This window comes from Flavobacterium notoginsengisoli (assembly GCF_042686225.1).
GTDB classification, from domain to species: Bacteria; Bacteroidota; Bacteroidia; order Flavobacteriales; family Flavobacteriaceae; genus Flavobacterium; species Flavobacterium notoginsengisoli.
In genome coordinates this window covers 57,672-115,342 of sequence record NZ_JBHUOT010000010.1, presented here as the reverse complement: position 1 = coordinate 115,342, position 57,671 = coordinate 57,672, and the positions used below count along the sequence as shown (strand labels likewise).

Annotated in this window: 48 protein-coding genes (2 of these 48 cut by a window edge); 22 read left to right on the top strand and 26 right to left on the bottom strand. The window is 33.8% G+C overall.

Annotation, left to right across the window (positions count from 1 at the left end; all coding sequences use genetic code 11):
• The 6 genes from ACFS3A_RS20495 to ACFS3A_RS20470 all read left to right on the top strand — a co-directional run.
• A protein-coding gene (locus ACFS3A_RS20495; protein ID WP_379827422.1) for a glycoside hydrolase family 28 protein crosses the window boundary here: on the top strand, positions 1–408 show its end. 1,287 nt of this gene lie to the left of the window's left edge; the window shows 408 of its 1,695 coding nt (coding positions 1,288–1,695); the start codon falls outside the window, past its left edge; the stop codon is at positions 406–408.
• Between the two features lie 192 nt (positions 409–600).
• Positions 601–1,599, top strand: a complete 999-nt coding sequence (locus ACFS3A_RS20490) for a pectinesterase family protein (RefSeq protein ID WP_379827421.1) — start codon at positions 601–603, stop codon at positions 1,597–1,599.
• Between the two features lie 184 nt (positions 1,600–1,783).
• Positions 1,784–2,776 (top strand): alpha/beta hydrolase fold domain-containing protein, encoded by a 993-nt coding sequence (locus ACFS3A_RS20485; RefSeq protein ID WP_379827420.1) that lies wholly within the window; start codon positions 1,784–1,786, stop codon positions 2,774–2,776.
• 6 nt (positions 2,777–2,782) lie between these two features.
• A complete protein-coding gene (locus ACFS3A_RS20480) occupies positions 2,783–3,580 on the top strand; it encodes a rhamnogalacturonan acetylesterase (RefSeq protein WP_379827419.1) in 798 nt (265 codons plus the stop codon).
• A 217-nt stretch (positions 3,581–3,797) separates the two neighbouring features.
• A complete protein-coding gene (locus tag ACFS3A_RS20475; protein WP_379827418.1) occupies positions 3,798–11,084 on the top strand; it encodes a pectinesterase family protein in 7,287 nt (2,428 codons plus the stop codon).
• A gap of 89 nt (positions 11,085–11,173) precedes the next feature.
• The gene (locus ACFS3A_RS20470) at positions 11,174–11,824 is read left to right on the top strand and encodes a hypothetical protein (protein ID WP_379827417.1); all 651 of its coding nucleotides are present in this window, start codon (positions 11,174–11,176) and stop codon (positions 11,822–11,824) included.
• A gap of 301 nt (positions 11,825–12,125) precedes the next feature.
• On the opposite strand, the gene ACFS3A_RS20465 is transcribed toward ACFS3A_RS20470, so the two are convergent.
• Complete coding sequence (locus ACFS3A_RS20465; protein WP_379827416.1) at positions 12,126–12,683, bottom strand: hypothetical protein; 558 nt, start codon at positions 12,681–12,683, stop codon at positions 12,126–12,128.
• A gap of 126 nt (positions 12,684–12,809) precedes the next feature.
• On the opposite strand from ACFS3A_RS20465, the gene ACFS3A_RS20460 reads away from it, so the two are divergent.
• Both ACFS3A_RS20460 and ACFS3A_RS20455 read left to right on the top strand, forming a co-directional pair.
• Positions 12,810–13,700, top strand: coding sequence for a LysR family transcriptional regulator (locus tag ACFS3A_RS20460; protein WP_379827415.1), 891 nt, complete (start codon positions 12,810–12,812; stop codon positions 13,698–13,700).
• 63 nt (positions 13,701–13,763) lie between these two features.
• Entirely contained in the window at positions 13,764–14,123 is a 360-nt protein-coding gene (locus tag ACFS3A_RS20455; RefSeq protein WP_379827414.1) for a hypothetical protein, read from the top strand.
• A gap of 331 nt (positions 14,124–14,454) precedes the next feature.
• On the opposite strand, the gene ACFS3A_RS20450 is transcribed toward ACFS3A_RS20455, so the two are convergent.
• From ACFS3A_RS20450 to ACFS3A_RS20415, 8 genes are all read right to left on the bottom strand, one after another.
• Positions 14,455–15,150, bottom strand: coding sequence for a CPBP family intramembrane glutamic endopeptidase (locus tag ACFS3A_RS20450; RefSeq protein ID WP_379827413.1), 696 nt, complete (start codon positions 15,148–15,150; stop codon positions 14,455–14,457).
• Between the two features lie 74 nt (positions 15,151–15,224).
• Complete coding sequence (locus ACFS3A_RS20445) at positions 15,225–15,815, bottom strand: Crp/Fnr family transcriptional regulator (protein ID WP_379827412.1); 591 nt, start codon at positions 15,813–15,815, stop codon at positions 15,225–15,227.
• A gap of 310 nt (positions 15,816–16,125) precedes the next feature.
• On the bottom strand, positions 16,126–16,647 hold the full coding sequence (locus ACFS3A_RS20440; RefSeq protein WP_379827411.1) for a PPC domain-containing DNA-binding protein: 522 nt from the start codon (positions 16,645–16,647) through the stop codon (positions 16,126–16,128).
• A gap of 277 nt (positions 16,648–16,924) precedes the next feature.
• Positions 16,925–18,436 carry a glycosyl hydrolase family 32 gene (locus tag ACFS3A_RS20435; protein ID WP_379827410.1) on the bottom strand — a complete coding sequence of 504 codons (1,512 nt, stop codon included), beginning with the start codon at positions 18,434–18,436 and terminating at the stop codon, positions 16,925–16,927.
• A 472-nt stretch (positions 18,437–18,908) separates the two neighbouring features.
• Complete coding sequence (locus ACFS3A_RS20430; protein WP_379827409.1) at positions 18,909–21,089, bottom strand: HAD-IIB family hydrolase; 2,181 nt, start codon at positions 21,087–21,089, stop codon at positions 18,909–18,911.
• A 365-nt stretch (positions 21,090–21,454) separates the two neighbouring features.
• Positions 21,455–22,354 (bottom strand): carbohydrate kinase family protein, encoded by a 900-nt coding sequence (locus ACFS3A_RS20425; protein ID WP_379827408.1) that lies wholly within the window; start codon positions 22,352–22,354, stop codon positions 21,455–21,457.
• A 238-nt stretch (positions 22,355–22,592) separates the two neighbouring features.
• On the bottom strand, positions 22,593–24,536 hold the full coding sequence (locus ACFS3A_RS20420; RefSeq protein ID WP_379827407.1) for a glycoside hydrolase family 97 protein: 1,944 nt from the start codon (positions 24,534–24,536) through the stop codon (positions 22,593–22,595).
• Positions 24,537–24,618: 82 nt separating this feature from the next.
• The gene (locus tag ACFS3A_RS20415; RefSeq protein ID WP_379827406.1) at positions 24,619–25,158 is read right to left on the bottom strand and encodes a hydrolase; all 540 of its coding nucleotides are present in this window, start codon (positions 25,156–25,158) and stop codon (positions 24,619–24,621) included.
• Positions 25,159–25,399: 241 nt separating this feature from the next.
• On the opposite strand from ACFS3A_RS20415, the gene ACFS3A_RS20410 reads away from it, so the two are divergent.
• Positions 25,400–26,110 (top strand): hypothetical protein, encoded by a 711-nt coding sequence (locus tag ACFS3A_RS20410; RefSeq protein WP_379827405.1) that lies wholly within the window; start codon positions 25,400–25,402, stop codon positions 26,108–26,110.
• Between the two features lie 105 nt (positions 26,111–26,215).
• Here ACFS3A_RS20410 and ACFS3A_RS20405 read toward each other — a convergent pair whose 3' ends face one another.
• From ACFS3A_RS20405 to ACFS3A_RS20395, 3 genes are all read right to left on the bottom strand, one after another.
• Positions 26,216–27,025, bottom strand: coding sequence for an SDR family NAD(P)-dependent oxidoreductase (locus tag ACFS3A_RS20405; protein WP_379827404.1), 810 nt, complete (start codon positions 27,023–27,025; stop codon positions 26,216–26,218).
• 69 nt (positions 27,026–27,094) lie between these two features.
• Positions 27,095–27,682 (bottom strand): TetR/AcrR family transcriptional regulator, encoded by a 588-nt coding sequence (locus tag ACFS3A_RS20400; RefSeq protein WP_379827403.1) that lies wholly within the window; start codon positions 27,680–27,682, stop codon positions 27,095–27,097.
• Positions 27,683–27,851: 169 nt separating this feature from the next.
• Positions 27,852–30,239 (bottom strand): TonB-dependent receptor domain-containing protein, encoded by a 2,388-nt coding sequence (locus ACFS3A_RS20395; RefSeq protein ID WP_379827402.1) that lies wholly within the window; start codon positions 30,237–30,239, stop codon positions 27,852–27,854.
• Between the two features lie 324 nt (positions 30,240–30,563).
• Between ACFS3A_RS20395 and ACFS3A_RS20390 the strand changes: the two genes are divergently transcribed.
• The 6 genes from ACFS3A_RS20390 (at position 30,564) to ACFS3A_RS20365 (ending at position 34,037) form a co-directional block, all read left to right on the top strand.
• On the top strand, positions 30,564–31,403 hold the full coding sequence (locus ACFS3A_RS20390) for a sensor histidine kinase (RefSeq protein ID WP_379827401.1): 840 nt from the start codon (positions 30,564–30,566) through the stop codon (positions 31,401–31,403).
• On the top strand, positions 31,400–32,098 hold the full coding sequence (locus ACFS3A_RS20385) for a LytR/AlgR family response regulator transcription factor (protein WP_379827400.1): 699 nt from the start codon (positions 31,400–31,402) through the stop codon (positions 32,096–32,098). The genes ACFS3A_RS20390 and ACFS3A_RS20385 overlap by 4 nt, the downstream gene beginning before the upstream one ends.
• Positions 32,099–32,126: 28 nt before the next feature.
• Positions 32,127–32,531 carry a hypothetical protein gene (locus ACFS3A_RS20380; protein ID WP_379827399.1) on the top strand — a complete coding sequence of 135 codons (405 nt, stop codon included), beginning with the start codon at positions 32,127–32,129 and terminating at the stop codon, positions 32,529–32,531.
• Positions 32,532–32,730: 199 nt separating this feature from the next.
• Complete coding sequence (locus ACFS3A_RS20375) at positions 32,731–33,312, top strand: hypothetical protein (protein ID WP_379827398.1); 582 nt, start codon at positions 32,731–32,733, stop codon at positions 33,310–33,312.
• Positions 33,309–33,590, top strand: a complete 282-nt coding sequence (locus tag ACFS3A_RS20370) for a LytR/AlgR family response regulator transcription factor (RefSeq protein ID WP_379827513.1) — start codon at positions 33,309–33,311, stop codon at positions 33,588–33,590. Before ACFS3A_RS20375 ends, ACFS3A_RS20370 begins: the two co-directional genes overlap by 4 nt.
• 63 nt (positions 33,591–33,653) lie before the next feature.
• Positions 33,654–34,037 (top strand): hypothetical protein, encoded by a 384-nt coding sequence (locus ACFS3A_RS20365; protein WP_379827397.1) that lies wholly within the window; start codon positions 33,654–33,656, stop codon positions 34,035–34,037.
• A 37-nt stretch (positions 34,038–34,074) separates the two neighbouring features.
• Here ACFS3A_RS20365 and ACFS3A_RS20360 read toward each other — a convergent pair whose 3' ends face one another.
• From ACFS3A_RS20360 to ACFS3A_RS20310, 11 genes are all read right to left on the bottom strand, one after another.
• Complete coding sequence (locus ACFS3A_RS20360) at positions 34,075–35,946, bottom strand: hypothetical protein (RefSeq protein WP_379827396.1); 1,872 nt, start codon at positions 35,944–35,946, stop codon at positions 34,075–34,077.
• A 165-nt stretch (positions 35,947–36,111) separates the two neighbouring features.
• Complete coding sequence (locus tag ACFS3A_RS20355; RefSeq protein ID WP_379827395.1) at positions 36,112–36,558, bottom strand: copper resistance protein CopD; 447 nt, start codon at positions 36,556–36,558, stop codon at positions 36,112–36,114.
• A 28-nt stretch (positions 36,559–36,586) separates the two neighbouring features.
• Positions 36,587–37,303, bottom strand: coding sequence for an anaerobic ribonucleoside-triphosphate reductase activating protein (locus ACFS3A_RS20350; RefSeq protein ID WP_379827394.1), 717 nt, complete (start codon positions 37,301–37,303; stop codon positions 36,587–36,589).
• Entirely contained in the window at positions 37,257–37,424 is a 168-nt protein-coding gene (gene nrdD / locus ACFS3A_RS20345) for an anaerobic ribonucleoside-triphosphate reductase (RefSeq protein ID WP_143102124.1), read from the bottom strand. The genes ACFS3A_RS20350 and nrdD overlap by 47 nt, the downstream gene beginning before the upstream one ends.
• Positions 37,405–39,528 (bottom strand): ribonucleoside triphosphate reductase, encoded by a 2,124-nt coding sequence (locus ACFS3A_RS20340; RefSeq protein WP_379827393.1) that lies wholly within the window; start codon positions 39,526–39,528, stop codon positions 37,405–37,407. Before ACFS3A_RS20340 ends, nrdD begins: the two co-directional genes overlap by 20 nt.
• 213 nt (positions 39,529–39,741) lie before the next feature.
• Positions 39,742–40,473 (bottom strand): iron-sulfur cluster repair di-iron protein, encoded by a 732-nt coding sequence (gene ric, locus ACFS3A_RS20335; protein WP_379827392.1) that lies wholly within the window; start codon positions 40,471–40,473, stop codon positions 39,742–39,744.
• A 20-nt stretch (positions 40,474–40,493) separates the two neighbouring features.
• Positions 40,494–42,005, bottom strand: a complete 1,512-nt coding sequence (gene nadB, locus ACFS3A_RS20330) for an L-aspartate oxidase (RefSeq protein WP_379827391.1) — start codon at positions 42,003–42,005, stop codon at positions 40,494–40,496.
• Between the two features lie 31 nt (positions 42,006–42,036).
• Complete coding sequence (nadA, locus tag ACFS3A_RS20325) at positions 42,037–42,969, bottom strand: quinolinate synthase NadA (RefSeq protein ID WP_379827390.1); 933 nt, start codon at positions 42,967–42,969, stop codon at positions 42,037–42,039.
• 150 nt (positions 42,970–43,119) lie between these two features.
• The gene (locus ACFS3A_RS20320) at positions 43,120–45,114 is read right to left on the bottom strand and encodes a TonB-dependent receptor (protein ID WP_379827389.1); all 1,995 of its coding nucleotides are present in this window, start codon (positions 45,112–45,114) and stop codon (positions 43,120–43,122) included.
• A 61-nt stretch (positions 45,115–45,175) separates the two neighbouring features.
• Positions 45,176–46,021 carry a hypothetical protein gene (locus tag ACFS3A_RS20315; protein WP_379827388.1) on the bottom strand — a complete coding sequence of 282 codons (846 nt, stop codon included), beginning with the start codon at positions 46,019–46,021 and terminating at the stop codon, positions 45,176–45,178.
• A 72-nt stretch (positions 46,022–46,093) separates the two neighbouring features.
• The gene (locus ACFS3A_RS20310) at positions 46,094–46,462 is read right to left on the bottom strand and encodes a hypothetical protein (RefSeq protein WP_379827387.1); all 369 of its coding nucleotides are present in this window, start codon (positions 46,460–46,462) and stop codon (positions 46,094–46,096) included.
• A gap of 123 nt (positions 46,463–46,585) precedes the next feature.
• Between ACFS3A_RS20310 and ACFS3A_RS20305 the strand changes: the two genes are divergently transcribed.
• The 7 genes from ACFS3A_RS20305 (at position 46,586) to ACFS3A_RS20275 (ending at position 53,448) form a co-directional block, all read left to right on the top strand.
• The gene (locus tag ACFS3A_RS20305) at positions 46,586–47,062 is read left to right on the top strand and encodes a c-type cytochrome (protein WP_379827386.1); all 477 of its coding nucleotides are present in this window, start codon (positions 46,586–46,588) and stop codon (positions 47,060–47,062) included.
• A gap of 37 nt (positions 47,063–47,099) precedes the next feature.
• Positions 47,100–49,073 carry a Sec-dependent nitrous-oxide reductase gene (nosZ, locus tag ACFS3A_RS20300; protein WP_379827384.1) on the top strand — a complete coding sequence of 658 codons (1,974 nt, stop codon included), beginning with the start codon at positions 47,100–47,102 and terminating at the stop codon, positions 49,071–49,073.
• 90 nt (positions 49,074–49,163) lie between these two features.
• On the top strand, positions 49,164–50,129 hold the full coding sequence (locus ACFS3A_RS20295; RefSeq protein ID WP_379827512.1) for a nitrous oxide reductase accessory protein NosL: 966 nt from the start codon (positions 49,164–49,166) through the stop codon (positions 50,127–50,129).
• A 215-nt stretch (positions 50,130–50,344) separates the two neighbouring features.
• Positions 50,345–51,577: a nitrous oxide reductase family maturation protein NosD gene (locus ACFS3A_RS20290; RefSeq protein WP_379827383.1), complete on the top strand. Its 1,233-nt coding sequence runs from the start codon at positions 50,345–50,347 to the stop codon at positions 51,575–51,577.
• Complete coding sequence (locus ACFS3A_RS20285; protein ID WP_379827382.1) at positions 51,574–52,296, top strand: ABC transporter ATP-binding protein; 723 nt, start codon at positions 51,574–51,576, stop codon at positions 52,294–52,296. Before ACFS3A_RS20290 ends, ACFS3A_RS20285 begins: the two co-directional genes overlap by 4 nt.
• Complete coding sequence (locus ACFS3A_RS20280; RefSeq protein ID WP_379827381.1) at positions 52,280–53,047, top strand: ABC transporter permease subunit; 768 nt, start codon at positions 52,280–52,282, stop codon at positions 53,045–53,047. The genes ACFS3A_RS20285 and ACFS3A_RS20280 overlap by 17 nt, the downstream gene beginning before the upstream one ends.
• Positions 53,048–53,076: 29 nt before the next feature.
• Positions 53,077–53,448, top strand: a complete 372-nt coding sequence (locus ACFS3A_RS20275) for a group III truncated hemoglobin (protein WP_379827380.1) — start codon at positions 53,077–53,079, stop codon at positions 53,446–53,448.
• A gap of 140 nt (positions 53,449–53,588) precedes the next feature.
• On the opposite strand, the gene ACFS3A_RS20270 is transcribed toward ACFS3A_RS20275, so the two are convergent.
• From ACFS3A_RS20270 to ACFS3A_RS20260, 3 genes are all read right to left on the bottom strand, one after another.
• Positions 53,589–54,185, bottom strand: a complete 597-nt coding sequence (locus ACFS3A_RS20270; RefSeq protein WP_379827379.1) for a Crp/Fnr family transcriptional regulator — start codon at positions 54,183–54,185, stop codon at positions 53,589–53,591.
• 300 nt (positions 54,186–54,485) lie between these two features.
• Positions 54,486–55,325: a hypothetical protein gene (locus tag ACFS3A_RS20265; protein WP_379827378.1), complete on the bottom strand. Its 840-nt coding sequence runs from the start codon at positions 55,323–55,325 to the stop codon at positions 54,486–54,488.
• A gap of 53 nt (positions 55,326–55,378) precedes the next feature.
• Positions 55,379–57,671, bottom strand: partial view of a T9SS type A sorting domain-containing protein gene (locus tag ACFS3A_RS20260; RefSeq protein ID WP_379827377.1) — the end only. Its footprint extends 5,369 nt past the window's final position; 2,293 of the gene's 7,662 nt are visible here — the last part of the coding sequence; its start codon lies beyond the right edge, outside the window; its stop codon occupies positions 55,379–55,381.

The following is a 57,671-nucleotide window of genomic DNA, read 5'->3' as shown; positions in this document are numbered from 1 at the left end:
GTTTCTGAAGAAACACCAGCATTTAAGAATATGTATTTCAAAAACATCTATGTAAACGGCGCTTCTCAGGCAATGAAAATTATGGGAATTCCGGAAATGCCTGTTGCAAATATTCAGTTCGAGAATATGATTATTCGCGCAGATGTTGGTATTCAAATGAATTATACCAGTAAAATCGACTTTAAAGGTTTGGATTTAAGACTGGATAAACCCGGAATTGCGGTGAGTTTTTCAAACAGTCAAAACGTAAATATTGAAGGCTTTAAATCAACAGGCGAAAACCAAATGTTCTGGGTCGGCGGAACGGCTACAAAAGACATCACATTAAACAACGAAGGCAAGAAAATGATATGGGATAAAGACGTAAAAGTCTTAGAAGCGGTTAAAAATGAAGTGAAAATTAATTAAGCTGAATAATCTTAAATACATAGAAACATAGACTTTTAGTGCAATAAAGAATGCAAGAGAGAAACATATTTCTTTCACATAGCCAACTATGTGCATTTAAACAAGTGAAACGCCTTTTTCAAGGTTGCAAAATCTATGTTTCTATGTGTTTTAAATATTTTCAAAAGAGTAATAATCAAGAATAGCAAAATGATGATTTTAAACTTTTTAGCAACGGCAGTTTTCTTTGTCAATTTTTCTTTAAATGGAAATTCTAACGAAATTCAGTATAAAGAAAAGACAGACGATGTAAAATCTAAATATGATATTGTCGTAGATGTCAATGGAACTGGAAATTTTAAAACCGTTCAGGAAGCCTTCAATTCGGTTGCTTCATTGAAAACAACTGAAACCAGAATCTTCGTAAAAAATGGTATTTACAAAGAAAAGTTAGAATTGTCATTAGACAAAAACAAGATTACTCTAATTGGCGAAAGCAAAGAAAAAGTAATTCTGACTTATGATGATTATGCTTCCAAGTCAAATGGAGCAGGCGGGACAATTGGAACTTCCGGCTCAGCGAGTTTTATTATTACCGGAAATGATTTTAAAGCCCAGAATATCACTTTTGAAAATGCATCAGGGCCAGTTGGACAAGCCGTTGCAGTTCGAATTGATGGAGACAGAGTGTTTTTTGATAATTGTAAATTCTTAGGTTTTCAAGATACTTTATATCCAAGAGAAAGTAAAAGCAGACAATACTATAAGAATTGTTATATCGAAGGAACAACCGATTTTATTTTCGGAGGTTCGACAGTGATATTTGATCAATGCGAAATCTTCGCTAAAAAAGGAGGTTCTTATATCACGGCCGCAAACACACCAGAATCAAACCCATACGGATTTGTATTTCTAAACTGTAAACTAACAACGAATTCAGGAGATAGCTCTTATTTCTTAGGAAGACCTTGGAGAAATTATGCCAAAACTGTATTTCTAAAATGCGAAATGGATTCACACATAAAACCTTTGGGCTGGCACAATTGGGGAAAACCAGAAGCTGAAAAAACCGCTTTTTATGCTGAATATCAATCCACAGGAAAAGGAGCAAATACAGAAGCGAGAGTCAATTGGTCGCATCAGCTTTCATCGGAACAATTCAAAAAGGATTATGCAATGAAAGCGATTTTTAAAGATTGGAAACCGAATTGAGTTTTAAATATTTTAAACACATAGAAACATAGTTATTAGGAATGTAAAAAGTCGTTTCACTAGTTTAAATGCACATAGCTATGTGAAAGAAAGTGGTTTCTCTTTGGCTCCTTTTCCAGATAATAGAATCTATGTTTCTATGTGTTTTAAAAAAAAATATCCGCATCAGATTAAAAATAAAGATATGAAGTTTCAAAACAGAAAATTAAAAGTAGTAATTATTGGGGTTTTCATCTTATTGTTTCAAAAGATGGATGCACAGTATTTGAAGGGAATTACTCAAGTCAGAGATACTTCTTTCAATAATAAAAGTGCTTTCAAAAAGACATTAAAATATTTCCCAAATACCGCTTTGGTTCCCGAAATGCATTTTGATTTTGTGGAGCAGAAAAATAATATCGTTTATCAGAGTTACGGAAAACGTAAAATAAAACTCGATGTTTTTTTCAATAAAAATAAAAAAGAAAAACAAACAGCGATTATCATTATTCATGGTGGCGGATGGCGTTCGGGCAGTAAAGAACAGCATCATCAAATGGCGCAGAAGCTTGCAAGTTTGGGCTACGTCTGTTTTACACCAGAATACAGACTTTCGACAGAAGCTCTTTTTCCTGCGGGAGTTTATGATATAAAAGCCTCGATCCGTTGGGTAAGGGAAAATGCAGAAAAATACAACGTTGATCCTAACAGAATTGTTTCTTTAGGATTTTCAGCTGGAGGAGAATTAGCTGTTTTTATGGGCGTAACAGGAAATATGCCTTTGTTTGAAGGAATCACAACCAATTCAGATTCAAAATCTCAGATCAATGCTATTGTTGATATTGACGGAACATTATCGTTTGTACATCCAGAAAGTAGTGAAGGCAACGACGAAAAGAACATTTCGGCAGGAACCTATTGGTTTGGATATTCCAGAAAAGACAATCCAAAACTTTGGGAAACAGCTTCTCCTTTGAGTTATGCAGGTAAAGCAACTCCGCCGACATTATTCATCAACAGTTCGATTGCTAGAATGCACGCAGGACGAGACGATTTCAGAAAGATTTTGACTGAAAACGGAATCTATTCAGAAGTTCATGAGTTTGAGAATTCTCCCCATTCATTCTGTCTTTTCAATCCTTGGTTTGATCCGACCATTCAATACATCGATACATTTTTAACGAAAGTCTTTAAATAAACAATTATGAAATCAAGATTCATTATTTCCATTCTCTGTATGACTTTAGCCTTTGCTATTATGTCTTTTATAAAACCAAAAGCAAGGACTACGGTTTATTTAATCGGCGATTCGACAGTGGCCGATTATGCCAATAATTACGAAGAAGGAAAAGATTATATGAAAACCCGTTATCCTGTTACAGGCTGGGGACAAGTGTTTCAGCAGTTTTTGGTAAAAGACAGTCTAAAGAAAATCGATAAACTAATTAAAACCGACAGCGCTTTTGTAGATGACAGGGCAAGAGGAGGACGAAGTACGCGTACATTTTTTCAGGAAGGAAGATGGCGTTTGGTTTATGAAAATCTTAAAAAAGGGGATTTAGTCCTAATACAATTCGGTCATAACGATGGCGCTGAAGACAAAACAGAACGATATGTAAACATAGAAGGTTATAAAGAGTTTCTAAGACTTTTTATAGAACAGACCAGAGCGAAAGGAGCTAAACCAATCCTGTTAACTCCGGTTGCCAGAAATTTTCCATGGAAGGAAGGAAAACTTCAGAACGTTCATGGTTTATATCCTGATGCAGTAAAAGAAATAGCCAAAGAACTTAATGTACCGCTAATTGATTTAAACCAAAAATCAATGGATTTTTTTACTAAGAAAGGTCAGCCTTATGCAAGTGAAAACTATTTTATGAATTTCCCCGCCGGCTTGTATGAAGCTTATCCGAACGGACAGAAAGACAATACGCATTTTCAGACTAAAGGCGCTGTAGAAGTAGCCAGATTAGTTTTTGAAGGAATGAAAGAATTAAATTAAAAATACACTTTGCGCAAATTGGAACACAGATGAAACAGATTCATTATCACGAAACACGGATTTACACTGATCTTTTAAATATTTTATAAATCCGTTTCATCCGCGTCAAAATATAGTTACAGCTTACATTTTAAAATTTTTATAAACCGTCAAAAGGTTGTGAAGATAAAAAGTCCTTTTGATAACTATTTACTAACTAAAACCAACTTTAAACCAAATGAAAAAACAATTTATTCACTTATTCCTCATACTGTTTACAGTGATGGGGTACTCTCAGACCATTGAGAGAATTGAAGCCGAAAAATTCAATCAGGCTTCGGGAGCACGAGCCGAAACAAATGCTTCTCTTTCGGGAGGAGGAAATGTCGGGTATATTAAAAACAATACCTGGATTAAATTCAATGCCGTCAATTTTACTGAATTCGTAACCCGTTTCGATATCGCAGCCGCGGGAGCAACGGGAGGAACGATCGAATTGAGGTTAGGATCAGAAACCGGAACTTTAATTGGAACTGCGACAGTTTCCGGAAGTACCAGTTTTACAGATTATAAGAAGTTTTCTGTGGCGATTCAGCCCACAAGGGGAACTTTTGATTTGGTATTCCTTTTTAAACACCCAACCAATACGGGGTATTTATTTAATCTCGATTATTTTGAAAAGGTTACGGAGAATCCAAATGCGGTAACGTACAAACTGACGACGAACGTTAATCCAGTTTCATCTGGAACGATTACGCTGAATCCGGGAGGAACTACTTTTGTAAAAGGAACTGCAATTACGCTGACAGCTAATAAAAATTTTGGTTATAACTTCAAACAATGGGTAGATGATAAAGGAGTTGTGGTTTCGACTGCAAATCCTTTAACTTATACCATTGAGGCAGACGCCACTTTAATTGCACAATATGAAACATTAGAAACCTATTCATTGACTGTAAATGTGAATGGAGCATTTGGCTTGGGAGATTATACCATTTCTCCTGCGGGAAAAGACGGCGCATTTTCTGTTTATGAAAAAGGCACGAATGTTACCGTTACAGCGGTAGAAAATGATATTGTGAAGTTCAGCAATTGGTCTGATGGTTCTACGTCGTTAAATACTTCTGTAGTTATGAATCAGAACCAAACGGTTACGGGAACTTATGCCAACCAGAATTTTATTGCTGGATGGACATTCAAAACCGATCAATATGCGAATCCACGTGTAGCAGAACTATATTCTAAAATTGAAAACCGCCCTCAGTTAATGGCGTATAATATTGCCGATAATGTTTTGGCTCCAAACGTAAGACTTCAGAACAGAGGCGGGAAAAACGGTTTTTGTGTCTGGAATACTGAAAGAGGGAATTTCTATTATTTTATGACGACACTTTCAACGGTGGGTTATAAAAACATAAATGTTGCCTCTGGACTTCTTGGATATTATTATGGTGCTGATGAATGGACTTTCCAATATTCATTAGACGGAGTAAATTTTGTGAATGTTTCAGCATTAACGACTATAAACACGAATACCATTACTTCTATCGGCGGAATTCTTCCTGCCGAAGCAGAAGGAAAAGAAAAGATCTATTTAAGATGGTTTCCTAACATTAATGGACCAAAACATGGATCTGCTGTTGATGTTACCGCAACAATTATTTCCAACTTGATGATTAAAGCCGATGAGGTTTTGGTTGTTGATACGAATGCACCTGTTTTAGAATCTTCATTGCCTGCAGAATTAGCCAGTTCTGTTGGGGCAAATGGAAACATCATTTTGAATTATAATGAACAAGTTCAATTTGGAGCAGGACAAGCCGTTTTAAACGGAAAAAATCTAAATGCGGAGTTTATCAATAAAACGGTAAAATTCAGCTATTTCGGATTAGAATATAATAAACAATACACGTTTACTATTCCGGCAGGATTTGTAAAAGATCTTTCAGGAAACAACGGGCCTGCATTGACTCTTTCTTTTAAAACAATGGAAAAACCAGTTCCTGTTAAACGTAATTTTGATTTAATTGTTGATGCCAATGCTACTGATGAACAGATTGCTTCAAAAAAATATGTCAAAACGATAGCAGAGGCTTTTAATTTGGCTCCAAACAATTCGGCTTCCAGATTTTTGGTTTTGATTACAAACGGGACTTATAATTTGGGTGGAGACGGAACAAATCCGCAGGATATTGTATTGAAACTTCCAACAGGAAAAAACAACGTTTCCTTAGTGGCACAATCAAAAGATAAAGTAATTCTGCAAGGAAATCCGGGTTGGGGAATCAAAAATGCCGTTCTTTCTATTGAAGCCAACGATTTGTACATGGAAAATGTAACAATCGAGCATAAAGACGGAATTACAACATCAGGTCAAAGACCAGCGTTGAATCCAGCGGGAGACCGAAATGTGTATAACGGAGTGCGTTTAAGAAGTAAACAAGACACGCAAGTTACAGGAGGAAAAAGAAGTTTCTATTATAAATCAACAATTGAAGGCGATGTGGATTTCATCTGCGGAGGCGGAACGCATTGGTTTGAAGAATGTAAACTGGTTTCGGTTGCTTCAGGTTATATCGTAGCGCCAAATCATGACGCGGCAACGCAATACGGTTATATTTTCAATAACAATACAATCACTGCAGCTACAAGTTATTATTTAGGCCGTCCTTGGCAGAATGCACCTAGAGCGGTTTATCTAAATACCAAAATGATCAACGAACCTAATATATTAGGTTGGGCAAATATGGGAACATATCCAGCACTTTTCGCAGAGTTCAACAGCGTAAACGGAAGCGGAATAGCTGTTAACACCGATAACAGAACCAATACCTTTACTGTTGACGGCGTTTCAAAAACAGGAAATTACAATCCAGTTTTGACAAAAGCTCAGGCTGACGAATACACTATAGAAAACGTGTTAAGTGGAACTGATAAATGGGATCCGCGTACCATAGTAGAACAAGTTACAAAACCTTCTAATCTTTTAGTATCTGACAAGAACACTTTAAAATGGGATGAAAATAAATATGCGATGTGTTATGTAATCAGCAAAGACGGTAAAATCTTAGCTATTACAACAGATACCCTTTATGCAGATACAGACACAAAAGCGGGAACTTATACTTACACCGTTCAAGCAGCAAATGAATATGGAGGATTGAGCGAAATCAGCAGCATCAGCATGACGATTAACGGTGGTGTAGTAAAATCTCCTATTTCTTATTTAAATTCAATTGATGGAAAAGCGATAGCTGGACTAACTCCTGTAGAATATACAGAAGGAACGGCCTTAACTTTACCAGCACCGACTTTAAACGGTTACACTTTTTACGGATGGTCAGCTTCTGCTACAGTTCCAAATGCACTTAAAGAAATTGCAGCGACAGCGACAGGAAATCAAACGGTATATGCTTACTGGGGAACAGCTGGAAATAATAAACCAGATGAAGTAATTCCTCCAGGCAGTTTCGATTATGATTTTACAGCAGCTGTAAATAAAAACTGGGATAATGCGGCCAACTTTAGTCCGGCAGAAATGCCTGCTGCAGGTAAGACCGTTTCTTGTACTAAAGAAATAGAAACGACAGCAACTGTTTTTCCAGCCGATATGACTTTTTTAAGTGCAGGAACACTTCGATTAAGAGGTGCTCATAAAGCCACAGGAAATTTAACGTTCAAAGACGGAACAAGAGTTTATTATAATACAAGTGGTGCAGGAATGACTTTAGAAGCACCAATGATTATTTCTGGAAATGTAAAATTCGAAATGATTTCAGGAATTGCCAATCAAACCATATTGACTTTAAGCGGGCCAATTTCAGGAAATGGAATAGTTTCTCCGCTAAATACAGGTCAGGGAGTAAATGCAAACACAGGAACTTTATTACTGAAAGGAGATAACAGCGAGTTTATTGGTACTTGGGATGTAACGCAGAAAAGCACCAAATTCCCAGCCTTAAATTATCCAACTGTAATTGAAGGAGCTTCGGCGAATGCTTTTGGTTCTGGAACGATAAAAATTGGTCAGGATAATTATGTCGTTTTCAGCCACGAAAGAGCTGCTGGTTCTAATTTAACTTTAAATATAATAGAGAACGGAAAAGCTTCTTTAAATACCGTTTTAAATGTACAAAAACTGACAATTAACGGAGTAGAATTTAAAGAAGGAACTTACGATAAAACAAGCCATCCAGCGTTCTTTACTGGAGAAGGAAAGATCGAAGTCAAGAAAGAAGCAACAGGCGGAGGAACTGAAACAGTTCCTGCATTCCCAGGCGCAGAAGGTTACGGAAAATATGTAACTGGAGGACGCGGTGGAAAAGTGATTTATGTAACCAATTTAAATGATTCTGGTACAGGTTCGCTTCGTGAAGCTATTGGTCAGGCTGGGCCAAGAATTGTTGTTTTTAAAGTATCTGGAAATATCGAACTGAAAAGCGAGTTAAATGTTACCGATAATATCACAATTGCGGGACAAACAGCGCCGGGCGGTGGTATTACTTTAAAAGATTACAATGTTAAGGTAAGAGGAAATAATGTGATTCTGCGTTATTTACGTTTTAGAATGGGAGACACTCATGATGTGGAAAATGATGCTTTAGGCGGGCGTTTTCAAAAGAATATTATAGTAGATCACTGTTCGATGAGCTGGTCAACAGACGAGTGTGTTTCTTTTTATCAAAATGAAAATTTTACCATGCAGTGGTGTATTATTTCCGAAAGTCTTCGAAATTCTGTTCATGCAAAAGGAGCTCACGGTTACGGTGGTGTTTGGGGTGGTAAAAATGCTTCATTTCATCATAATTTGTTAGCGCATCACGACAGCCGTAATCCAAGACTAGGAGAATACGCAAATGACATTTTTGCAAAAACCGATTTAGTTGATATTCGTAATAACGTAATCTATAACTGGGGTGGAAACAGCTGTTATGGCGGAGATGCCATGAATGTAAACTTGGTAAACAATTACTGGAAACCGGGTCCTGGAACTTCGAATTCTACTAAAGAACGTATTTTATCTACAGGAAGAAGTTTAGATACGACTTCGCCTTTGTACGGAATCTGGGGTAAATATTTTGTGGATGGAAACTATGTCGTAGGTTCTGAAAGAGCTACGCAGGACAACTGGACGTATGGAGTGTATAGTCAGTTTCATGGAAGTCAGCTTCCTGTAAGCGATGCCGATAAAGCAGCAATCAAAATCAGTGCGCCTCATGCACCGGGTGAAATAACTACGCACAGCGCAACAAAAGCCTATGAATTGGTTTTGGAAAATGCTGGAGCAAATCTATTTCGTGATACTGTAGATAAAAGAGCGGTAGATGACACTCGTTCTGGTACAGCAAGTATTATGAATGGAGGTAACGGAAGTACAAACGGTTATATCGATACACCGTCAGCAACTGGAGGATGGCCTGTTCTTCCTTCTGGTACAGCGCCTGTAGATACAGACGGAGATGGAATGCCTGATAAATGGGAAACAGAAAAAGGTCTAAATCCTGCAAGTGCGGCAGACGGAAATTTAAAAACAGTTGACGGAGTTTATACTAACATAGAAGTTTACATCAATAGTTTGGTAAATCATTTGACTGCGGCTCAAAACGGAAGTTTAGACGTTTATGTAAATCCACAGAATTTTGTAGAGAAATACAATGCGGCTGAAGATGGTTCAAAGTTTATAATGGCCAGCGGTACTTATACTACAAGTACAGCACTTGCAGTTAAAAATCATAAATACACTTTTGTTCCAGATGAAAACGCCAAACCAGTTTTTGCAGGTTCTTTTTCTTCTGATAAAGCAGAAATCTTTTCAGGAAGTTTCAGTTTTACTGGAGTTGATTTTGATTTAACGAATACTTACTCTAATGTATTTCAGTTTAAAAATGGTTCCGGAGTATCGGCTTTTGAAATAAAAAATGCTTCTATTAAAGGAATTAAACAAAGCTTATTTGTAACGGAAGGTGCGAGCGATCATCCAATTTCTAAAATAATTTTGGAGAATTGTATTATTGATGGAACGGCTTCAGAAAGCGCGAGTTTTATTCAACCCGATTCACATATTGTAAATACGATTTCGGTTAAAAATTCAACGGTTTTTAATTATAAAAAAGGAAAAAGTTTTATTGCTCTACAGAAAAAAGATGCTGTCAATGAAAGCTTAAATGTTACGATTGAAAATAATACTATTCATAATTCGGGAAGTCAAGATGGTTTTGTGTTTATCAACAATCAGTACAGCAATACTTCGACTTATATCTTTAAAAACAATATCATGCAGGACGAACGTGAAAATCCAAAACCTATTTTTATGTTCAATTCTAATCATGCGAGTGGTGCAGGAAAAGCAGTTTTAGATAATAATCTTTTGGTTGGAGTAACGTCACAAGTTTTTAAAGGAACAGTTACGGTTACTGAAACTAATATTAAAACAATTAATAGTTTAGGATTATTATCACTTTCATTTCCAAATCCTGTTTCTGGAGATTTTAGCTTCTCTAAAAATTCTCCTTTAGCGAAAGCTTCATCGGAAGGCGGAGTACTTGGAGATCCAAGATGGTTAAAAGCAGATGCTAAGTTTTCACTAATTAATTATGTGAATTCAATAGACGGAAAAGTCATTACATTATCTCCATCTGAATTTATGGAAGGAGCGGTAACCAATTTACCAGCACCAAAATTGGAAGGGTATACTTTCTTTGGTTGGTCGGCTTCTACAACTACTCCAGGATTACTTAAAACCATTCTGGCGACAGCAACGGGAAACCAAACTTTTTATGCTTTTTGGGGAGAAGGAGGTAATAATAAACCAGATCCAAAACCTGCTGTGAAATCGGGAGTTACGTACATGAATTCAATCGATGGTAAAGCTATCTCTGGATTAACTCCTGTTGAATATACAGAAGGAACTGCACTTACTTTACCGGTTCCAACTTTAAAAGATTATACTTTCTTCGGATGGTCAGCTTCTGCAACAACACCAAATTCGATTAAAGAAATTGCAATTACAGCAACAGGTAATCAAACCTTTTATGCCTTTTGGGGAGTAGATGGGAATAACAAAAAAGATGAGGTAATTTCACCGACATTCTATAGTATTTCTTATTTGAATCTGCCATCTGGAGCCGTTAATCCAAATAAAACAAGTGTACAGACCGGAACAGCTTTTGTTTTAGAAGAAGCACAAGCTACAGGTTACCGATTCTTAGGCTGGTATGCTGATGCTTTATACGGTAGAGAAGTAACGGGTTTTGGTACTACTCAAAAGGAAAATGCAACGGTTTACGGACGCTGGAAAAAGCTGGGCGAGTTTTTAGTTTTCCCAACTGTTGCCAGTGGCAAGATTACTTTAAGATCAAGCACAGAATTGGATCGTTTGGCTATTTTCAGTATGAATGGACTTTTAGTTAAACAAGTAGATGTGATTGGTTTAGAGACTGACATCTCAATTTCTGATTTAGCTTCTGGAAGTTACTTTATCAAAAGTTTAAAAACAGGAGAAACGGCTAGAATTATAGTTAAATAAGTTTATAGAATCATGGGATGAAAGTTTTCAATTTTCATCCCTGATTTAGAACACAAATTCATCAGTATAAAAAATAAATCATCATAGATATGAATAATAGTATTAAATTAATAATGCTGGTTTTCATTACTTTATTATCATCTTGTTCAAGTGATAATGAAAGTGATCAGGATGCTAATGCAAACAAAGGTTATTTGAAAATTGGAAACCAAACGGTAGAATTATCGCAAGGTTATCTTGAAAATTACGGAGTAAGGGGAAATGCTTATAACATAGATTTTTCGTTACGATCAAAATCCATTTCGGATAAGGAAGATGGAGCAGTTGTGTACTTCGAATTGTTTTCTTCATTAAAGAATAATTTAGCAAAAGGGGATTACAGTTTTGGAGGATATTCTGAAGCAACGGCTTATACTTTTACAAAATGGGGACAATCATTATTAGGGAAAAACATCAATGCAGAAAAAGGCGGTATGTCAGTAACCAATGGTGTCAGCATAAAACCAACCAGTGGTACTTTTAAAGTTAGTGAAAACGGAGATAATTATAAAGTTAGTTTTACGGGAAAAGGGACTGCAAGTTATTACAAAGACGGAGTATTAAGTTCGACTCAGAATGACGTGAGTTTTGTAATGCAGTACAAAGGAAATGTTAGTCGTTCCGAAGCAAAGAATTTTACAGCTAAAATATCTAATTCTCTGTTAAGGGTAGAAAAAGATCACACAGTAATTTTTAATTGATTTTTAGAATATTTTTTTGGAGAAAAAAAAGGCTGTCTTTCGACAGCCTTTTTTAATGTTCCATAGGAACATCTCATTGGTAGAAAATTTGTTGTCGTCGTCGTTTTATGTTCCGTAGGAACATTTGATTTTTGATGTCATTTTTAACAATCCAGAATATCAAACGTTCCTACGGAACGTAAATAAATGATGGGCTAATTTTTCTACCAATGAGACATTCCTACGGAATGACAGCTTGATGTAAAAATGAAGTACGAAATGTTTTTATAAAAAACTCATTGTTGTATTTTACTATAATAAATTAAAAAGGAAGATTATATTTTCCATACAAAGCTTTATTCTCAATACTTTTTGCAAAAAGCGGTGTTTCTTCATGATTGTGGGCATCAGAAGCTTCTTGTCTGGCTTTTGCTGCTTCCGCTAATGAAATCCCATGTTCTTTAATAAACTCAAGAAATTCGGGTGTTGCAGTAGCATGAATAGTATTGGTGAACATAGAAGTCTGATCATCGATTTTTTCAGCTCTCAATTCCCAAAGCACTTGTACTTTAGATCTTCCGCTTGCGGTAATAGTATCAGAAACAGAAAGCATTCTGCAATATTCTGGACGATATTGATCAAAGATATAATGTTGTACTACAAGAGCAGTTCCCACATATTCTACGTTGATTGACATTGGAACACCTTCAAAATTAGAAGTAATTCCGGCCGCAATGTGATTTACAGAACAACGTTGGTATTCTGCATCAGGCAAATTTAAAAGCCAGTCTGCAATATTAATTTTTTCAATTGGCGCATTCATTATAGCTGAAACTGTTGTTGCTGATAATGCATTTTCTGAAGTTTGAATAATTTCCATGATTTCGTTTTTTAATTATTTAAGTCAAAGTTCCGTAATAGAATTTAATCGTGGAAATGATATTTTTAGATGAAATCAATCGAAAATTTCGATTATAAAATGTTACTTTTAGAAAAAATAAAAAAGATGGAACTACGTCAGTTAAAATATTTCGTCCGAGCAGCAGAACTTTTAAATTTCACTCAGGCAGCAGAAGATTTATTCATTACGCAAAGCACTTTATCACATCAGATTAAAGAACTCGAAAATTCGCTGGATACACTTCTTTTTGACAGAATAGCCAAACGTGTCCGACTGACGGAAGCTGGAGAAGTTATGCTTCAATATGCCAGAAAAACGATTCACCAGGCAGAAGAAAGCAGGCAGGTTTTACTCGATTTAAACAATATGAAATCTGGGAAAATAATTATTGGTTCGACTTATGGATTGCAAGAACTCTTAATGGAATCGATTGTGGAGTACAACGAAAAATATCCTGATATAGAAATTCAGATTATATACGGTTCTACGACCGATTTGCTTCAAAAAACCTTGGATTATGAAATTGACTGCATGCTTTCTTTTATGCCGGAATCTGGACATAATGAACTTATAATAAATAAACTCTTTTCGGCTCATCTTTCCTTAATTGTTCATCAATCTCATTCTTGGGCTAAACTGAAAAAAGTAGCACTTGAAAAAGTTACTGCATTACCTCTGGCACTTCCTTCACAGAGTTATAGCATCAGAAACTTGTTGGATAAATTACTTGATGATAAAGGAATTTCGCTTCATACAAAAATAGAAATTAACGATATTCATAGCTTGCTTCAGTTAGCGAATACCAATAAATGGTCAACGATTTTAATGAATACTTCGTTATTTGATTTTAAAGAATTAAAAGCAATTCCGTTAGAAGGAAAAAATACAGTCCGAGAAGCCACTATAGCAATTTCAAAAGGAATTTATCATAAAAAATCGCTAGTGCTTTTTCAGGAGATTTTATTGAAAAAGAGTGAAGTTTACAGAAATGAATAAAATTAAAAAACACTGAATTTGTACCTTTGCCCTCATAAATCCTCTTTTGGATAAAAAAAGTAAATGACAATACAAGATTTAGTTGGCCAATATTCCATTTCTGGAAGTAATCAGGACGAGAGTAGCGAAATAACCTATAGAGGTATTTTGACTTTAAATCTGGATAAAAATAACCGAATTGTGGCGCATTGGCTCATCAATAATTCACAAGTTCAAAAAGGACATGGTTTCTTTAAAGACAATGTTTTGGTTATCAATTTCAGTTACAAGGGCGATGACAGTAAAACGTATAAAGGAGTTGCAGTTTATCGTTGTATTACAAAAGATGTTCTTGACGGATTTTGGTCTGAAAAACATGGAAACCCGCTTTATCTTGGAGCTGAACATTGTTTAAGAATAGAAAGTTCAGAACAATTGAATTAAGAATTGTTTAATTAAACAGATAGCCCCGATAGCTATCGGGGATAGATTTTTTTTAGTTTGAAAAAGAATAGAGAAAGAAACTAGTTTCTCACATAGTCCGCATAGTTTGTCATCCTGACGAAGGAAGGATCACAAACGTAACTCGACAAAGATTGGCGACGTAGATTACTGAGCTTCTAGTGCGATCCTTCCTTCGTCAGGATGACAAAAAAAGCTCATAATGCATAACAGAACGTATTACTATGTGTTTTATTAAAAGTGAAACGACTTTTCTTAGCGTAAAGAAAATCTATCCCGAGGCTTCGGGACTATGTGTTTAATTTTTTTATAATTATTCAGCAATTGGGTTTAATGCTTTTTTATTTCTTCTGTTGTAAATTATAATAAAGCCCACCCAGATAATCAATAAAGTTACGATTAGTGTTAATTCTGTATCATGCAAACCATTGCGGAAAAAATTGTTTAGGGAATGCACCCCGGCAACGGCTAATAACGAACCTGTAGAAGAATATACTTTTCCAATTCCCCAGCTGCCAAAAAAAATGATGCCTAAGAAAAACATGTTGCTTGGAGTAGTTTCGAAGTTTAAATGCCATGCAAACCAAAGAACAGCAATAATTAGGATAGAAGTAAATTTAGGAAGTGATTTTAATTGTTCCTGCAAGAATCCTCGCCATCCGATTTCTTCTAAAAGTCCGTAAGCTAAAACGGTAAACATTAATAAAATTGGGAATTTACCCATAACAAAATAATAAGTTCCTGCAATTAAAAATGCTGGCAATAGCCAATAAACTGCAAATGGAACTATGGCATTTTTGTAAATTCCTTTTAAAGACATTGGATTTTCAAGAGAGAATATTTTTATCGCCGCCAAAGCACCCAAAGCAGGGCCGACACCGCGAAGTAGAATGGCTAAATACGGATTTTCAATTCCAGATAATAAATTGGTTTTTACAGCAACATATCTGCAGATTATTGCGATTACATAATAAACTATAATAGCGCCAAAGTTGATTTTAGTTTTCATAAGTTATTTCGTTTGATTTAGTGAAGCAAACTTAGCGAGCATAAATGAAAATAAAATTGACTTTGGGTAAGAAATCATTTTTCCATAACTCTTTTTCGAATTCGGCTTAAACTTTCTGCGGTTAATCCGAGATAAGAAGCTATGATTTTTAATGGAGTTCTCTGGAATATTTCCGGACGGCCTTCTATAAGTTTTAAATAACGTTCTTGAGGAGAAAGCGTTAAAAGGTTAATCTGTTCCTGCTGTTTGCGTACATAAAGCATTTCAGAGATTGCTTTTCCAATTCGCAAACCTGTTTCAGATCTTTGATACAATTCGTTTAAATCAGAATGAGAAATAGACCATAAAGTCAGTTCTTCCAATGCTTCTGTTTTGATAACAGTGGACTGTTGATTTAAGAAAGACATATAATCACTAATGAAACTTTTCTCATAAAGCAGATTGATGCAGATATCTCTTTTGCCATCCCAAACAAATAGTCCTGCTGATCCTTTTATAACAATGTTTAGATATCTTTCGACAGCATTATAATCTTTTATAATTTCCGATTTTTCGAATTCCCTTACTTTGATTTTTTCAGAGAACCCTTTCCAGATATTCATATCTGCGGTAAAATAGGTTTCAAAAATTCTTTTTACATCTTCGGGAGAAGGACTTTGTGGCATTGCTAAAAGATATCAGTTTATGAAGCCAATATAAGTTTTATCTTTCAAAATAAAAACAACTGTATTAACTTGTAGGGACTGTTTTTTTAAACACATAGAAACATAGAATTTTTAGTTTTAAACTTAATAAAAGAGTTTAGAAAGAAACTAGTTTCTAACACATAGCTTTGTGTGAACTATTGGCCAACTTTGTCAAAGTTTAAACTTAGAGAACTATGTCATTTATTAGAAGTGAAATGTCTTTTTTAGTGTAAAGAAAATCTATGTTTCTATGTTTAATAAAACTCAACAGCTTTATTTAAGTGAAAATTTACTTCAAACAAGGCAATTGTAAAACATTAGCATTCAATGGCTGTTCGACTTTTCGTTCTAATTTTTCATTATTTACTGTAATATAAATTTCCATAGAACCCGTTCCGACTTTTAGAGCTAGAATATGACCACCATAAGCATCAAATTTATCATCTGTTGCTACACCATGCATATGAATCGAAGGTTTTTCTCCGCTCCAAGCGATAGAACCAGTAATGCTTCCCATTTCGACCTTATTGAAAGTTTTAGGATGAAATTTCTTTTGGCTGAAATCATAAAAACCAAATGTAGCGTCTTGCGCAAAACCAATTCCAGTAAAATTAGCAGAAGGAATGTTTTGTTCTTTCGCCAGATTTTCAATTAAAGCTAACACATTATCGCCTTCGCGAAGAACCATCAAATAACCATTTGGAGTTTTGGTATAACGGTATTTTTCTTTATCGTTTTGTTGTGCATGAGATAAATTAAAAGTCAGTAAAAGTAAAAATGCAATAAAGATTTTGTAGGTTTTAGTATTCATAAGAATTTAGATTAGAATTGTATTTGAGAATAAAAAAATATTTTAAACACATAGAAACATAGATTTTCATTGTCTTTAAAGATTATAGAAAGAAACTAGTTTCTAACACATAGTTTGACCTAAACTCGTTAGATAACTTTGTCAAAGTTTTAAACTTTGACAAAGTTAGAGAAGCAAATAGCTATGTGTTTTATTAAAAGTGAAATGCCTTTTTTAGCGCAACGAAAATCTATGTTTCTATGTGTTTAATTTAATTATATCATTATAAATAAAGAGTTTAAACAACAGAATTTGGCTGTAATTCATTATCATATTTTTCAGGATCGGATGCTGCATATTCATTTTCAGGTTCTGGAATAACATGAATTTTAGAATCGCTAATCGAAATAACTGCCGAACAAACGTAAATCCCAACTTTTCCTTCGTTGTACTTAAAATCTAGCAAGGTCAGCTTTACAATTTCATTGATCGAAAGTTCGTAGTAATTTCCATAACGGATAATCTTAAAAGAAATCTGTTTTTCTTCGCTAATTTCAAACTGATTGGTCTGAATGTTTTCAAAGATAAAATTATTCTTTACATCCTTTTCATTAAATCCCCAAGCTCTGAACTGAACGAAACCATTCATAAAATCAATCGAAATATAATAGCCTGTCCCTTCTTTATCACATTCAATTACAAATCCCGTTTTTCCCATTCCTTCAACAGAAAAAGTGCCTTCCCAGACAAAATCGTTGGAAGGTTTTTCGAAGCCGTAAATCTCATAACCGCTTCGGCATCCAAATCGCCATTTGTTTTCATTCTCCTGAACAAATTCGGCAGATGGATTTCCCAGAATCGGCATTGGCTGTGGGAGATCTTTTTGAAGAATAGTTTTTTTATAAAGTTTTTCCCAGTAATAATAAGTCTTTAGCAAAAGACGGCCGCTTTTATCTATATCCAATTCCTTTGGAGGCGGAATAACGCGGTGTGTATTGACATTTCCATCAGCAAAATAAAAGTTATAGACCAAATAATGTTTTCCGTCTTTAACAACTCTGGCCGCATAATTTCCCTGAGGCATCAGCACATTATTATGAAAAGCTGAATATTCTCCTCTAAATTCAGCAGAAGACCAATAGCGGACTTTTATATCTTCGCGAATAGAGCCTAGTAAATAATGATTTCCTTTAATTTCAAAAACACAAGGACATTCCACATCATCATATACATACGGAATATGAAGCGGTTTCTGCAAAACATAACCTTCCTGTTCTCTTTTTGCAATTCCAATGCAGCCTCGTCTATAAGTCGGTCCTGAAGCACTTCTGGCACAGATTAATAAATAATCTTCTCCTTTGTATTGGTATTTAAAAGGGTCCCGAAAACTAATCCATTCCCTCGGATTATTATTTTTGCTTTCATAATGTGGTGCTTCACTTTTAAAGGGAAGTCCGTACAAATTCTCTTTTTTCCAGGTCAATAAATCGGTAGAAATGGCTCTTCCCACTTTTTGTTCAATTCCTTTATCCTGACGTTTTAGACCAGTATAATACATTTCATAACCGTCTCCTTCCGATCTTTTACTGATATGCATTGTCCAAAGCATATCATCGTCCCATTCTCCCGGATCGCCAACAAACAACGCGTTTTTTACTCGTTTCCACGAAAGACCATCTTTTGATATCGCATGAGCAATATAATCGTGGTTTGGAATAATTAAGTGAAACAAATGATGAATTCCTTTTTCATCTATAAATACATCAACATCTCCGATTTCCCAGTTGCTAAATCCTGAACCTGAATACATTTTATTATTTTTTAATCTGTTACTATTTTTCTTTAATTTTTTTAAACACATAGAAACATAGTTATGCTTTGTTTTGAAAGGCATTTCATTTCTAATAAAAAACATAGCTCTGTGTATTTTTTTTTCGCCACGAATTCACGAATTTCTCTAATTAAAATATTTGTGGAAATTGGTGTAATTTGTGGCTTAATTTTTTAAACACATAGAAACATAGATTTTCTTTGAGCTGAAAAAGGCGTTTCACTTACATAAATAAACATAGCTTTCGCTATTACGATCTTACTCTCAAACTTGTCATCCTTCCTTTGTCAGGATGACAAACTGTGTGGGCTATGTGTTAGAAACTAGTTTCTTTTTGTATTCTTTTTTTAATTCAGAATAAAAATCTATGTTTCTATGTGTTTAATTTTTTTGCCACTAATTACACGAATTAAAAATTTGTGGAAATTGGTGTAATTAGTGGCTTTAATTTTTACTTTATTATTTTATAATGCTTTAAACCTTCCAAAATTCCTTCAGAAGCCGATGTTTTGGCAACATAAATACTTTTAGTCGTTTCATAATCTGCTAATTCTGCGCTTCGGTTGCCAACAATAATTCCTTTTATTGGTCCTCTAAACATATCCACGTCGTTTCCGGAATCTCCCGCTGCAATAACATTTGACAACGGAATCGACCATTTTCGGCATAAAAACTTGATCGCATTTCCTTTCGAAGCTCTTTTCGGAATGAAATCCAGAAACTGTCCGTGGCTAGGAATAATGTTTACTTTGTACCAGCCTGTTCCCAAAGCCTCAATTAATTCATCATGATTGTAATGTTTCTTTTCATAATAGTAAGAGATTTTATAAGGATTTTGCGCTTCGTCTTCCTGAAGTTTTATCCATTTAACAGCTTTTAATCGGTTTACGATATCGTCTCTTTTCCATCTTCCTGCTAAGAATTTTGCCCAGCCTTTATCAAGAATGTAATCTTTACCGTTGGTATAATAAATCTCAGTTCCCACAGAACAGATAATAAAATCGGGTAGGGGAAATTCTTCTTCGTCGATTACTTTTTTAACCAACTCTAAATTCCTGCCAGAAGCCATTGCAAAAGCCATTTTATCAGTACGATTAACTAAATGCGTTTTTAATTCCTTCAATCCGGGATTAGCTAATTTGGGTTCGATTAAAGTTCCGTCAATATCAGAAACCAATAAATGATCGATATTTCTTTTTAGTCTGCCAATATTAATATTTGGATAATGCTGTTTTTTGATTCCCGCACCAGATGAAAGCGATAAATTTTCATTGACCAATTCGACATATTGATTCACATGACTAACCCAGCTATAATGTTTTTGAATATTTATAGCACCATTATTCGAATAATATTTCCATTGATTTTCATCAGTTAAAATATTCCTTAGCGCTTTTTTTATCTGACTTTCTTCCTGCGGATTTACCAATTCTCCGTTCTGACAAACCGGAATAATTTCTGAAGGCCCACCATTCTTTGTCACTACAACAGGAAGTCCTGAACTAGCTGATTCTATAACGGTGAGGCCGAAGTTTTCATGCAAAGCTAAATTGACAAAAACACCTCGTTTTTCGGCGGCATAACGATAAATAATAGAAACTTCATTTTCGACGTCATGTTTTTTTGGGATTGCCATTTTTCCGTACAAATCGTATTTATCCATTAGCAAAAGCAAATCGGTTAAAACATTTTTTTCAGATTCAGGCATTTTAGCAATATCTTTTCGGATACCGGCAAAAATGACCAGATTGGCAATACTTTGCAGTTCTTTGTCTTTACCATAAACTTCAATAAGAGTATTTAGGTTTTTATGACGGTCTGGTCTTGAAAGCGCCAGAATTATTGGTTTGTGAGGATTGGTAAGAAATTTTGAAATACTTTCGGCAACCCAGTATTTGCGTTGCGCTTCTTCCATGTTTTTATCCGAATCGTTTTCCTGATAATAATAAGGAACAAATTTTCTAGTGTCGATTCCAGGTGAAATAGCATGGTATTTGGCTAATTCGAAATTTTTATACGCTTTGTAGGTTTCAATTTCCTGTTCGGTAGAAGTGACAATAAATTCAGAAAGTTCCAGAGTTCGTTCTTCAGCAGCAATTCTGGCGTCGAATTTGAATTTCTTTTCGAGCTCTTCTTCTGTTTGTCCACTTTCCAGCAGTTTCTTCTTTTTGTAAAATCCTAAAGAATGTCCGGTATGCGCAAAAGGAATATTTAAAATTGAAGATAATTCGGCTGCGGCGTAACCCGCATCTCCATAATGAGAATGAATCCAGTCGGGAAATATATTATGCTGTTTTATATGCTGTACAACGCCGTTTACAAAAGTATCAAGACCTTCCCAAAGTTGTTCTTTTGCCCTGTATTTTTTACCTAGAAACGGAATTCGCCTAATATCAAGTTTATCATTTATAATTTCAACCGGGGCAGCATATTCAGGAGAAAGATGAGGATCGTCAATTAATCTTGTGAAAAGATGTACATGTTCGACATCTTCGTGTTGTGATAAAAATTCGGCTAATTCGTAGATATATTTGGTCTGTCCTCCGTTATCGGCATCACGACCGATTTCGAGTCCGGAACCTTTTAAGAGTCCGTGTATATTGATAAGAGAAATTCGTAATTTTTTCATCATTCTTCCTTAAATTATTTAGAATTCGCAAGTTACTGCACCCATAAAGATTAGGAAGAAATAATTCCATTTAAAATTTACATATTTCCCATGTTTGAAATGGGTTTTGGATGTTTAAATTATAAAAATATCGTAAAAAAGTCAGTTTGTTGTTTTTTATGGAAAGATTTATGTTATTTGTTTTTCACGCAGATTTTGCAGATTTAAGCAGATTTTTAATTTGATTGATTTCTTCAATTTGATGAAATAGTTGTGAGAATATATAGCTCCACTGAGTTTTTAAATTTTCACGCAGATTTTTTATAAAAAAATCCAAAGAAATCTGCTTAAATTTGCAAAATCTGCGTGAAACTAATCTAGGATATTATTTAATTCTGATTAATCAAATCATCAATTCTCGATAAAAGAATTTCAGGATTTGCTCCGGAAGATCCAGCAACTAAAGCTCCGGTTGCACAAGCAAAATTTAAAGCCTGCTGCGGTTCTTTGCCAGTTAAAAGCGAAGTCACCAAAGCACCTAGAAATGAATCTCCCGCACCTACAGTATCTTCAACTTTTACAACATATCCCGTATTTTCATAAAGATGTTTATCCCATAATAATAAAGCTCCGTCTTTTCCTCTTGTCACACAAATAGCTGTGGCATTCGTAAAAGAACAGATAAAATTCATATTTTCTTCTAAAGTAGTGTAAGGAGAATCAAAGGCGGCACTGATTTCCATTAATTCTTCATCATTGAATTTGATGAAATCGGCAGCATCCATTAATTGTTTTAGAATTTCATAATCATAATGAGGTTTTCTTAGATTGACATCAAAAACTTTGTAAGCATCTGCGTGAAGTAATTCTTCCAGGGCTTGTCTTGAAACTTCATCTCTGCAGACTAAGCTTCCATAAATTAAAACATCAGCATTGTGAACGGATTCTCTAGTGGTATCGTTTAAAATGATTTTGTCCCAGGCAGAAGGATAAAGAATTTCATAAGTAGCCGATTTATTCTCATCTAAAGTCACATGAACCAATCCTGTAGGATAATCTTCTGATTTCAGAATGGTCTGTGTATCCAAACCTAGTTTTTTTACCTGATTGATAATCGCTTCGCCATCCTGATCATGGCCAACACAGCTTATCATATTGACATCGGCTCCTAATGCTTTCATGCGAAGTGCCACATTTAAAGGCGCTCCGCCAATCTTTTTTATGTTGTCAAAAATATCCCAAAGTACTTCTCCGAAAGCGACTGCTTTAAGTTTTTTGTCGTTGTTCATTCTAAATATGTCTTTTATAAAATTTTAATTGATAAGGTTTGAGAACCTCATGATTTTATAAAAATAATAAAGATAGTCGGCATTCCCAAAGGATTCTGGCATGAAATAACGATTAATTATTAATTAGATCATTTATCAAAGCATTTTTTATTGCAAGGATTAATTGGTTTAAACCAAAAAGCTGAATATAACATTCAGCTTTTTATGAGGTATTCAAGTACTGCAAATTTTTATGTTTTTAGGGTGTAAATAATACGGTTCCTCCATTTGGAGAAAGATCGAGATCAAAAGTTGCAGTTTGTAATTTTTGGGAACTAAATTGAGATTCCTGATCATTGCCATCAGTTATTATAGAAATTTCTTTTCCTTTTAACATTGGCAGATTTACTGTGATTTTTTTGCGGATGTTTTCACCATTAATTGCGGCAACATACCATTTTGTATTTTTTCTGCGGGCAATTACGCAATACTTTCCGGGATAACCGTCAACATATACAGTTTCATCCCATACTGTTGGGACATTTTTTAGATAATCAAATAAGTAAGACGGTTTTTCTTTTAAGTTTTCAGGAGTCAAACCCCAATGCTGAACAGGCGAAAAGAATACTACAGCAGTTGCCATTTCAAAAGCATCTGTTGTTCTTCTTGTGGTTCCTTTGTTTGGATCGCGGTGCAAACGTTTATTTAAAAAAACAGGCCCAAAATCCATTGCTGCAACTGTATTTCTTGTAAAAGGATAAATGGTAGCCGTTTGCGGATATCGATCGCTAAATCCTTGTTGAAAAACCAAATTTTCAGATGCAAGAACTGCTTCACTTGTCATATAATTAGGATACATTCTTTCCCAACCGCGTGGAAGTGTAGCGCCATGAAAATTAATTCCTAAACCAAATTCGGCTGCATCAGTAAGTATATCGTGATACAACTTCATGGTTACTTGTTTATCGCCGCCAAAAAAGTCAATTTTTAAACCTTTAACTCCAATTTGCTGTAACCATTGCATTTCTTTTCTGCGGGCTTCTGCTGTATTCATTTTATCTTTTGGAGTTTGTGGTGCTGTATTCCAATTCCCGTTTGAGTTGTACCATAAAATGACTCCCACGTTTTTCGATTTGGCATAATTTACCAATTCGGTTATTTTTTCTTTTCCAATTTTCACATCCCAAAGCGCATCAATTAAAATAAACTCACATTTTAGGTTTGCTGCAAGATCGATAAAAGTTTTTTGGTCGTTATAATTACAGCTTTCATCCTGCCAGACTATCCAGCTCCAGCTCGCGCGACCTGTTTCAAATATTTTTGAAGATTTAATAAGCGGTTTTACAACATCTGTGGAAACAGTAGATTCTACAATTGGCTTTAATGTTTTTCCTAATGTAATAGTTTTCCATGATGTTTGCATTGGAAGAGTAGAAGAGGCTGTCGTTGTTCCATTAAAATTGTTTTCCCCTTCCTGAGGAAAACCAATGGTATAGATTCCTTCTGTATTGGTATCGCTTAATCTTGTTCCCGGATAATTACCGCTTATACCGGTTTCAGAAATTAATAACCAACCTTTATTTCCTAAATGAAAAAGTGCCGGAAAAGTAAAACCTAATTCGTATTGTGATTTTGTTCCAATTTTTTCCTCTCTTGTATATTCCTCTTCATAAGATGGTTTTGTTTTTTCCCATCCACTTAGTGGCGGAGCTTGTGGTGTTATGTAAGTGGTTGTTCCTGATGGAAGTTTAAAACCGGTTATTTCTTTCTCGACGATACAGTTGTCATTTTTATTTTTACTTTTTGGAATCAAATAGCTAAATGCAACATCATTATTTGAAATCCTGAAGATTATATTAATCGTATCATTTTCTTTATTGACAAAATTAAATTTAGTTTCATTTGCGAGATAGTTTACCTGGCTTACTTTTGAACGATTTAGTTTATATGATTGTTCAATTTTGGAGGATGTTTTACCTATTAGTTTAAGATCTTTTGTAAAATCTCCTGCTGAACTTAAAAGTCCTAATGGTGATTGGCTTAGAAATTCTTCTTTTTGAAAGAACAAACTATAAAAAATTTTTCCGTCTGTTACCGATATTTTAAGTTCCAGATTTTTATCGGGACTTAGAGCCGATGTAGTTTGTGCTTTTAATGAGTTAGAATAGGAGGCAAAAATTAAGGCGAATAGAATTAATCTCATAATGTGGTTTTTAAAGTTATTAAGTTTAAGTGTAAACTTAACACTTTAAAATAAAAAAAATATACTTTTATAAAAGAATTGATTATTTAATCAACTTCAATATCTCTCTGAAATTTTCATTTCTAGAATCTTTAACCAACTCGTAAAGACACATTTCAACATTGGTTAAACCAATTCCCTTTTGTTGCATTTTTTTTAAAGCAACATCAATACTGTCTTTTGATCTTGAAGAAACACAATCAACAACTATTTCTACTTCGAAATTATTTGTAAAAAGTCCCATTGCAGTTTGATAAACACAGATATGGGTTTCAATGCCACAAATTAGCCATTGTTTTCTGTTTGTTTTTAAAACAGCTTCTTTAAATTCCTGGTTTTCAAAAGCATTAAAATTATATTTTTCTATGGCTTTTTGGCTGCGTAATAACTTTTCTAATTCCGAAACGGTATGTCCCAATCCGTTCGGGTTTTGTTCCAGCCATATTATAGGTAAAGAAAGTAACTGACAACCCTGAATTATTTTTTCGAGGTTGGCTATTAATTTTTCGCTTTCTTGTACAATATGTGCAAGTTTACCCTGAACATCAACGATTATTAAACCTGTATTTTCTTGTGTAAACATTTGCAATGTTTTTAATCTAACTCAGAATTGATTTAGTTATCTAATTTACTTAAAAAACACATGCAAAAGATGTTTCCTTTTTTCTGAAATAATTTGATTTTAAAGGCCAATAAATATTAATTTTTTGGTTTCACTACAAATTTTCCTTTACTCATTACAAGATGTAATTTTTACTTTTTATTTTATAAAAAAAATAAATTTCACTATACTAAATTTGGTCAAAATGTAAAAAAATAGAAGCATGCAGATCAATTCAATTTGGGGAAGCAAAAAGAAAATTTCCTTTTGGGACAAGTTGTTCAGAAGGAATAAAAACATCGCTAAAGAGCTGAGTACACCTGATATCATCGGGAAAAATTGTCAGGGATTGTTATTAGGAAATCATAATTTAAAATCATTTTTATTCTCTACCGATATGGCCTTAATCGAGAATAACGATGCTGATGCTATTCTGGCGGTTTATCCTTTTCCACCTTCGCCAAAAATCATAAAAACACTAATTGATTTTTCAGGCAAACCTGTTGTTTGTGGTGTAGGAGGAGGAAAAACCAAAGGAAAAAAATCTCTTGAAATGGCTATTTATGCTGAAGAAATGAAAGCTTCGGGCATTATTGTAAATATTCCGTTTGAGAATAAAGACATTAAAAAGATAAGACAAAAAGTTTCCATACCCATTTTTGCAACTGTTGCTACTTCTGACTTTGATTTTTTAAAGAATAGAATAGAAGCGGGAGTAAATGTTTTTCATGTTTCGGGAGGAACAAACACGAATATGATTGTAAAAGAAATTACAGCTAAATTTCCAGGTTTTCCTGTAATGGCAACCGGAGGAAAAAGTTTAACAGATATAGATGAATCTATTAATGCGGGCTCTAAAGCTATTGTATTATCGCCACCTTCCAATAAGGATTTGTTCAAAACGATAATGGATAAATATAGGGATACTTTTTAGAGAAAGTAACCAAAAAATAAAACGGGATTATCAAAAAAATAAGATAGTCCCGTTTTATTTTATATAAATTGCGTTGTTTCTTCAGAATATTTCTTCGGTAAAAAATTAACCATGCGCTTCAACAGAAACGGCATTCCATTTTTCCCAGCTTTCCAATCTTTGTTCATAGCTTTGTTTTACAAAAGGGAGAGCCACTTTTCCAAGTAATAATCGTAAAGGAGGATTTTCATTTTCTACTAATTTCACGACAATAGGAGCAGTAGCTTCAACGGTTCCAAATACATTTTCTCTTTCTGCCAAAGCTTTTTTAATTTCGTCATAAGCGGGAATACTTTCGCTGGAAATTCCAGTATGCCAAATATTAGAAGCATATCCGTTTGGTTCCAATAATGTTACATTGATTCCGAATTGTTTTACTTCTGATGCCAGAGTTTCGCTTAAACCTTCAATTGCAAATTTTGAAGCGCTGTATAATCCCATTGTAGCTGGCAAAGTCGCTAATCCTAAAATAGAAGAAACCTGAATAATATGACCACTTTTTTGCGCTCTCATTATTGGAAGAACGGCTTGTGTTAACCATAAAGTTCCAAAGAAATTGGTTTCAAATTGTTCTCTGGCTTCTTTTTCGCTTGCCTCTTCAATAGCTCCGGTAAGTGCATAACCTGCATTGTTAATTAAAACATCAATGGTTCCAAAATGTTGTTTTACTTTTTCAACGACTTCAATAGATTCCTTGCGGTTATCTACATTTAATTTTAGAGGCAAAATTGCATTTCCATATTTTTCTTTTAGATCGTTTAAAGTGTCTAAATTTCTGGCAGTTGCGGCAACGTTGTATCCTTCTGCTAAGAAAGCTTCTGTCCAGGCTTTTCCAAATCCTTTTGAAGCTCCTGTAATTAAAATTGTTTTTGACATGGTATTTGTTTTTTAGAATTAATTAAAAATTTAAATATGACCAATCGGTCATTTTTATGGTAAAAAAAATTATATCAGTTTTTCAGATATCATTTTTTTAAGTGTTTCTTCTATTGTTTTCATATTGTCGTTATTGCCGGACATGCGGGACATTAAATGTCCGCCTTCAAGCATTGCGAATAGAACAGTAGCAAATTCGGCTCCGTTCCAGTTTGGATTAAATTCTTTGTCGGTAATTCCTTTTTCGATAATTGCTGATAAAAGCTGTTGTCCACGTTTAATGGCATTATTTACTTTTTCTTTTACAACCGGATTGGTGTCATCAGCTTCTGTTCCAAAATTCAATAAAGGACAGCCGCCGATAACAGGTGGATTGATAGGATTGCTGAAAAAATCTATATAGGCAAAAAGCTGTTCTTTGGCACTTTTTCCTAGTCTGAGTTGTGTTTCCAATTTAGAACTCAATATTTTCATATTGTGATCTACAGCTGCGCAAGCCAAAACATCTTTATTTTCAAAATGAACGTACATGCTTCCTTTAGACAATTTGGTTGCCTCCATAATATCGCTCATAGAAGTAGCTGCAATTCCTTTTGTATTAAAAATAGGAGCGGCTTTTTCTATAATAAATTGTCTGGTTTCTTCCCCCTTTGTCATGATAGGTTATATTTAACGATGCAAATATATGACCGATTGGTCATATATGCAATTATTTATTGATTTATTTCATTTTGAATTGTTCGTTAAAAGAGTAAACAGCTCAAAAAATCCTTTAAAATAAAGAGAGTTTAAGCTGTTTAAATTTTATAATTATTTTTGAATTTTATCAATTCGCACGATTTCTTTCCTCTTCATTCCCAAAAACTCTTTCTTTCGATTTTACATTTTCATTACCAAACTTATAACTCAATGCAATTCTAAAAGCTCTTGAATCTCCGTAGTTTTTCATCGTATTTTTAATTCCGTTTGAATAATAAGAAATTAAAGGTTTTTGGGCGTTCAACAAATCTTCTCCGGTTAATGTAATCGAAAGATTCTTTTTTAAGGCTAGAAACTTAACCGAAACATCTAAAATATTCAAAGTCGAAATATTAAAAACCTGATAACGTCCCGGCAGTTGTAAACCGTAATTTAATCCTAAAAATAAGGTTTTTGAATTATTTACTGTAAAATCATTATTGCTGTAAATATAACCGTTGTAACCATCCACAGAAGCGATAAGATTGGTTTTGGATTTTACATTTTGGTAATTCAGGTTAAAGCCCATAAAGCTGTTCCACCAGTTGTATTTATTGAAATTATAATAAGTAGAAACTCCGATTTGATACGTATTGACGTAATTGATTGGTGAGCTTTTGGTAATATTCGTTTCAGGATCAATAATCGCTAATTCTTGTCCGAAGTCTGAAACTTGAGAAAAATAGATATTATTTACCCATTTCTGATTGCGAATGTATGAGAACTCTAAATTGTCTATAATGGAAGGTTTTAAAAACGGATTTCCTTCTGAATAATAAAACGGACTAGTTCTAATCACAAACGGATTTAAATATTCAAAATCGGGTCTGCGGATTCTTCGGCTGTAATTTAAAGAATACGAATTGTTATCGTTGGCATTGTAAGTAACATAAGCGGTCGGAAATAATTTCAAATAATTATTTTTATTGGTTTGATTTAGGTTTTCTGAAAAACCTTCTGTCTGCGTTGCTTCAGCTCTTAAACCAAGCTGTGTTTCCCATTTTTCGGATAGTTTTTTGTTTGCCGAGAAATATAAGGCTTCGTTGTATTCTTTGTACGTAAAAATATTTGAATAAGTAGTGTTTAAAACGGGCGTTCCAGTTTCATTATCAAACACTTTCAAATCATTTTTGGTATTCGTATAAAATCCTTTTCCGCCAAAACTGATATTGGCGAAGGAATACGGAAGCGAAACATCAATTTTTCCGGAATAATTTTTTAATCGGTTTACATTTGAATTAATTGCAGAAAAGTAAGTCCCTTCGATATTTTCTTTTTCCGCATTCATTTCATTTCCTGAAAAAGCTCTCGAATCATTTTTTTGATAATTGAAATAATCCAAATCTATTGTAATATTTTTGCCTTCATTATTCAAAGCAAAAACATTATTCCAATTTAAAGAATTCATCTGCGGTTTGTTTTGTGCCTTTACATCTGATAAAATATAAGAATTGATTTCTCCCGCAGTATTATAACGTGTCGTAAGCGGATTATTTGCTGAAGATCGGTCATTAAAACTTCCTAGATATTTAATTCCGGTTGTCCATTTTTCAGTCAGTTTATAATCAAAACCCAATCCAATGCTTAGTAAATCGGTTTTCGATTTGGTTTTAATATCTTGTTTCCACAATTCATCTGTATAATAAATTCGGTTATCAGAGGTCGTTAAAAACTGATCTTTTCCTTTATTGACAGAAGCTTGCAACGAAAGTTTATTGTAATTGTAAAGAAACAATCCGTTTACATTTCCGCTCGCATAACTTCTCTGCACGTAAGAAGTTCCAATATTGGCATTCCAGGAATTGGCTTTAGCTGTTTTCAATTTGATATTGATCAAACCGCTGTTTCCTTCGGCTTCGTATTTGGCAGGGGGCGTTGTAATAACTTCAATACTTTTAATATTATCGGCAGGAATCGACTTTAAAAATGCAGCTAAATCTTCCTGTGTCATTTTGTTTAAACGATCATCAATCATAACCAGAACTTCTCCTTTTCCGACAATGGAAATCGTTTCATTCTGCACTCTTACAGTTGGTGTCGATTTTAGAGCATCCAAAGCTGTTCCGCCTGTTGCAATAACCGAATTTTCAACATTAAAAACCAAACGATCTACTTTTTGTTCTACCAGCTTTTTTCTTGATTTAACCGTTACACCGTCAAGTTGAACCTGTTCTTTTACTTCGATTGTACCTAAATCAAGATCCTGATTTACGATTATTTCTTTGTTGCTGAATTCGGTTCCGAATTGTTCAATAATTAAAGTATAATTCCCTTTTTCAGCATTTAAAATAAAATTACCTAAACTATCTGTTGAAGCTTGTTTGTGTAAAAATTGGTCTGTTTTTAATAAAGTTGCCGTTGCAAATTCAAGCGGCGTTTTGTTCTGATTGATGATTTTTCCTTTTATTGAAAATTGCTGACTAAAAGCATTGATTTGGAATAAAAATAAAACTGCTAGTAAAATGATTTTGTTCATGTTTTGGATTTTAATTACAGGACAAAACTGTTGGAATTAAAACCTAAAAACCATTTTTATCGACAAACCCCGCTCATTAATCTGCAAACCCGTAAAAATGCTTTTTATCGAATGTATATCTTTGTTTTAAAAATATACCAAATGTATAAAGGCACTATTACCAAAAAGCTCGAATGCTTAATTCATCTTATTTATTGGATATTAATTTTTTATTTCACTTTCGTGAAAAATCCGTTGCACACTAAATTTTTTGCACCCGATTTATTTCTTTGCACTTATTTTATAGTTTTTATCCTTACATTTTATTTTCATTATCTGATCGTTATGAAAAAGGTTTTTAAAACCTTTAAATGGAAAAGATTATTGGTTGGCGTTTTTATTTCTTATTTGGTTTTTACTTTTATCCGATTTCTTTCGGAGCAGGTTATAACCAAAGTTTTCTTTGATAAAGTAAATTATACCGATATTAATTTTCTGAACTATATGCTCGATAATATGCAATACAGCAGTATGACGATTATCCTGAGTTCATTTCTTTGGTTTGTTATTTATTCGATTCGTCTTTTAGAATACAATCAGATTATTTTGGAAGAGAATAAGAATACCGAAATCAAATTTTTGAAAGCACAGATTAATCCACACTTTGTATTTAATACTTTAAATAACATTTATTCGATGGTTTATTTTCAATCAGATAAGTCTTTAATTGCAATCGATAAATTAAGTCAGATTATGCGTTTTACAACTTACGAATCACAGAAAGAAAAGATCCGACTTTCGGATGAAGTTGATTACATAAAAGCGTATATTGAACTAGAACAACTGCGCCATCAGGAAAATGTTTTAGTTACTTTTGATGTTGAAATTAAAAACGAGTTTGAAGAAATTCCGCCCTACATTTTGTCGCCTTTGGTAGAAAATGCTTTAAAACATGGAGAAGTTTCAGACTCAGAACCCATAGAAATTCAGTTGAAAGTTTCTTCGGAAAAATTGATTTTTAAAGTGAAGAATAAAATCGGTACACAGAAAAAAGATAGTCTGGGCGGTATTGGTTTAGACAATTTGCAAAAGCGTTTACAGATTCATTATCCGGCAAAACAACAATTAAAAATCAATAACGAAGAAAACCATTTTACAGCCGAACTTGAAATAGATTTAAAATGAATAAAAAAATAAACTGCATTATTCTCGACGACGAACCTTTTGCTGTAAAATTAATTGCCGATTACGCTTCTAAAGTTCCAAGGTTAAATGTGCTGTATGCTGACAGCGATGTATTTAAAGCGATTGAAGTTTTAAATACCGAATCGGTTGATTTGATTTTTATTGATATTCAGATGCCACAATTAACAGGAATCGAGTTGATGCAGATGTTCAATCAGAAGTATAATTTTATTATTACCTCGGCATATCCGCAATATGCACTGGAAGCTTTTCAGTTTCATGTGATTGATTATTTATTAAAACCGATTATTTTTAACCGATTTTATCAGAGTGTAGAAAAGTTCATTCGCTGGCAGGAAACCTTTCAGATTAATGAAAAACCGGACAACGATTATCTATTCGTAAAAGCCGATCGGAAACATTATAAAATTGCTTTAAGCGATATTTTGTATATCGAAGGTTTAAGAGATTATATCCGAATTCATACTAATGACGAAAAGATTATGGCATTAGAAAATATGAAAGATATTCTAGAGAAACTACCTTCGAATCAGTTTATTAGAATCCATCGTTCGTATATTATTCCGAAAGATAAAATCAAGGTAATTGATGGAAATCAGATTGTAATGAAAAGCGGGAATGCTTTGCCGATAGGAGAGACGTATAGAAAGTTGGTTAGTGAATGGTTGGTTTGAAAATAGTAATATTTAAAAAGATTAACTTATGAAATGGAGCATCATTATTTTTATTTTTTTACTGGTTTCTTGTAATAAAAAGAACAACACTGAAATTGTAAGCGATAGTAATTCGGGGATTTTATTTCGTGAAAAATTGCATAATAAAAAGCTAATAGATAGTTTAGATTATCTTGTTTTAAGTAAAGGAGATACTTTAGCCTATAATGAATTAAAAGGCATTCATTATATTGGAGAACAAAAGTTCACAGGATTTCTCTATTATGCATTGATTATGTCAAACAAATACAATTATAAAGTTGCTTCATTTGATGTTTATGATATTTTAACTACTAATGAAAAAATTTTAGATAAAGAAACACGAAGTATGGCAGATGAATATTTAATAAAAAGTAAAATACATAATTCAAACCCCACCATAACGAAGCGTTGATCCCTCTGCTGGCGCGATCGTCTCGCTCGTGAACTCAAAATTAAGGCACGAGTGAGATACTTGCGCTAGTAGGAAAAATAGAATTGTATATAGATTACAGAACTATTTAGATGATTTTCCTGAATTTCTTAAGACAGATATTACTCCAAAATTTAAAGACTACAATAATTCATCACCTTCAATTTTATATTAAAATATTATGGCAACAACAGTTATATATACTAACAGTTACAATGAGATTATTACTGAACAACAATTAAGTTCGCTTAAAGATTACAATAAAGTTTATAAATTAAATGGAGTAATAAAAAAGATAGAGTCATACTATAACGGGCAATTTGACGGAGCTGAATATTTCAAAGATGATAATGAAACTTTAAACGATATTTTTACTTTAGTTGGCACCAATTCTTTATTAATTACTGAAATTGAGTTGATTGGTAATTATAAAATTGTAAATTCTTTTTCGTACAATGAAGGAGTGAACACTCATATTGAAAAACATCTTTTATTAAATAATAAAATAATTTGTATTCATGAACAACAAACAGGAGGACAATTATATTGCGAAAAATATTTGTTTGATTCTGATGGAAGCGAAATTGGCGAAGAAATTTTTAGTTTTAGATATAATGCTGATGGATCATTAAAAAATGTTTCAGGCATTGGCTATCCTTTTAGTAATGATAATCAAAGACTAAATGCTGATGAAATTCCTCTATATTTACCAAATCTGTTAATTGAAAATCCATATTATGTTAATGCAACTTTTTTACCATAAAAAAAGAAAGGCTGGCGCTAGCATATGATCGAAAGCATTATAAAATTGCTTTAAATGATATTTTATACATCGAAGGTTTAAGAGATTATATCCGAATTCATACTAATGACGAAAAAATTATGGCGCTGGAAAATATGAAAGATATTCTGGAAAAGCTTCCGAGTCAGTTTATTCGGATTCATCGTTCGTATATTATTCCGAAAGATAAAATTAAAGTTATTGATGGAAATCAGATTGTCATGAAAAGCGGAAATGTTTTGCCGATAGGAGAGACGTAAAGAAAGCTAGTTAGTGAGTGGTTGGTTTAAATTTGTAATATTTAGATTTTAAAATTAATGAGAATGAAAAAATTCGAATTGTATTGGAAAGACCTTAATATCGGATCGATTGTTGAAAGAAACTGGGATATGAGAAGTTCTGGTGATATTTCATATAAATTTGATTATTTGGCTGAATCATCTGAAAATGAACATATGGCGGATTATATAAAATTCTCTATAGAAGATAGTATTTTATTAGGCGAAGGAGTTGAGGATGATGATTTATATTCTGCTCAAGCAGAAAAAGAAAAAAAATTTCTTGATTTAATAATTGATACCAAAACAGATTGGTATATTATCAATGAGAAAGGTGAGAAAAAAATAATTCTTTGTCCTATTTTTCACGAAGATGATGTGATAACGTGGATGACAGATCCTGAATATTTTAATTTTGTTTTATTTTAGTCGGGATATAAACAAAGAATATCTTAGTCATACATAATTAATCCCAAGGAATTAAAGAAAACTCATCATCGTAATGAACAGCTAATGAACGTATTTGACATTGATTCGAAATTGTTTTAAGTATACTTGGCTGAATTAAAACAAATAAAAAATAGCCCGCTGTTGCCAATTCAATAAATCTTTCTTTAATCTGATTTTTAATTAAAAGCAAATTGATTGCCTTGACAATTCTTTGAGGAGAAAATGAACTATATTCATCTTCTGTAAACTCATGACAAAAAATTTGGTCCTGGAATTTCACATAAATTTTGCTCTCATAATTGTCGTTTTCAATCTTTTGGGTAATCTGTCTTACCTCAATATTATTAATCCCTTTTTGAGTTAACAAGGGTTTTAAGCTGCTTTCAAAAAAAGAATAATAATCGCTCGGACTATACATGAATTCAGGATCTGTTCCTGCAGTAATTCCATTATCATTTAAAGTTTCAATTAATACGTTTTCCGCTGATTTCTCTAAAAACCGGAAATTATTTAATTTGGTGTTTTCAATTTCATTTAATGATGCAGACTTACAAAATAAATTAATATCTGATATTAGTTGCGCAACTTCATTTTTGTATAAATACCTATATCTCGGCCAGATTTTCAAAAGACTTCTGCTAAAATCAAAAGGGCTGGAATAATCAAATGATTTATTTAGTTCCAGTTGTTCAAAATCCTTTTTTGGAATTCTTAAATCTGGATATGCTTCAATAACCAGTTGTAGATAAGTTGCAAGATATTCCCGATCTTCAAAAAGTCGAAATTCTTTACAGCTGTTAAACAATATTTCTCTCTTATAATCATAGCTTATCGAATCGTTTTTAAAACAATCTTTTATTACAGCTAATTGTCTGCGTTGAAAAGGATAACTAGTATCATCTCTCCAGTACTTTTCAAATGAATGATAATATTTCCAAAATTCTACAACATCTATTAGAGCCAGATATTCTGAGTTAGAAACTAAAAAGTAAGTAAAGTAAATGTAGTTTTGGGCTAATTCACTTCTCTGATAGGAATTTAAATCTTCTGGTTTTACAGAGCTGTAATCAATTGATTTATAAAAATCAAACCATAATTTTAAGATTTCGCTATGTCTTTTTACATCTATGTATGACGAAATTTTGTAAAAATTGGTTGTATTTTTATTAACTCTTCTGAGATATTGAAAAAGTAAATCTAGTGCTGTTTTACTAATATTATCATTTTCAGAAAAACATAATTCTTCAAATACTTTCTCTAAAGTTGAGCTATTTTTCCAGTCTAATTTATCTATAATTAATTGAAGGTATTTAACTGCTTTTTCTTGTTTTTTAATTTCGATTAGTTTTTTAATGAAAAATATTTCATAATCAAACTGAAAGAAATCACTTCTTGTACTATCAAAATAATGATCAATTAATTTCTCACTGTCCGGATAATCATTGTACAATTTAAAGAATAAATAATTTTTATTTATTGAATCATTTTTTAAAATTTCATTTTGGTTATACTGGAAACAGTCATCGATTATTTTTCTGGCTTCTTCGGAATTAAAGAAAAAAGAAGAGGTTGTTTTTAGAATATATTCTAAACCTTTTTGCGAAGAATCATTCAGAGCCTGTTTTAGGAACTCAATTTTTTCATTTTCACTATAATTCTTATCCTCCAAAATGAACTTAAAATTGTAATATTCATTTTGAGAATCATACTTTAGAGGTACTATATCTTCTTGTTTTGATCTAAAATTATTGATGTTGTTTTCAGGAAAGACAGAAGTATTTTCTAAAACAAAACGTATATCGGATATAACTGCATTATCAAATATTTTATCAATATTAGAATCGTTGAACTCCTCATTATTAATTGTTTCGTCACGAACTATATACATACTCTGTTTTAAATTTTATTTTAAGGAATATTTTCTGAAGGCTCAAAGATAAAGTTATCCGGATTAAAAAGTCTGAATTTCAAAGATAAAAAAAACATCTTATAAAATATTTATTTGTAAGATATTGTATCTAAATTTAAAATAATTAGAAGCAAAAAAAAGCTTTTAAATCCCGCCATATCGCAGCGTTGATCCCAAAACCAGCATCGCTACCCCAATTAAAGTAACAGTTAAAATAATTAGTGACATTATTTTCATATTGTATTGATTAAGATTTGGAATAAAATACAATTGTGCACAAATGGCACAGACGAAAGTGAGGAAAAGCAATACCAGTTTGGCAGAAACTACTTTTTCGAAACCACCTGAAAAATCAAACCAGGTTTCGATAGTAACGCCAAAATCATACGACATCCAAATCCCTGTAAAAATCAATAGAGCCAAGGAAGACATTCCGAGTCTTTCAAATTTCTTTTCAAAATTTAGTATAATCTGAGGATCTTTTTTCCTTAAAGCTTTTGGAAGATAACTGATACTTAAAAGCAAATGACCGCCAACCCAAACTGTTGCGGCTAAAAGATGAATTATTAGTATAAAATGATGTAATGTCATAGTTGACTCTTAAATTTTTCAATGAAAATCATTCTCTAAAAACAACTTTTATTTTTGGAGTTGAATAGTTTTTTAATTTTATTTCTTTTTTTGAATCGTCTAATTTTGAAATAGTTGGAACATTATTCATGAAATGTTGGACATAATAATTGCCTTCGAAATTTTGGTTTTCGAGGTATTCAATCATTTGAACAAAATCATTTTCTGTAATTAAAGAGGAATGAAAAGTTGTTCTTACTTCAAACGAAATGTTCGACTGAATTAAAAGTCTAAGACTTTCTTCAAATGGAGAAAATAAGCCTGATTGCGTTATCTTTTTAAAGGTATGAGGAAGACTTTTGTAATCTAACGCGACATAATCAATTAATTGATCATGAATCAGGCTGTTTAGTATTTTAGGGTTAGAGCCGTTGGTATCAATTTTGACAGCAAATCCCATTTTTTTGATTTCTTTGATAAAAGAAATAATATGTTTAGAAAGCGTACACTCTCCGCCGCTCAATACTACGCCATCCAATAATCCTTTTCGGGTTTGAAGAAAAGTAAGGATGGATTCAAAATCGATTTTTCCTTTTCCCAAAACAATATCCGGATTGTAGCAGTATAGACACCGCATGTTACAGCCCGCAAACCACACTATGCAGGCTGTTTTATGCGGATAATCTAATAAAGTAAAAGGCGTGAGGCTATAGATTACTTTAGTAGATAATTGCTTCTTCGAAATGTGTACGCTGTTGGTGTTCACCTTTTTTTCCTATGTTAAAACTTTCTACGGGTCTGTGATAGCCCATTACTCGTGTGTAAACAAGACATTTGCTTCTTTTGCTATTGTTTTCTGCTAATATTTTATGCGTTTTTGTTTTCATAAGCTAAGTGTTTTTGGTTATTGGCATGAAGTAGTTCTTCGTCGCATTTTGGACAGTATTCGTGTTCTCCGTTCAAATATCCGTGAACAGGGCAGATACTAAAAACCGGTGTTACGGTTATATAAGGTAGTTTAAAGTTGGTTAAAACCTTTTTGACAAAGTTTTTACAGGCTTCAGGACTGCTTATTTTTTCTCTCATATAAAGATGCAAAACTGTACCGCCAGTATATTTGCATTGTAATTCATCCTGAAGTAATAAGGCTTCAAAAGGATCATCGGTATAATCTACCGGAATTTGTGAACTATTAGTATAGTAAATGTTTTTATCGTGTCCTGCCTGTAAAATCTCCGGGAAACGTTTTTTGTCTTCTTTTGCAAAACGATAGGTTGTGCCTTCTGCCGGTGTTGCTTCCAGATTATAAAGATTTCCGGTTTCTTCCTGAAATTGTTTCATTCGCAATCGGATATAATCGAGAATTTCGGTGGCAAAATGAATTCCGGAATTGTCTGTTATATTCTGTTTTCCTTCCGTGAAATTAATGACCATTTCGTTCATTCCGTTTACACCAATCGTCGAAAAATGGTTTCTAAAATGCTTTAAGTAACGTTGCGTATAAGGATATAAACCACGATAATACATTTCCTGAATAAAATTTCTTTTTTTCTCTAAAGTCGATTTTGCAATGCTAAGCAATTCATCCAAATGTGAAAATAAATTGATGATATTTCCTTTGTGCAAATAACCCAAACGTGCCATGTTGATGGTCACGACACCGATACTTCCCGTCATTTCTGCACTTCCAAAAAGTCCGTTGCCACGTTTTAATAATTCTCTTAAATCGAGCTGCAATCTACAGCACATGCTTCGCACGGCATTTGGTTTATAAGCTTCCGGATTTTCGATTCGATTTCCATTTTCATCCAGAATATATTGGCTTCCGATGAAATTCTGAAAATAAGACGAACCAATTTTAGCCGTGTTTTCAAATAACAAATCCACGTTTTCGCCATTCCAGTCAAAATCTTCTGTGATATTAACTGTCGGAATAGGGAAGGTAAACGGCTGTCCGTTGGCATCTCCTTCGGTCATGATCGTATAATATGCTTTGTTGATGAGATTCATTTCCGTTTGAAAATCGGCATATTTTAGATCGATTAATTTTTCAATTCCTCTTTTTTTAGCTTCTGTAATTAGTTTTTCACTTTCAAGGTTTAAAAATAAATGCTCGTTATTTCGGGTCGGAATTTGTTCTTTTAAGTCTTCGGGAACGTTCCAATCCAAAGTGATATTGGTAAAAGGCGACTGACCCCAGCGTGCCGGAACATTCAAATTGTACACAAAACTTCTAACGGCTTTTAAAATCTCATCGTAAGTGAGTTGATCTTTAAAAACATAAGGAGCCAGGTAAGTATCAAAAGAACTGAAAGCCTGAGCGCCTGCCCATTCGCTTTGCAGAATTCCCAGAAAATTAGCCATTTGTCCCAATGCTTCCCTAAAATGAGAAGGAGGTCTGCTCTCGACACGGCCGCGCACGCCATTAAATCCTTCGTTCAAGAGCACGCGCAGGCTCCACCCAGCGCAGTATCCGGTAAGACAATCCAAATCATGGATATGTATGTCGCCATTCCTATGAGCAGAACCTTCTTCTTTATTGTATATTTTATCAAGCCAATAATTGGCGATTACTTTTCCTGCAGTATTACTGACCAATCCCGCATTTGAATACGAAATATTCGCATTGGCATTAATTCTCCAATCTGATTGGTTGATGTATTCTTCAACAGTTTGCGTACTGTCTATATAAGTAGTGTCATCGTTAAAACCATTAATATGTTCCCGCTGTAATTTTCGGGTATGGCGGTAAATGATAAACGAACGCATGGTTTGGAAATAGCCATTTTCAAAAAGTACTCTTTCAATCATGTCCTGAATTTCTTCTACAGGCCATGAATATTTTACTTCAAGACCGGAAAGAACAATCTTGTAAATCTTTTTGTCAAAAGTTTTATTGACACTTTGAAAAGCTTTTTGAATGGCGTCGTGAATTTTATAAGCCTCAAAAGGTTTATAATCTCCATTGCGTTTGATGACGTATTTTTCCATTGTTAATTCTTAATTTATGAATTCGTTGGTGCTATTTTTTTAACACATAGAAACATAGTTTATTGAAGATTAAAAAAGGCGTTTCACTAATTTAAATGCACATAGTTTAGCTATGTGTGGAAACTGGTTTCTTTAGCTTTCTTTTTTAGATTATTAAAATCTATGTTTCTATGTGTTAAATTGTACTTTTTTAATTACACTCAACAGATCTATTTATAACACTTTTTCAAAAGTTTTTTCGAGTTCGATGGCTTTTGGAAATAGAATATTATTCTCCATGTGAATGTGTTTTTTTAAATCTTTATCAAATTCTTCCAACATGGCAAAAGCGGCTTTGTAAGTTGCACAGGATTCGTTTGGTGGCGTATAATTATTGGTCAAAGCCGTAATTCTTTTAAAACGTTGTCCTTCGGTTATATGATCTTCTCTTAATGAAACAATTGGATTTTCGATACTGAAAAATGGTGGTAGATCAAACGGAGTTCCTTTACTTTGTGCTGATTTCATTTTTTTGATGAAAGGGAAAACAACCAATTCTTCTCTTTTCATGTGAGCCGTCAAATCCAAAGCTGATTTAGAAAAAATGGTATGTATTTCATGTAGTTCCGGATGTATGGCACCGTGAACACCGCATAGTTTGGTTAGATATTGAATAATGATTGGCGCTTTTTCTTCAATGTATTTATGATGTGTTTTGGTAATATAATCGGCAATCATATCTACAGGCCAGGATTTGTAATCAAAAGACTGGTTGGCAGAACTGTTTCTTGCTTTTTCGATATGTTCGATAAGCTCACTTTTTTTAATGTCTCTTTTTTTACAGACTTCCTCAATAGTTCGATATCCTTTACAGCAAAAATCGATGTGGTATTTTGTGAAAATTGCCGCTGTTCTAAAATCATCTGCTACAATTTCACCAATTGTGGTTTTATTTGTTAGTTTCATATTAGGGGGATTTATTGGTTTCAGCACATTTCTTTACTAGTTGCTTTACATTGTTTAATGATGATTAAAGAGACCGCAAGCATATTTGAGAATTCGATAAACGGAATTGTAATTTCCTGGCTTCCTATAAGGGAGAGAGCACTACTATTCAATACTTTTATTTTTTCATAAGCAACATCGGCATCGCGTTCTTCGCTGGTGTAGAAATGAGTTACAAGCATTTGCAATTCTTTTTTTAGAATATCAAAAGCATAGTAATCGTGCGCTTGTTCCGCTTTTGGAAACTTCGGAATTAATATTCTATTAGAAAAAGTAAAACCTGCAATGGTGCGATCCACATTCTCTGATGCCTGATGTGCAAATACCAACGCTTCTAAAAGTGAGTTGGAAGCGAGACGATTTTTACCATGAAGTCCTGTTCTGGCACATTCGCCAATAGCATACAGGTTAGGAATGGCTGTTGCTCCATTTTGATCTACTTTGATACCGCCACATTGATAATGCGCTGCAGGGACAACAGGAATTAAATCTTTTTCCGGTTTTATTCCTAATTCATTGCAATGTGCCGCAATTATTGGAAAATGAGAATAAAATTCAACTGCATTTAAATGCCTGCAATCTAAGTAAACATGATCTTTTCCGCTCAATTGAAGTTCTTTGCTAATGGCTTTTGAGACCATATCTCTTGTAGACAATTCGCCTCGAATATCATATTTAAATAAAAATCGTTTACCCTCTTCGTTTACAATGTGAGCGCCAAAACCTCTTACGGCTTCAGAAATTAAAAATAGCGGATTCTCTTTGCCGGTAAACAAAGCTGTTGGATGAAATTGAATATATTGCATGTCTGCAATTTCTGCTCCTGCTCGGGCCGCCATTGCGAGTCCGTCGCCTGTAGCAATTTTTGGATTGGTTGTATTTTCAAAAAGTTGACCGCATCCTCCAGTGCTTAAAACAATTGTTCTGGTTCTGATGTATTTGATTCTGTTATGTTTTTTATCATAAAAGAAGGCTCCGGTACAAGTAGTTTTATTTTTCTTGGTCTCGGTATTCAAGTCAATAACCATATGGTTTTCCCAAAGTTCAATGTTCGGCATTTTCTTGATTATTTTGAGCAATTTTCGCTCAATTTCCAATCCGGAGCTGTCTTTATGATGTAATATTCTATGTTGTGAATGCCCGCCTTCCAGACCTAAATCCCATCGGCCTTTCTCGTCTTTATCAAAAGAAGTTCCAATTTCGATTAATTCCTGAAGTCTTTCAGGGGCTTGTTTAATGACCATATTGACAATTTCTCTATCACAAAGACCACCTCCGGAACGAAGCGTATCATGTATGTGTTTGTTAAAACTGTCTTTTATAAGGTCTGTTACCACTGCAATTCCGCCTTGAGCGAGCTGCGTATTGGTATTTCTGGCTGTTTCTTTAGTCATTATAACAATTGATAAATCTGGGCGTTTTTGTGCCGTTTTCATAGCAAAAAATAATCCCGAAATACCTGAACCGATGATTAATATATCTGTTGTGAGCATGTTATTTTGATTTAGAGTTATTGCAATTTTTTTAAGACAATTGAAGCATTTTTTCAATTGGTTTTAAGGCTTCAATTCTCAATTCTTCTGCGACCAGCATTTCTGGGCTTTCATTTTTAAGGCACAAATACAATTTTTCCAATGTATTCATTTTCATGAAAGCACATTCGCTGCAGGCACAGCTATTGTCTTCTGTGGAAGGAGCCGGAATCAGGGTCTTGTTCGGTACAGCTTTTGAAAGCTCATGCAGGATACCGGCTTCTGTAGCCACAATGTAAACGGCAGCAGGATCCGTTTTAATGAAATTAATAATACCAGAAGTCGAGCCTATGAAATGCGCTGCTTTTAAAATATGACTTTCTGACTCTGGGTGTGCTGCAATTTTTGCAGTCGGATTTTTGTTGTATAATTCGATTAGTTTGTCTAATGAAAAGGCTTCATGAACGATGCAAGAGCCTTTCCATAAGACGAGTTCACGTTTGGTTTCCTTTTGAAGATAATTACCTAAATTTTCATCTGGAGCAAAAATGATTTTCTGTTCGGCTGGTATTGATTCTATTATTTTTTTGGCATTCGCCGAAGTACAGACCAAATCGCTTATAGCTTTTATTTCGGCAGAACAATTAATGTAAGTTACCACTACATGATCAGGATGCTGGTTTTTGAACAATTCAAAATCTTTAGGATTACAGCCGTCAGCAAGTGAACAACCAGCTTCCCAATCTGGCAGTAAAACTTTTTTGTTTGGATTTAAAATTTTAGCTGTTTCTGCCATAAAATGAACGCCCGCAAAAACAATGATGTCTGCACTGGTGTTTTGTGCTTTTTTTGCCAATTCAAGACTATCGCCAATAAAATCTGCTATTTCCTGTATATTCTCATCCTGATAATAATGAGCTAGGATAACAGCATTTTTTTCCTGTTTCAATCGGGTTATTTCTTGTATTAGAAAGTTCTTGTTCATTTTTATAATCCTATTAAAATGGTTGGTTGGAAGTGCTTTTAAGCATATAATTTTAATAGGGTAAATGTATTATCATCATTTCTTTCAAAACATGATTGAAATCATACTGTTTTATATTTGTTTTTATATGTTAACCTGATCAACTTAATTTTAGGGAAAACTGAATGATAGATTAACAAAAAAATTTCGTCCCATATGCGGAATTTTGTTCCAATCAGAATAGGTTGTATAGTTTTTATCAAATAGATTTTCTAACCCGGTCTGTATTTTTAGTATATTTTTGGTCCAATGAAAAGAATATCCGGCATTTATGCCAAAAATGAGATACTCTGGAGTTTGTGTCTGACCATACGTTTTGGCAAATTCATTTTGAGCCAGATTTCCCAAAGCAATAATTCCAGCATTAAAATTTTCTTTTTTGAAATCTATTCCAGTGCTGTATCTAATCGGACTTATAAATGGAAGATTGTTGCCCTGATCATCTTTTCCATAACTATAACTCAATTGCGATTTAAACTGCCAGTTTTCCAGAAAATCATAACTAAGGTTAAAATCGGTATTAAATATTTTGGCATTGTCTATAGCCTCATATCTTTTTACTCCAGATGCGCCAATAGTCATAGGAAGCGTATTGTGATCAATTTTGCCTATTACATAATTTGAAAAATAGAAATAAGATCCTGTAATTTTTGCTGTTAATTGCGATGTTTTACAGCCAATTGAAAAGTTTCCTTCGAGAGCATTTTCATTTTTTAGATTTGGATTTCCGATATAATCATAAAAATCACTGCTGTTGTACAAATAAAAACCATAACCTTCAGAAACAGAAGGCGCTCTTTCGGCGTAAGCCAAACCAAATCCGAATTCAAATTGACCTTTATTTTTTGTATAATTTGTTGCAAAACTTTTTAGAAAACGGTTTTTTGAAGCATCCATATCTGGATAAAAAATGCGTAGACTCGCTAATCCAAAATCATCTGAAACTCTATTATTTTGAAATCCAAGATTAGCGCCAATTCTAATATGATCTTTTTCAGAAATTTTGATATTATCTTCTAAAGACAATCCGTTGTATAAAGTTCTAACATCTGGCCAAGTATACATAAACATTAGATTTTCATTAGGATCTGAAGGATACATCGTCATCTCTGCAATGGACTTGTTGTAAAAACCGTTCAAGTCAGCTAGAAAACTATGGCTTTTGATTTTTCCTTTAATTCTTGAATAATAACCATACGTATCAGACCAGCCTGGCATATCCATATGTATAGGTACATTTGGTCTTTTAGTATCGTCCATTTTATGGGTTATGGAGTTGTAATATCCTTTTGTTTCCCAATTTGTTATTAGACTGGATTTTGGCAAGTATTTATAACTTAGAGATATAATTTTAGCTTCTGCTAAAGAAACATCCATTGGAAGTGCAGGATAACCAACATTTGTAGCTTTATCATAAATAACAGCAGTTTCTAAAATATTCTGTTTGTTTAAAAAATAACCTGCACTGGCTGAAATATTGTATTTGGTAAATTGTGAAAAACTAACTTCTTTATTACCGCCAGCTTTGTAATTATCGGCATTGCGATGCATAAAATCGACATGGGTATAAAATCGAGAATTGTTGTATCCTAAAGATGCTCCGATAATTTTTTGCAGATTATTGCTTTCAAAACCAGAATTTAAAGTGCCGTTCCAGCCTGTATCTTTATCATTAAACTGATTGCGTTTTAAATCGACAGATCCTCCAATTCCTGCTCCGTGACAGCTGGCTTGCTGTCCGGATGCTATGGTTGCTTCTGCTAAATTTGAAACCTCGACATAAGAAGTAATCGGATCCATTTTATCAGTGCAGGCACCAAATATGCGCATTCCGTCAATTGTAATCACAGTGCGTTCTGTAGCCATATTATTAATTACAGGTTCCCAAGCATAGGCGCCTCTTTTAATCATATTAACTTTTGATGATTTTGATAAATATTCTTCTATAGAGGTTAGTGATTTGGCTTGCTTTAAATGTAATGAAGGTTTGTGTCCAATGACAATTATTTCATCGAGTTTTACAGTTTCAAGACTATCATTTGTTTTTTCCTGTGCCCAGCATATTGTTGAAAATACAGCCAGAAAGATCGCTGCTAGATTTTTCATCATTTTGTACTTTAATAGAAAGAGACAATAAGATTACTGTCTCTTCCTTGTTATTTTTGGCTTAAAATTCAATTTCAAAATAAAGACTGCTTTCCGGATTATCGGTTGTAACAGCTTCTCCTTTAATGACTTCATTATCATTATTCAAAACTTGAAGATTTATTTTCCAATATCCTGTCATGGTTAGAGAAAGTGTTCCTGTGTAAAGAGCATCATAGTCAGCATGTTGTCTTAAATCTGTATTATTAGGAGAACCGTGATTTCCCATACTTGGCATTCTTGGATCGATTTTGATGTTATAATTATCAACGAGAGGAAATGTCATCATGTCTTGCATTTTGTAAAGTCCAACTGTCATATTGTTAAGCGCCACTTTTGGAGAAGATGGTGCGATATACGCAATTACATAATTTTTTCCATCACTGCCTTTAAATGAATTTACGGTACGTTTTGTTGATGCAGGGACACTTATTTTGTCTGTTGCGGTATAAGTGGTGTTATTGATTTCATAAGTAATGGTTAGTTCCCAATATTCTGATTTATTTTGCGCCATTTGAAATATGATGTCTCCTTCGAATACCGTTTTCTTGTCCCTTTTCTCTACTTCAGATTTTGGACAAGAATGCTGCATCATGCTCATGTGCATAAGCGGTGTCCATTCAAGTTTAGCATCGGTTATATAATCACTGGTTTTCTTGTCTTTTATTCGAAGAGATATATGATTGTAGCCTTGAACCAAAGAACCAGTTGTAGAATACAATTCTATTATGTGAGTATCATTGGTTATTTCCTGTATTTTATGAAGTCCGCTTGTTTCATCAACCGGAATTGAAGAGTCGTTATCAGAAGAGCAAGAGAAAAAGGTAATTGCTAGAAATAAAAGTGCGGTGTATTTTAAAATTTTCATGAGATTTTAATTTAAATAATGATAATAGAATATCTGTCGAATAATTCGATGGAGAAAAAGATTAAATAAAAATCAGATGAAAATTGGTGGACGCAAGATGTTGACAGCCTCCAAATGAGAATATAAGTTGCTGTAAAATGTATCCACAATGTAAGTAGAAACGGTGTTTTCTTCAAAAAAGAAAGCGGGGATTTTTACAATAAACAGAACGAAAGTTTCTGCTGTTTCACTTTTCTTTTCGTTAGAAGCCGGCGTATCATTTTTATAGTTTTTTGCCAGTTCTTTTTTCAAATGGCATTTTCCATTACAGTGAAGTTCTGGCGCATTTTTGTTTTCACACAATTCAGTTGCGATATAATGGTAATTGACCATATAATCCAAAAATGGAAAAGCTGGTCTGAATACCACTGCAAATAAAAATATATAAATACAAAATTTCATTATTGTTTTTTAAGAATACGAAGGTATTATGAACTTTTTCTTGAGGATATGATTGTAATCATACTTTTTGAAAAACAAGTTTTAGAATTTTGATCAAAGTTTAACAAGTAAAAAAACAAAGTAATGAACAGATTATTTTTAGTAACAATGTTTGGTTTTTTCCTCATGTTATCATGCGGGAAAGAGAAGTCAAACAGTGATCAGGATTTTTCAACTCCTGCACCTACAGAAAAAACAGCTGATGCAGAATCTTACGATCCTAAAAGAGGTATCGGAAAATATGAAACAGTTGAATTAGGAGCTTCTTTAGACAAAGCCTTAGCAGAGAAAGGACTTAAGACTGCTGAAGTAAAATGTACCTCATGTCATAAATCTACAGACGAGAAATTAGTAGGCCCTGGATGGAAAGGGGTAACAGAAAGAAGAACACCTCAATGGATCATGAATTTTATTACCAATCCAGATCCTATGATTGACAAAGACCCAGAATTGCAGGCACAACTTGAACTATGTATGATTCGTATGCCAAATCAGGGATTAAAAGATGATGAAGCAAGATCTATCTTAGAATATATGCGTCAGAATGATGGGGTGAAATAATTAAAAAAATCAAAATCAAAATCTAAATAATAACCTTATGAAAAATAAATTTTTAAAATCGATTTTCGTTGTTACGTTAGGGTGTGCTCTTTTTGTTTCGTGTAAGCCAAAAGATTCTACAGACGCTGTTGAAGGCGATGCGGCTCAAAAAGTGTATGTAGCACCCGGAAAATATGATGAATTCTACAACTTTGTATCAGGTGGTTTTAGCGGTCAGGTCAGTGTTTATGGACTTCCGAGCGGAAGATTATTAAAGGTAATGCCAGTCTTTTCAGAAGATCCGCAAAGTGGTTACGGTTACAGTGAAGAAACAAAACCTATGCTGAATACTTCACACGGCTATGTACCTTGGGACGATCAGCATCACTTGGATTTATCACAGACCAATGGAGAAGTAGACGGAAGATGGATTTTTGCCAATGCGAATAATACGCCTCGTATTGCACGTATTGATTTGAAAACGTTCAGAACTGCAGAAATCATTGAGCTTCCAAACTGCGGAGGAAATCACTCTTCGCCATTTATTACTCAGAATACAGAATATGTGGTAGGAGCCAGCCGTTTTAGTGTTCCTGCGGATAATGATAACGGAGATGTTCCAATTAATACATACAAGAAAAACTTTAAAGGATATTTAAGTTTTGTGAAAGTTGGAAAAGAAGGAGAGTTGGATCTTGCTTTCCAAATCGTAGCTCCAGGGGTAAATTTTGACCTTAGCCATCCAGGTAAAAAAGAATCTCACGGATGGTTTTTCTTCTCCTGTTATAACACAGAGCAAGCCAATACATTATTGGAAGTTAATGCTTCTAAAAATGATAAGGATTTTATCATGGCGGTAAATTGGAAAAAAGCAGAAGAATATATAAAAGCAGGTAAAGGAAAACGAATTCCTGCAAAGTATGCCCACAATACTTGGGATGAGAAAACTCAAAGTGCTAAATCTGAAATTAAAAATGAGGTACTGACTCTAGATGCTTCTGAATTGAAAGATATATGCTATATGATTCCTTGTCCAAAATCGCCTCACGGATGTGATATTGATCCAACAGGTGAATACATTATAGGTAGTGGAAAATTAGCAGCTTTAATTCCGGTATTCAGTTTCACAAAATTGAAAGATGCAATTGCTAAAAAACAATTTGATGGCAATTATGCTGGAATTCCAGTTGTCAAATACGAGGCTGCTCTTCATGGAGAAGTTCAAAAACCAGGTTTAGGACCTCTTCACACAGAATTTGATGGAAAAGGAAATGCTTATACAACAATGTTCGTTTCGTCTGAAGTGGTAAAATGGAATATCAAAGACCTAAAAGTTTTAGATAGAAAAGCAACTTATTATTCTCCTGGACACTTAATGGTTCCTGGAGGAAATACAGAAAAACCATTTGGAAAATACATGGTGGTTTACAACAAAATTACCAAAGACCGTTTCTTGCCAACTGGACCAGAATTAGCACAAAGTGCTCAGTTATTTGATATTAGCGGCGATAAAATGAAGTTGTTATTAGATTTTCCAACTATTGGAGAACCACATTATGCTCAAGGTATTCCAGCAGATAAAGTTAGAAATAACGGACAGCTGAAATATTATGATATTGCAGCCAACAAACATCCTTTTGCGACTAAAGGAGAAAAAGAATCTAAAGTTGTTAGAGAAGGTAATAAAGTACATATTTATATGACTTGTATTCGTTCTCACTTCGCACCAGATAATATCGAAGGAATTCGTGTAGGAGATGAAGTTTATTTCCATGTTACCAATCTTGAGCAGGATTGGGATGTTCCTCATGGATTTGCTGTCAAAGGAGCAAACAATGCCGAGTTGCTGATCATGCCAGGAGAAACTTTAACATTAAAATGGGTTCCTGAGAAAAAAGGAATTTTCCCATTCTATTGTACAGACTTCTGTAGTGCATTACATCAGGAAATGCAGGGATATGTGCGAGTTTCGCCAGCAGGAAGTAATGTTCCGATAAGTTACAGTGTAGGTACGAATCTACCAAAAGAATAGACAGTAACCAGAAGGGAGCAAAGTATTCTTTGTTCCCTTTTATTTTGAATTATTATGAGAAATAAAAAACTATCAGCTTTTTCTAAAATAATGCTCTTTTTGTCAGGACTATTATTGATTGGTGCCGTTTTTTTTCCAATCTGGAAAATTGAGCTTACAGCACCTCAATATCCGGAAGGTTTGGTTTTAAAGCTTCATGCCTTTAAGATTGCAGGAGATGTAGACATTATCAACGGTTTGAATCATTATATTGGAATGAAAACATTGCATACCAAAGATTTTATTGAGTTTAAAGTTTTACCGTTTATTCTAGCCACATTAGGTATTATTTCAATTGCTTGTGCGTGGAAATCAAAAAGAAAAGGACTCTTTGTTTTCTTTTTTTCTTTTGTGTTGTTTGGGATATTGTCTGCTTGCGATTTCTACAGATGGAATTACGAATACGGCCATAATCTAGATCCGAATGCGGCCATTAGAGTTCCCGGAATGGCATATCAGCCCCCAATGCTTGGATATAAACAATTATTAAATTTTGGAGCTTATTCAATTCCTGATATAGGAGGATGGATGTTGATTGCAGTAGGAGCTTTGCTTTTTGCTGCTATTATAAAAGAAAAATACACTAAACCTTCTGGACGGTTCTTGGGCCTTCTGCTGGTTCCTGCTTTTCTTTTTTCCTGCTCCGGCGACAAACCAGTTCCTATTAAATTAAATACTGATAAATGTGATTTTTGTATGATGGGAATTAGTGATGGAAGACATGGCGCAGAAATTATTACAGAAAAAGGGAGAGCTTATAAATTTGATGATGTTGCTTGTATGGCACATTATTGTAAAGACCATAAAGACACTAAAATAAAAGCATATTATGTTCATGATTATACCAAAGATAATGAACTGATAAAGGCAGAAAATGCCTTTTTTATTTCCGGAGGAGCAATAAAAAGTCCAATGAACGGAAATATTGCCGCTTTTTTAAATAAAAGCGAGGCAAAAGCTTTTGAAGCACAATCAAAAGGACAAGAAATAGAGTGGACGGCAATTTTGAATAAATAAAAAATTGTCCTAGCCTTTAGGTAACAATATAAAATTATTTCAGCACATAGAACCATAGATTTTTGTTTCGAAAAAGAATGTAAAAGAAACAGATTTCTACGCATAAATTGACTATTTGTATTAATAAGTGAAGCGCTTTTTAAATGTCAAAAAACTATGTTTCTATCTGTTGAAAGATTATTCTTAAAGGGATTTCCTAATTAAAATCTTAAATTATGAAACTGCATTTTTGTCTTTCATTCATATTGTTTTTTAACTGCCTTTGGTCTCAGAAAATTGAAGTTGGCCAAAACAAAGCTGTTAAAACAATTAAAAAGGCAATAGAACTTGCCAAATCTGGCGATACCATTATAGTTAATAAAGGTGTTTACAGAGAAGGTAATATTAGTATTGATAAAAAATTAATTTTACAGGGAAAAGACTTGCCGATTCTGGATGGAGAGCAAAAATATGAAGTAGTTTCCATAAAAGCCGACAGCGTAATTTTTTCTGGATTTAAAGTGATAAATTCAGGATATGCCTCTTTGAATGATCCCTGTGGAATTAAAATATACGATAAAATCGGAGTTGTTGTAAAAGACAATTTGTTGGAGAATAATTTTTTCGGAATTTATGTTCAGAAAGGATCCAACTGTGTAGTAAAAAACAATACAATAAAAGCCTATCAGAAAGAAGAACAGCGTATCGGGAATGGTATTCATTGCTGGAAAAGCGATAGTATGCATATTGTAGGCAATAGGATTACTGGACATCGGGACGGAATTTATTTTGAGTTTGTTTCTAATTCTGTAATCTGGCGCAATATCTCTAAAGCTAATATTCGTTACGGATTACACTTTATGTTTTCTAATGATGATGCTTATATCGGAAATGTTTTTAAAAATAACGGAGCAGGAGTAGCTGTTATGTTTACCAGAAACGTAAAAATGTTCAACAATTATTTTGAGGAGAATTGGGGCGATGCCGCTTACGGTTTATTGCTTAAGGAAATTTCAGACAGCTATATTGTTGGAAATAAATTTATCCGCAATACTTCGGGAATCTATATGGAAGGAACAAGCCGTGTAAAATTAGAAAGAAACATTTTTAAAGATAACGGCTGGGGAATGAAAGTACAGGCAAGTTGTATGGATAATGTGATTTCGTTTAATAATTTTCTTTCTAACACTTTCGATATTAGCACCAACGGCAGTTTGGTTTTGAATCACTTTAATAATAATTATTGGGATAAATATGAAGGCTACGATTTGAATCGGGACGGAATTGGCGATGTACCTTTTCATCCACTAAGTCTTTTTGCTGTTATTACAGAAAACAATCCGTCGGCGATGCTTTTGTTCCGAAGTTTTATGATTACGCTTTTGGATAAATCAGAAAAAATCCTTCCGAGCATTACACCTGATAATTTTGTCGATGAATCTCCCGAAATGAAATCTCTTGCATTATGATTACTTTAAAAAATATAAATAAAAAATTTGGCAAGCTAAAGGTTTTACAAGATGTAAGCCTTGAGTTTAATGCAGGGGAATGCATTGCGCTTATTGGTCCAAATGGTTGCGGAAAAACTACTCTGATCAAATCAATTTTAGGAATGGTATTACCAGACAGCGGAGATATTCTGCTACAAAATGAGTCGGTATTAAAAAAGTTTGAATATCGAAATAAGATTGGTTATATGCCACAAATTGGCCGTTATCCTGATAATATGACAATTGCACAGATTATCGCCATGATCAAGCAGATTCGGAATTCGAAGAAAGAATTGGATGAAGATTTAATAAGAGCTTTTAAACTAGATAGAATGAGCGAGAAACAAATGAGAACACTTTCCGGAGGAACAACACAGAAGGTAAGTGCAACACTAGCTTTCCTTTTTAATCCCGATGTTTTAATTCTAGACGAACCGACCGCAGGACTTGATCCGCTGGCAGCTGAAATTCTGAAAGAAAAAATCATCAAAGAGAAAAATAAAGGAAAACTAATTTTGATCACTTCACATTTGTTAAGCGAACTAGATGATATGATTACCCAAATTATTTTTATGCAGGACGGAAAAGTACACTTTCATAAAACAATTAAAGATCTTTTGGAATCAACTGGAGAAACCAAAATTTCAAAATCTATTGCCACAATATTAAAAGAGAAACAACATGAACAGAATAATTAAAATTGTCTTATTAGATATTCTTAAAAATAAGATTGTTGTGAGTTATGCTTTAATTCTCGCTTTGCTTTCATGGGGATCTTTTATGCTTGAAGACAATACAGCCAAAGGTTTATTGACTATTTTAAATGTGATTTTATTCACAGTTCCGCTTGTATCCATTCTTTTTTCGACGATCTATATTTACAACAGTTCAGAATTTATTGAGCTTTTACTGAGCCAACCGATAAAAAGAAAAAAAATCTGGATTAGTTTGTTTGCAGGTCTTTCTATTGCCATGTTTTTGGCTTTTTTTCTTGGAGCAGGAATTCCGCTTTTATTCAATGCGCCAGGAATGGCGGGATTAATGATGCTTCTGTCTGGAAGTTTAATTTCAATTGTTTTTGTATCATTGGCTTTTTTAAGCTGTATTTTAACTCGGGATAAAGCAAAGGGAATAGGTTTGGCCATTTTATTCTGGATGTATTTTGCAATATTGTTTGATGGGCTGGTATTGTTTCTCTTGTTCCAATTTGCTGAATATCCAATTGAAGAAGCGATGGTTGCAATTACAGCTTCGAGTCCGATTGATTTGGCCAGAATACAGATATTGCTTCATTTGGATCAGTCTGCCATGATGGGGTATACAGGAGCAATATTTAAAGATTTTTTTGGAACAACTACCGGATTGCTAATTTCTCTTCTACTACTTATTTTATGGATTACTGTTCCGTTTGTAATTTCGGTTAGAAAATTTGAGCAAAAGGATCTTTAATCTCTCATTATTTATTTAGAATATAGAATATGAAAACAGATATTAAAAATAAAGATGATATAATCGTATTGGTCGATGCTTTTTACTTAAAAGTAAAATCAGATTCAACAATAGGATATTTGTTTACAGAAGTCGCCATGGTCAATTGGCAGAAACACCTTCCGATTATGTATGATTTTTGGGATAACATTCTTTTTCATACAGGTAATTTTGATGGAAACCCTATGATGAAACATCGGATGCTAGATCAGAAAAGTACGCTTACAGAAGCTCACTTTAAGCATTGGACAAAGCTTTGGAAAAAAACAGTCGATAGTTTGTTTGAGGGAGAAAAAGCTGATGAAATAAAATTGCGAGCAGAAAATATTGCAAAATTAATGATGAATAAATTCATCTCTTAATACAAAAACGGCAGCTTTTTTAAGCTGCCGTTTTGATTTTTAAAGATAATAGAACTGAATTAATAATTTCTTTATTAACCTCATACAAAAAAAGAAAAAATAGAATTGTTTACGTATGATTCAAATCATAAACAACGACATTAATAGAACAATTTATGATCTACAATTTCAATTTTTTTGTTCTTGTTCATAAGTGATATTGTTCGTATAACGGTTTCTACACGTAGACCTGTAAAATCTGCAATTTCTTTTCTCGTATAGGGAATTTTCATTTTTGCCGTAGGTGCGATATCGTGCTGTTTTTTCAAATTATCTAGAAAATACTGAATACGGTGTTCTGGTTTGTGATTGACTATATTTTTAGAAAAAACAATTTTATTATAGATTTTCCATGCAAACAGTTTTAGTATCTTAAATTGCATTTCCGGATTTTCTTTAAGAAAAGAAAAAAAGTTTGTTTTGGATAATTTCAATAAAACGCAGTCTGTCTGAGCTATTGCTGAAGCGGGATAAGGCTGTCCAATAAAAAGAGGTGGTTCGCCAAAACTGTTTCCTTTATTAAAAATGCCAACTGTCAAATCTTTACCGTCTTCGTTCGTGTAACTCATTTTTACTGTCCCTTCCAGAATTTGGAAATAAGAAAGTGCAGGATCATTTTCAAAAAAAATGATTGCGTTTCTAGGAATCCTTTTCGCTACAGCTCCCCAAGTATAAAGTAAATTAGTGTCAATGTGCATGGCGAAACAATTAAGGTATTATAAAGAATTGGCTAAGTGTTTGGCATTGTTTTGATTGAAGCAAAAGAAAGTATTAAAAGGAAAATAAAACATGATAATTGTTAGTTTTTGGATTATTTTTAGTTAAAAGGTATTCGAATGAAATTCGAAAAATTGTAGCAGGATAAGAGTGCGGATTTATGAATAAAGAAAAAGCATGAAAAAAGAGAAAAATCTCTTCTTTCATGCTTTTACATTTGGAAGTGGCAAAAATTATGTTTAGTTAATCAGGACAAGTGTAATCCTGTTTGGTAATTGATTTTAACGCATTGCGATTCTCAATTTTAAACCGTATGAAACTAATCTCATATCTCTTGCCAGGCCAGAATCAAATACGCTATTATATGTAAATTCTACAGGAAGCTCAGGATTATATTGTACTAAATTCCTGTTGTTATTTTTATCATAGATATTATTTAGACCATAATCTAAGTAAACACCAATATAAATGGAATTTCTGTTTCCGATATCTTGTTTTAAACCAGTTTCAAAAGTAGCAGAACAAGAAGTTTTGGTTTTAAGATCCTGATTAGGTGTTTTTACATTATCGAAACTTCCAAATCCTGCAAATGAAGGGCTAAAGAGTTCCACATTGTATTGCGGATAGTAACCACTTGTAGTAAGATTTCCTATTGATGATTCATAATTTCCGCTCGAAGCAAAACCTATTTTTGCTCCGGCAGCCAGATATAATTTTGACTTGCCCTGAGTTTCGAACTGAATCGTTAGTGGAACATTAATATATCCTAATTTTTCCTCTTCTCTTATTTTTGTAGCCTGATATCTAAACTGAAATGCTTCGTTTTCGGCATCAATACTGTTATATTGCCCTGAAGCTGAACCAAACTTTAAGTCTGTGTTGTAGGTTTGGTATTCTACACCAATTCCAAGACTAAGACCTTCATTTAGGTAATAAGAATAACGAATACCTGCATTGATACCATTCCCGGGAACTGATTCTCCTGCAGAAACAGATTTTGTAAATGAAAAAGGTCCGCCTACAGAAATGGCAAATTCATGTTTTTTATCCTGACCAAAACTATTAAAACAAGCAGCTAAAAAAGCTGTGATTATAGCGAGTGATGTTGTATATTTTTTCATCTTAAGTTATATTATGCCAGTACCATTTTGATCTGGTACTGGCAGGATTTAATTTATTTTACAATTACTTTGAAAGATTTTTTGACATTAGGAGTTTCAAGAACTACCAGATACATACTGCTTTCTATTGTTGGAGGTAATTGTATTTCAGTTTTCACTGAAGATGATTGTACCGTTTTAACTAATTGACCTGTAATAGAGTAAAGACTTATCGTCATGTTTTGCAATTCTGCTTCAGGAAAATCAGCCTCAACAGTAATGATTTTTCCTGTTTGAACCGGATTAGGATAAAGCTTAGCCTCAAGTTTATTAGTTATCGTAATTTTAGAAGTACAGGTTTGTAATACTTTGCCATCTTTAGTGGTCATTTTTACACTGTAATCTGCAGTAGGATCCAGAATAGTACTAACGCCTTCTCCGGCAGAGTAGTATTGACCTGTTCCCATCGGCTGACCATTTTTAAACCATTGATAGGCTACAAACTCATAACCACCATTTGTTTGCGGATTATTATTCACAAGTAATACGTTGTTGAATTTCTGATGTACAATATCAAAGAACGCAAATGGTTTTTCGACTGTAATAGCATATACTGCAGATGTACTTCCATCTTGTGATGTGATAGTGGCATTCTGAGTATAAATTCCCGGTTTAGGTGTTTGAATCGTGAAATTAGCAGATGGTGTAATCGTGGCATCTGATTCGTTTACAATCGAAACATTTGGATTCGTTTCTCCACATGCTAATAAATGATAAATTGTTTTTCCGGGATTATCATATACTTTGTTTCCTAGTGTAATGCTCTTAACATCGATATTGTTGTTCAGGATTACTAATGTTTGAGAAACATCTGTTGCAGGAAGATAGTTACCATTACCAGCCTGATGAGCTGTAATTACTCCCTGACCGGATCTTAACATTGTAACTGCACCTGTTGCTGAAACGGTTGCAGGCGCCAACGCCGAAGTATAAGTAAAAGTATAGGTTACCGGAAGGCCTGAACTTGAAGTTGCAGTTAAATTAAAACTATTATTTGCTCCAAGTGTTTTAACAGGAATTGCGTCAAATGTAATTTGTTGTGCAGCCTTGTTAATTATCAGATTAGCAGTAAGAACTATTGGAGAACAGTTAGGTGAACTAGCGGCAGGGGTTACTGTAGCTGTAATTGCGTAAGTTCCTGCATTTGTAGACCCGTTGTTTGCTGAATAAGCAACAGTTGCACCTGTAGGAAGATTAGCAACCTGAAGAGAATGCGCATTTCCATCATAAGTAAACTGGGCATCAGTAAATGTAACTGCATTAATAGGAGAAGCAACTACTTTTACTGTTTGTGTTTGTGTAGTAGTGTTTCCACTTGCATCCTCATACTTCCATGTTATGGTATAAGTACCTACAGCATTATAATTTAAAGGATCTGTTGTTGTTCCGTTTACAGTTCCCACGCAATTATCTGTTGCTGTTGGAGTTGGAATTTGTGAAGCCAAAACAGAGCAATAATTTGTAATCTCAGGCAGAACAGCTACGTTAGGTACCGGAGCAGTTATATCTGGAGTTGTACCAATAATAACTGATTGAGTTACAAAACATCCGTTGGCATCTGTAACAGTAACGGTATATGTATTTGCACTTAATCCTACAGCTGTTGCAGCAGTTCCACCAGAAGGTGACCAGGAATAGGTATAAGGTGAAGTTCCTCCTGAAGGAGTTACTGTTGCAGTTCCGTCGCTTGAACCACTACAAGAAACATCAGTTTTAGATACTGTCGCTGTTAGAAGTGAAGGTTGTGTTATAGTAACCGTTGCTGTTGCCTGACATGTATTTGCGTCAGTAATTGTTACAGTATAAGTTCCGGCTGCAAGACCTGTAGCTGTAGCTGCAGTCCCTCCTGAAGGAGCCCATACATAAGAGTAAGTTCCGGTTCCACCTGTTACATTTACTGTTGCTGTTCCGTTTGAACCACTGTTACATGAAACATTTGTATTTGTTATTGTTGTCGTAATCGCTGCTGGTTCTGCAATCGTAACGTCAGCAGTTGTTTCACATAAGTTGGCATCTTTAATAGTTACAGTATAAGTTCCGGCAGTAAGTCCGGAAGCAGTCGCGGCAGTTCCACCAAATGGAGCCCATGAGTAAGAGTAAGCTCCGGTTCCTCCAGTCACATTTACTGTAGCTGTTCCATTAGAACCACTATTACAAGAAACGTTAGTTTGAGATGTGGTTGCAATTAATGCAGATGGCTGTGTAATAACTATCGTTTTTAAGGCAGTACACAAATTAGCATCTGTAACTGTTACTGTGTATGTTCCGGCACTAAGACCATTTGCTGTAGCAGCATTTCCACCCATT

Excerpts from the sequence above, each read along its gene's own strand:
- ACFS3A_RS20310 (WP_379827387.1), bottom strand. The coding sequence starts at position 46,462 with ATGAAATTTTGTATTTATATATTTTTATTTGCAGTGGTATTCAGACCA.
- ACFS3A_RS20365 (WP_379827397.1), top strand. The coding sequence starts at position 33,654 with ATGAAAAAATTCGAATTGTATTGGAAAGACCTTAATATCGGATCGATT.
- ACFS3A_RS20415 (WP_379827406.1), bottom strand. The coding sequence starts at position 25,158 with ATGTTTACACAAGAAAATACAGGTTTAATAATCGTTGATGTTCAGGGT.
- ACFS3A_RS20390 (WP_379827401.1), top strand. The coding sequence starts at position 30,564 with ATGAAAAAGGTTTTTAAAACCTTTAAATGGAAAAGATTATTGGTTGGC.
- ACFS3A_RS20380 (WP_379827399.1), top strand. The coding sequence starts at position 32,127 with ATGAAATGGAGCATCATTATTTTTATTTTTTTACTGGTTTCTTGTAAT.
- ACFS3A_RS20420 (WP_379827407.1), bottom strand. The coding sequence starts at position 24,536 with ATGAGATTAATTCTATTCGCCTTAATTTTTGCCTCCTATTCTAACTCA.
- ACFS3A_RS20320 (WP_379827389.1), bottom strand. The coding sequence starts at position 45,114 with ATGAAAAATCTAGCAGCGATCTTTCTGGCTGTATTTTCAACAATATGC.
- ACFS3A_RS20305 (WP_379827386.1), top strand. The coding sequence starts at position 46,586 with ATGAACAGATTATTTTTAGTAACAATGTTTGGTTTTTTCCTCATGTTA.
- ACFS3A_RS20450 (WP_379827413.1), bottom strand. The coding sequence starts at position 15,150 with ATGAAAACTAAAATCAACTTTGGCGCTATTATAGTTTATTATGTAATC.
- ACFS3A_RS20430 (WP_379827409.1), bottom strand. The coding sequence starts at position 21,089 with ATGATGAAAAAATTACGAATTTCTCTTATCAATATACACGGACTCTTA.
- ACFS3A_RS20480 (WP_379827419.1), top strand. The coding sequence starts at position 2,783 with ATGAAATCAAGATTCATTATTTCCATTCTCTGTATGACTTTAGCCTTT.
- ACFS3A_RS20435 (WP_379827410.1), bottom strand. The coding sequence starts at position 18,436 with ATGTATTCAGGTTCAGGATTTAGCAACTGGGAAATCGGAGATGTTGAT.
- ACFS3A_RS20465 (WP_379827416.1), bottom strand. The coding sequence starts at position 12,683 with ATGGAAATTATTCAAACTTCAGAAAATGCATTATCAGCAACAACAGTT.
- ACFS3A_RS20360 (WP_379827396.1), bottom strand. The coding sequence starts at position 35,946 with ATGTATATAGTTCGTGACGAAACAATTAATAATGAGGAGTTCAACGAT.
- ACFS3A_RS20265 (WP_379827378.1), bottom strand. The coding sequence starts at position 55,325 with ATGAAAAAATATACAACATCACTCGCTATAATCACAGCTTTTTTAGCT.
- ric (WP_379827392.1), bottom strand. The coding sequence starts at position 40,473 with ATGAAACTAACAAATAAAACCACAATTGGTGAAATTGTAGCAGATGAT.
- nosZ (WP_379827384.1), top strand. The coding sequence starts at position 47,100 with ATGAAAAATAAATTTTTAAAATCGATTTTCGTTGTTACGTTAGGGTGT.
- ACFS3A_RS20490 (WP_379827421.1), top strand. The coding sequence starts at position 601 with ATGATTTTAAACTTTTTAGCAACGGCAGTTTTCTTTGTCAATTTTTCT.
- ACFS3A_RS20385 (WP_379827400.1), top strand. The coding sequence starts at position 31,400 with ATGAATAAAAAAATAAACTGCATTATTCTCGACGACGAACCTTTTGCT.
- ACFS3A_RS20280 (WP_379827381.1), top strand. The coding sequence starts at position 52,280 with ATGAACAGAATAATTAAAATTGTCTTATTAGATATTCTTAAAAATAAG.
- ACFS3A_RS20290 (WP_379827383.1), top strand. The coding sequence starts at position 50,345 with ATGAAACTGCATTTTTGTCTTTCATTCATATTGTTTTTTAACTGCCTT.
- ACFS3A_RS20425 (WP_379827408.1), bottom strand. The coding sequence starts at position 22,354 with ATGAACAACGACAAAAAACTTAAAGCAGTCGCTTTCGGAGAAGTACTT.
- ACFS3A_RS20275 (WP_379827380.1), top strand. The coding sequence starts at position 53,077 with ATGAAAACAGATATTAAAAATAAAGATGATATAATCGTATTGGTCGAT.
- ACFS3A_RS20440 (WP_379827411.1), bottom strand. The coding sequence starts at position 16,647 with ATGAATACTAAAACCTACAAAATCTTTATTGCATTTTTACTTTTACTG.
- ACFS3A_RS20340 (WP_379827393.1), bottom strand. The coding sequence starts at position 39,528 with ATGGAAAAATACGTCATCAAACGCAATGGAGATTATAAACCTTTTGAG.
- ACFS3A_RS20400 (WP_379827403.1), bottom strand. The coding sequence starts at position 27,682 with ATGACAAAGGGGGAAGAAACCAGACAATTTATTATAGAAAAAGCCGCT.
- ACFS3A_RS20295 (WP_379827512.1), top strand. The coding sequence starts at position 49,164 with ATGCTCTTTTTGTCAGGACTATTATTGATTGGTGCCGTTTTTTTTCCA.
- ACFS3A_RS20475 (WP_379827418.1), top strand. The coding sequence starts at position 3,798 with ATGAAAAAACAATTTATTCACTTATTCCTCATACTGTTTACAGTGATG.
- ACFS3A_RS20410 (WP_379827405.1), top strand. The coding sequence starts at position 25,400 with ATGCAGATCAATTCAATTTGGGGAAGCAAAAAGAAAATTTCCTTTTGG.
- ACFS3A_RS20375 (WP_379827398.1), top strand. The coding sequence starts at position 32,731 with ATGGCAACAACAGTTATATATACTAACAGTTACAATGAGATTATTACT.
- ACFS3A_RS20355 (WP_379827395.1), bottom strand. The coding sequence starts at position 36,558 with ATGACATTACATCATTTTATACTAATAATTCATCTTTTAGCCGCAACA.
- ACFS3A_RS20270 (WP_379827379.1), bottom strand. The coding sequence starts at position 54,185 with ATGCACATTGACACTAATTTACTTTATACTTGGGGAGCTGTAGCGAAA.
- ACFS3A_RS20315 (WP_379827388.1), bottom strand. The coding sequence starts at position 46,021 with ATGAAAATTTTAAAATACACCGCACTTTTATTTCTAGCAATTACCTTT.
- ACFS3A_RS20445 (WP_379827412.1), bottom strand. The coding sequence starts at position 15,815 with ATGCCACAAAGTCCTTCTCCCGAAGATGTAAAAAGAATTTTTGAAACC.
- ACFS3A_RS20460 (WP_379827415.1), top strand. The coding sequence starts at position 12,810 with ATGGAACTACGTCAGTTAAAATATTTCGTCCGAGCAGCAGAACTTTTA.
- ACFS3A_RS20285 (WP_379827382.1), top strand. The coding sequence starts at position 51,574 with ATGATTACTTTAAAAAATATAAATAAAAAATTTGGCAAGCTAAAGGTT.
- nadB (WP_379827391.1), bottom strand. The coding sequence starts at position 42,005 with ATGCTCACAACAGATATATTAATCATCGGTTCAGGTATTTCGGGATTA.
- ACFS3A_RS20485 (WP_379827420.1), top strand. The coding sequence starts at position 1,784 with ATGAAGTTTCAAAACAGAAAATTAAAAGTAGTAATTATTGGGGTTTTC.
- ACFS3A_RS20405 (WP_379827404.1), bottom strand. The coding sequence starts at position 27,025 with ATGTCAAAAACAATTTTAATTACAGGAGCTTCAAAAGGATTTGGAAAA.
- nrdD (WP_143102124.1), bottom strand. The coding sequence starts at position 37,424 with ATGAAAACAAAAACGCATAAAATATTAGCAGAAAACAATAGCAAAAGA.
- nadA (WP_379827390.1), bottom strand. The coding sequence starts at position 42,969 with ATGAACAAGAACTTTCTAATACAAGAAATAACCCGATTGAAACAGGAA.
- ACFS3A_RS20455 (WP_379827414.1), top strand. The coding sequence starts at position 13,764 with ATGACAATACAAGATTTAGTTGGCCAATATTCCATTTCTGGAAGTAAT.
- ACFS3A_RS20470 (WP_379827417.1), top strand. The coding sequence starts at position 11,174 with ATGAATAATAGTATTAAATTAATAATGCTGGTTTTCATTACTTTATTA.
- ACFS3A_RS20395 (WP_379827402.1), bottom strand. The coding sequence starts at position 30,239 with ATGAACAAAATCATTTTACTAGCAGTTTTATTTTTATTCCAAATCAAT.